The 57,671-nt window shown below is 68.0% G+C and carries 46 protein-coding genes (2 of these 46 cut by a window edge); 12 read left to right on the forward strand and 34 right to left on the reverse strand.

Going from position 1 to position 57,671, the window contains the following annotated elements:
• Positions 1-125, forward strand: the end of a protein-coding gene (locus tag ACIRRA_RS01925) for an alpha/beta fold hydrolase (protein WP_402761756.1). Its footprint begins 1,777 nt before the window's first position; the window shows 125 of its 1,902 coding nt (coding positions 1,778-1,902); the start codon falls outside the window, past its left edge; it ends in the stop codon at positions 123-125.
• A gap of 60 nt (positions 126-185) precedes the next feature.
• Here ACIRRA_RS01925 and ACIRRA_RS01930 read toward each other — a convergent pair whose 3' ends face one another.
• From ACIRRA_RS01930 to ACIRRA_RS02025, 20 genes are all read right to left on the reverse strand, one after another.
• Positions 186-1,310 (reverse strand): acyl-CoA dehydrogenase family protein, encoded by a 1,125-nt coding sequence (locus ACIRRA_RS01930; RefSeq protein ID WP_402761759.1) that lies wholly within the window; start codon positions 1,308-1,310, stop codon positions 186-188.
• Between the two features lie 26 nt (positions 1,311-1,336).
• Positions 1,337-2,530: an acyl-CoA dehydrogenase family protein gene (locus tag ACIRRA_RS01935; protein ID WP_402761762.1), complete on the reverse strand. Its 1,194-nt coding sequence runs from the start codon at positions 2,528-2,530 to the stop codon at positions 1,337-1,339.
• 19 nt (positions 2,531-2,549) lie between these two features.
• Positions 2,550-3,362 carry an acyl-CoA thioesterase domain-containing protein gene (locus ACIRRA_RS01940; protein WP_402761764.1) on the reverse strand — a complete coding sequence of 271 codons (813 nt, stop codon included), beginning with the start codon at positions 3,360-3,362 and terminating at the stop codon, positions 2,550-2,552.
• A gap of 49 nt (positions 3,363-3,411) precedes the next feature.
• Positions 3,412-4,872: a polyketide synthase gene (locus tag ACIRRA_RS01945; RefSeq protein WP_402761767.1), complete on the reverse strand. Its 1,461-nt coding sequence runs from the start codon at positions 4,870-4,872 to the stop codon at positions 3,412-3,414.
• 19 nt (positions 4,873-4,891) lie between these two features.
• Entirely contained in the window at positions 4,892-11,146 is a 6,255-nt protein-coding gene (locus ACIRRA_RS01950) for an SDR family NAD(P)-dependent oxidoreductase (RefSeq protein WP_402761769.1), read from the reverse strand.
• Entirely contained in the window at positions 11,143-16,140 is a 4,998-nt protein-coding gene (locus ACIRRA_RS01955) for a type I polyketide synthase (protein ID WP_402761772.1), read from the reverse strand. The genes ACIRRA_RS01950 and ACIRRA_RS01955 overlap by 4 nt, the downstream gene beginning before the upstream one ends.
• Positions 16,137-17,363, reverse strand: a complete 1,227-nt coding sequence (gene ccrA / locus ACIRRA_RS01960) for a crotonyl-CoA carboxylase/reductase (protein WP_402761775.1) — start codon at positions 17,361-17,363, stop codon at positions 16,137-16,139. Before ccrA ends, ACIRRA_RS01955 begins: the two co-directional genes overlap by 4 nt.
• 3 nt (positions 17,364-17,366) lie before the next feature.
• On the reverse strand, positions 17,367-18,290 hold the full coding sequence (locus tag ACIRRA_RS01965) for a hypothetical protein (RefSeq protein ID WP_402761777.1): 924 nt from the start codon (positions 18,288-18,290) through the stop codon (positions 17,367-17,369).
• Between the two features lie 400 nt (positions 18,291-18,690).
• Positions 18,691-19,179: a h domain protein gene (locus tag ACIRRA_RS01970; protein WP_402761780.1), complete on the reverse strand. Its 489-nt coding sequence runs from the start codon at positions 19,177-19,179 to the stop codon at positions 18,691-18,693.
• Complete coding sequence (locus tag ACIRRA_RS01975) at positions 19,176-20,057, reverse strand: hypothetical protein (RefSeq protein WP_402761782.1); 882 nt, start codon at positions 20,055-20,057, stop codon at positions 19,176-19,178. The genes ACIRRA_RS01970 and ACIRRA_RS01975 overlap by 4 nt, the downstream gene beginning before the upstream one ends.
• On the reverse strand, positions 20,054-21,463 hold the full coding sequence (locus tag ACIRRA_RS01980; RefSeq protein ID WP_402761784.1) for an MCE family protein: 1,410 nt from the start codon (positions 21,461-21,463) through the stop codon (positions 20,054-20,056). Before ACIRRA_RS01980 ends, ACIRRA_RS01975 begins: the two co-directional genes overlap by 4 nt.
• A complete protein-coding gene (locus ACIRRA_RS01985) occupies positions 21,460-22,701 on the reverse strand; it encodes an MCE family protein (RefSeq protein WP_402761786.1) in 1,242 nt (413 codons plus the stop codon). The genes ACIRRA_RS01980 and ACIRRA_RS01985 overlap by 4 nt, the downstream gene beginning before the upstream one ends.
• Entirely contained in the window at positions 22,698-23,948 is a 1,251-nt protein-coding gene (locus ACIRRA_RS01990) for an MCE family protein (protein WP_402761788.1), read from the reverse strand. Before ACIRRA_RS01990 ends, ACIRRA_RS01985 begins: the two co-directional genes overlap by 4 nt.
• A complete protein-coding gene (locus ACIRRA_RS01995) occupies positions 23,945-25,012 on the reverse strand; it encodes an MCE family protein (protein ID WP_402761790.1) in 1,068 nt (355 codons plus the stop codon). The genes ACIRRA_RS01990 and ACIRRA_RS01995 overlap by 4 nt, the downstream gene beginning before the upstream one ends.
• On the reverse strand, positions 25,009-26,043 hold the full coding sequence (locus ACIRRA_RS02000; protein ID WP_402761792.1) for an MCE family protein: 1,035 nt from the start codon (positions 26,041-26,043) through the stop codon (positions 25,009-25,011). Before ACIRRA_RS02000 ends, ACIRRA_RS01995 begins: the two co-directional genes overlap by 4 nt.
• On the reverse strand, positions 26,040-27,173 hold the full coding sequence (locus ACIRRA_RS02005) for an MCE family protein (protein ID WP_402762247.1): 1,134 nt from the start codon (positions 27,171-27,173) through the stop codon (positions 26,040-26,042). The genes ACIRRA_RS02000 and ACIRRA_RS02005 overlap by 4 nt, the downstream gene beginning before the upstream one ends.
• 130 nt (positions 27,174-27,303) lie before the next feature.
• A complete protein-coding gene (locus ACIRRA_RS02010; protein WP_364606226.1) occupies positions 27,304-28,155 on the reverse strand; it encodes an ABC transporter permease in 852 nt (283 codons plus the stop codon).
• Between the two features lie 4 nt (positions 28,156-28,159).
• Positions 28,160-28,924, reverse strand: a complete 765-nt coding sequence (locus ACIRRA_RS02015) for an MlaE family ABC transporter permease (protein ID WP_402761795.1) — start codon at positions 28,922-28,924, stop codon at positions 28,160-28,162.
• 323 nt (positions 28,925-29,247) lie between these two features.
• Positions 29,248-30,150 carry a 3-oxoacyl-ACP reductase gene (locus tag ACIRRA_RS02020; protein ID WP_402761798.1) on the reverse strand — a complete coding sequence of 301 codons (903 nt, stop codon included), beginning with the start codon at positions 30,148-30,150 and terminating at the stop codon, positions 29,248-29,250.
• 44 nt (positions 30,151-30,194) lie between these two features.
• Positions 30,195-30,383 carry a ferredoxin gene (locus ACIRRA_RS02025; protein WP_040854753.1) on the reverse strand — a complete coding sequence of 63 codons (189 nt, stop codon included), beginning with the start codon at positions 30,381-30,383 and terminating at the stop codon, positions 30,195-30,197.
• 266 nt (positions 30,384-30,649) lie between these two features.
• On the opposite strand from ACIRRA_RS02025, the gene ACIRRA_RS02030 reads away from it, so the two are divergent.
• Both ACIRRA_RS02030 and ACIRRA_RS02035 read left to right on the forward strand, forming a co-directional pair.
• Positions 30,650-31,864, forward strand: coding sequence for an acyl-CoA dehydrogenase family protein (locus ACIRRA_RS02030; protein ID WP_402761801.1), 1,215 nt, complete (start codon positions 30,650-30,652; stop codon positions 31,862-31,864).
• Between the two features lie 96 nt (positions 31,865-31,960).
• Positions 31,961-33,088 (forward strand): acyl-CoA dehydrogenase family protein, encoded by a 1,128-nt coding sequence (locus ACIRRA_RS02035; RefSeq protein ID WP_402761804.1) that lies wholly within the window; start codon positions 31,961-31,963, stop codon positions 33,086-33,088.
• 123 nt (positions 33,089-33,211) lie between these two features.
• Here the strand turns inward: ACIRRA_RS02035 and ACIRRA_RS02040 are convergent, their stop codons facing one another.
• On the reverse strand, positions 33,212-33,907 hold the full coding sequence (locus tag ACIRRA_RS02040) for a maleylpyruvate isomerase family mycothiol-dependent enzyme (RefSeq protein WP_402761807.1): 696 nt from the start codon (positions 33,905-33,907) through the stop codon (positions 33,212-33,214).
• A 75-nt stretch (positions 33,908-33,982) separates the two neighbouring features.
• Positions 33,983-35,176: a glycosyltransferase gene (locus ACIRRA_RS02045; RefSeq protein WP_402761809.1), complete on the reverse strand. Its 1,194-nt coding sequence runs from the start codon at positions 35,174-35,176 to the stop codon at positions 33,983-33,985.
• Between the two features lie 93 nt (positions 35,177-35,269).
• On the opposite strand from ACIRRA_RS02045, the gene ACIRRA_RS02050 reads away from it, so the two are divergent.
• Together ACIRRA_RS02050 and ACIRRA_RS02055 are read left to right on the forward strand one after the other, a co-directional pair.
• A complete protein-coding gene (locus tag ACIRRA_RS02050) occupies positions 35,270-35,683 on the forward strand; it encodes a VOC family protein (protein WP_402761812.1) in 414 nt (137 codons plus the stop codon).
• A gap of 69 nt (positions 35,684-35,752) precedes the next feature.
• Complete coding sequence (locus tag ACIRRA_RS02055; protein WP_402761815.1) at positions 35,753-37,339, forward strand: acyl-CoA synthetase; 1,587 nt, start codon at positions 35,753-35,755, stop codon at positions 37,337-37,339.
• 12 nt (positions 37,340-37,351) lie between these two features.
• Here ACIRRA_RS02055 and ACIRRA_RS02060 read toward each other — a convergent pair whose 3' ends face one another.
• The 4 genes from ACIRRA_RS02060 to ACIRRA_RS02075 all read right to left on the reverse strand — a co-directional run bounded on the left by ACIRRA_RS02060 (position 37,352) and on the right by ACIRRA_RS02075 (position 42,368).
• Positions 37,352-37,993 carry a hypothetical protein gene (locus tag ACIRRA_RS02060; RefSeq protein ID WP_402761818.1) on the reverse strand — a complete coding sequence of 214 codons (642 nt, stop codon included), beginning with the start codon at positions 37,991-37,993 and terminating at the stop codon, positions 37,352-37,354.
• Positions 37,994-38,356: 363 nt separating this feature from the next.
• Positions 38,357-39,352, reverse strand: coding sequence for a sigma-70 family RNA polymerase sigma factor (locus tag ACIRRA_RS02065; protein WP_402761821.1), 996 nt, complete (start codon positions 39,350-39,352; stop codon positions 38,357-38,359).
• A gap of 105 nt (positions 39,353-39,457) precedes the next feature.
• Entirely contained in the window at positions 39,458-41,107 is a 1,650-nt protein-coding gene (locus tag ACIRRA_RS02070) for an acyl-CoA synthetase (protein WP_402761824.1), read from the reverse strand.
• Positions 41,108-41,321: 214 nt separating this feature from the next.
• Positions 41,322-42,368, reverse strand: a complete 1,047-nt coding sequence (locus ACIRRA_RS02075) for an LLM class F420-dependent oxidoreductase (RefSeq protein WP_402761827.1) — start codon at positions 42,366-42,368, stop codon at positions 41,322-41,324.
• 92 nt (positions 42,369-42,460) lie between these two features.
• On the opposite strand from ACIRRA_RS02075, the gene ACIRRA_RS02080 reads away from it, so the two are divergent.
• The 4 genes from ACIRRA_RS02080 to ACIRRA_RS02095 are packed head-to-tail and all read left to right on the forward strand — an operon-like array spanning position 42,461 to position 46,108.
• Positions 42,461-43,426, forward strand: coding sequence for a Zn-ribbon domain-containing OB-fold protein (locus ACIRRA_RS02080; protein WP_402761830.1), 966 nt, complete (start codon positions 42,461-42,463; stop codon positions 43,424-43,426).
• A 17-nt stretch (positions 43,427-43,443) separates the two neighbouring features.
• On the forward strand, positions 43,444-44,478 hold the full coding sequence (locus ACIRRA_RS02085) for a thiolase domain-containing protein (protein ID WP_402761833.1): 1,035 nt from the start codon (positions 43,444-43,446) through the stop codon (positions 44,476-44,478).
• A 2-nt stretch (positions 44,479-44,480) separates the two neighbouring features.
• Entirely contained in the window at positions 44,481-45,695 is a 1,215-nt protein-coding gene (locus tag ACIRRA_RS02090; protein ID WP_402762250.1) for a thiolase domain-containing protein, read from the forward strand.
• Positions 45,692-46,108, forward strand: a complete 417-nt coding sequence (locus ACIRRA_RS02095; RefSeq protein WP_402761835.1) for a nuclear transport factor 2 family protein — start codon at positions 45,692-45,694, stop codon at positions 46,106-46,108. The genes ACIRRA_RS02090 and ACIRRA_RS02095 overlap by 4 nt, the downstream gene beginning before the upstream one ends.
• Before the next feature lie 117 nt (positions 46,109-46,225).
• Here the strand turns inward: ACIRRA_RS02095 and ACIRRA_RS02100 are convergent, their stop codons facing one another.
• Complete coding sequence (locus ACIRRA_RS02100) at positions 46,226-47,422, reverse strand: cytochrome P450 (RefSeq protein ID WP_402762253.1); 1,197 nt, start codon at positions 47,420-47,422, stop codon at positions 46,226-46,228.
• A 206-nt stretch (positions 47,423-47,628) separates the two neighbouring features.
• On the opposite strand from ACIRRA_RS02100, the gene ACIRRA_RS02105 reads away from it, so the two are divergent.
• Together ACIRRA_RS02105 and ACIRRA_RS02110 are read left to right on the forward strand one after the other, a co-directional pair.
• A complete protein-coding gene (locus ACIRRA_RS02105) occupies positions 47,629-48,795 on the forward strand; it encodes a steroid 3-ketoacyl-CoA thiolase (protein ID WP_402761838.1) in 1,167 nt (388 codons plus the stop codon).
• 358 nt (positions 48,796-49,153) lie between these two features.
• Entirely contained in the window at positions 49,154-49,570 is a 417-nt protein-coding gene (locus tag ACIRRA_RS02110) for a helix-turn-helix domain-containing protein (RefSeq protein WP_011207048.1), read from the forward strand.
• 588 nt (positions 49,571-50,158) lie between these two features.
• On the opposite strand, the gene ACIRRA_RS02115 is transcribed toward ACIRRA_RS02110, so the two are convergent.
• From ACIRRA_RS02115 to ACIRRA_RS02145, 7 genes are all read right to left on the reverse strand, one after another.
• Positions 50,159-51,190 carry a hypothetical protein gene (locus tag ACIRRA_RS02115; RefSeq protein ID WP_402761841.1) on the reverse strand — a complete coding sequence of 344 codons (1,032 nt, stop codon included), beginning with the start codon at positions 51,188-51,190 and terminating at the stop codon, positions 50,159-50,161.
• Positions 51,191-51,417: 227 nt separating this feature from the next.
• A complete protein-coding gene (locus ACIRRA_RS02120) occupies positions 51,418-51,930 on the reverse strand; it encodes an ImmA/IrrE family metallo-endopeptidase (RefSeq protein WP_354831205.1) in 513 nt (170 codons plus the stop codon).
• A 10-nt stretch (positions 51,931-51,940) separates the two neighbouring features.
• A complete protein-coding gene (locus ACIRRA_RS02125) occupies positions 51,941-53,197 on the reverse strand; it encodes a hypothetical protein (protein WP_402761844.1) in 1,257 nt (418 codons plus the stop codon).
• A 573-nt stretch (positions 53,198-53,770) separates the two neighbouring features.
• Positions 53,771-54,850, reverse strand: a complete 1,080-nt coding sequence (locus ACIRRA_RS02130; RefSeq protein ID WP_402761847.1) for an NAD(P)H-dependent flavin oxidoreductase — start codon at positions 54,848-54,850, stop codon at positions 53,771-53,773.
• Positions 54,847-55,671, reverse strand: a complete 825-nt coding sequence (locus ACIRRA_RS02135) for a CoA-transferase subunit beta (RefSeq protein WP_402761849.1) — start codon at positions 55,669-55,671, stop codon at positions 54,847-54,849. Before ACIRRA_RS02135 ends, ACIRRA_RS02130 begins: the two co-directional genes overlap by 4 nt.
• Positions 55,671-56,549, reverse strand: coding sequence for a CoA transferase subunit A (locus ACIRRA_RS02140; RefSeq protein ID WP_402761852.1), 879 nt, complete (start codon positions 56,547-56,549; stop codon positions 55,671-55,673). The genes ACIRRA_RS02135 and ACIRRA_RS02140 overlap by 1 nt, the downstream gene beginning before the upstream one ends.
• A gap of 15 nt (positions 56,550-56,564) precedes the next feature.
• Positions 56,565-57,329, reverse strand: coding sequence for an enoyl-CoA hydratase family protein (locus ACIRRA_RS02145; protein WP_354831217.1), 765 nt, complete (start codon positions 57,327-57,329; stop codon positions 56,565-56,567).
• Between the two features lie 50 nt (positions 57,330-57,379).
• On the opposite strand from ACIRRA_RS02145, the gene ACIRRA_RS02150 reads away from it, so the two are divergent.
• Positions 57,380-57,671, forward strand: partial view of an SDR family oxidoreductase gene (locus tag ACIRRA_RS02150; protein ID WP_379383149.1) — the 5' portion only. Its footprint extends 503 nt past the window's final position; 292 of the gene's 795 nt are visible here — the first part of the coding sequence; its start codon is at positions 57,380-57,382; its stop codon lies beyond the right edge, outside the window.

Genomic DNA, 57,671 nt, shown 5'->3' on the forward strand with positions numbered 1-57,671 from the left:
CACTGGTGAGCGGGGCGCGAATAGCGCTGGCCCGCTCCGCGACTCCACGCCAGATCGAGAACGAGACCCGACGCTACGGTGCGAGCATCATTGCGCGAACGGGTAATCCGGCTGTGCGACAGTGACATCGGCGGCGAGCGGACCGGCGTGATCACGGAGTTCCGGAATCACGCCGGTCCCGCCGGCTAGAGGGCGGCCGCCATTGCCGCACCCAGCGCGCGCAGGTGGTCGGTCGCGCCGCCGAGGGCGAACTCGTTGTGCTTGGCGGCGGTGAAGTACTGGTTCACGATGTGGTCGCGGTCGATACCGACACCGCCGTGCACGTGCACCACGGTGTGGGCGACGCGGTGACCCGCCTCGGCGGCCCAGAACTTGGCGGTGTGCACCTCGGCCGCGGCGGGCAGGCCCTCGGCCAGTCGCCAGGCCGCCTGCTGCACGGCCAGCCGCACGCCCTGCACGTCGATGTAGGCGTCGGCCAGGCGCTGGGCCACGGCCTGGAAGCTGCCGATCTTGCGATTGAACTGCTCACGTTCCCGGGCATACGCCGACACCAGCTCCAGCCCCTGTTCGAGGGTGCCCAGCTGCTGCGCGGCCAGCCCCAGCCAGGCGCGGTTCAGCAGCCGGTCCAGGATCTCGGCGCCGCCCGCCACCGTGCCCACCAGTTCGGCCGGTGCGGAATCGAATTCGACCGCACATTCGGGACTGCGGTCGGTGGTGATCTGCTCGGTGACCGTGACGCCGGCGGCTGACGGATCGACCAGGAACAGCGCGACCGTCCCGGATACGCTGGCGGGCACCAGGATTCGGTCCACCTGACGCGCGAACGGCACGGTGGTCTTGGTGCCGCTCAGCGTCCAGCCCGTACCCTCGGCCGCAATGGTGGCCGGTGCGGCGGGCTCCCAGTTCCGGGCTTCGCTGAGGGCCACGGTCAGGATGATCTCGCCGGTGGCGGCCCGTGCCGCGAGATCCCGCTGGGTCTCGGTGCCGAATTCGGCGAGGGCTTCCGCGCTCAGCACGATGGACCACAGGTACGGCACGGGGGCCAGGGCCTTGCCCAGCTCGCGCAGGACGGCGGTCTGCTCCAGGACGCCGAAGTCGCTGCCGCCCACGGACTCCGGCAGCGCGGCGGCCAGCACGCCGGTCTCGGCGAGCGCGTTCCACAGTTGCCGGTCGAAGCGCACGGTGCGGTCACCCACGCCGTCGAGGTGCTTGTCGAGTTCGCGCAGCCGGTCGGGCGTGACCAGCTTCGCGCACACCTCACCGGTCAGGCGGGCGAGATCCCGCTGGGCCTCGGTCGGAGTGAAATCCATGATGAGTACCTGCCTTTCGGGTGTGGTCAGCGGGTGGCGGGCGGCAGTCGCAGAGCGAACATGGCGATGATGTCGCGCTGGATCTCATTGGTGCCGCCGCCGAAGGTCATGATGAGGCTGGCGCGATGCAGCCGTTCGAGCACGCCGAACAGCTCCACGCCCGCCGAGTCCTGGCGGAGGTGCGCGTTCGGGCCGAGCACCTCCATGAGCAGCCGGTAGGCCTCGGTGGCGAACTCGGTGCCGTACACCTTCAGGCCGGAGGCATCCCACGGGCGCGGCGCGGCATCACCGCCGGCGTCGGCGCGCGACGCGATCTCGAGGTTCAGCAGCTTCATGTACTCGACCTTGGCGTGCACCCGGGCCAGGTTCAGCTGCACCCATTCGTGGTCGATGACACGAATGCCATTGGCCGCCTTGGTGTTCCTCGCCCATTCGATGGTTTCACGGAGCGCCATCATCAGGTGCCCGGCCCCGCTCAGCGCGACGCGCTCATGGTTGAGCTGGTTGGTGATCAGCCCCCAGCCGCCGTTCTCCGGGCCCACCATCGCCGACTGCCCGACACGCACGTCCTGGTAGTAGGTGGCGCTGGTATCGGGCCCGGCCATGGTGTGCACCGGCGTCCAGGAGAAGCCCTCTGCCGTGGTCGGCACGATGAACATCGACATACCGCTGTGCTTCTCGGCGTCCGGGTCGGTGCGGGCCGCCAACCAGACGTAGTCGGCGTAGCTGATGAGGGAGGTCCACATCTTCTGGCCGTTGATGATCCAGTCGTCGCCGTCGCGGACCGCGGAGGTGCGCAGCGAGGCCAGGTCGGTGCCCGCGCCCGGCTCGGAATAGCCGATGGAGAAATGCAATTCACCGGCGGCGATCCGGGGCAGGAAGAACTGCTTCTGCTCGTCGGTGCCGTAGTACATGATGGTCGGCGCGACGGTATTGATGGTCAGGAACGGCACCGGGACGGTGGCGACGGCGGCCTCGTCGGTGAAGATCAGTTGATCCATGACCGAGCCGCCCCGCCCGCCGTACTCCTCCGGCCAGCCCAGCGCGAGCCACCCGTCGCGGCCCATCTCCGCGATGACCTCACGGTAGACATCACCCTCGCCGTATTCGCCGGTCGGCGCGGCCAGCGCGGTGCGCCGCTCGTCGGTCATCAGGCGGGCGAAGTAGTCCCGCAGTTCGGCACGTAGTTCCTCTTGTTGCGGCGTGTACGCAATCCGCATGACGGTTCCTCCCCGGGGTTCACTGTGGGTGCGGCGCCGAGAAGGCCTCGGCGGCGAAGGCGGCCGGATCCACCGCCCGGCGCACATTCGAGATGGTGGTGGCGACGGAGACGCCCAGCGGTCCGGTCCGGTCGTAGAGAGTGGCCGCGGCGATCGCGACGCCGTCGCCGGTGACCTGGTCCTGCGCCTGCAAACCCACCTCTGGTCCCACGGGTAGGCGCGAGAGTGCCAGGGTCACATCGCAATTGATGTAACCGATACCAGCGGTGCCCCAGTTGCACACCATATTGGTGGTGTCGGCGACATAGGCGGCCAGCTGGAACGGCGAATTGGGCTCGCCCTCGACCAGCGGCGCCATGTCGTGCCACATGCATTTGCGCTCGCTGTTCTGGCCGGTCAGGAAGTCGCCGGTCCAGTCGAGCTCACCCGACTTGAACCGCAGCGGGTGCCACTCAGCGCTCGGCTCGGGTATCGGCAACTGCCGCACCGGCTGCCAGACCGCCCCTGGCGCCGGCTCGCCGGCGGCCAGATACATGAGCGTCGCGCGGACCCGCACCTGGTCCTGCTGCACCGCCGAGACGTCGACCACGCGCACGCGGCGGCCGTCACGGACCACCTCGCTGCGCAGCTCGATCGGTTCGGCGAGAACGGGCCGGAACAGATCCACGGTGAACCGTCCGGGCAGGAACGCGCCACCGGGACTGTGTGTTTCGGCCTCGCGCGCCAGGAGTCCGGACACGGCGGTCCCGCTCACCTGAGTCGGCGCCCACGGACTGACCGCGATCTCGGTCGGGGCATAGCGACCGCCGACCATGTCGAAGAATGCCAGCACTGTGCATTACCCCCAAAGAGTGTCGAATTATGGTGAGTCAGAGGGTGTCTCATCTCCGCGCCGGTGGGGCCGCACCGAGGAACGCCGGCACGCACGGGCCACGGTTCCATGCGGGCCGTGGGATGTCGCCGCCGGGCGGGAACGCGGGCGTGGTCTCCGGCGCGGGTCCGACGATCGCGTGCGCATTGGTGCCGATGGCGCCGAACGAACTCACCCCGGCGAGCGGGCCCGACTCCGCGAGCGCCCAGGCGGCGCTGTGGCCCGAGATCCGAATGTCGGTGCCCTCCAGGTCGATTCGCGGATTCAAGGTCTGGAAGTGAGCCAGCGGCGGCACCGTGCGCTCACGAATGCACAGCAGCGCCTTGATGAGTCCGACCACGCCGGCCGCGGCCTCCAGGTGACCGACGTTGGTCTTCGCCGAGCCCACGTGCAGCGGTTTGCCGCCATTGCGGGAGCCCAGCGCGGCGACAATGGCGCTGACCTCGATGGGATCGCCGAGGGAGGTGCCGGTGCCGTGCGCTTCGACCAGCCCGATCTCCTCGGGTTTGCACCCGGCATCGGCCAGGGCCGCCTCGATCACCCGGCGCTGGGCGACCGCATTGGGTGCGGTGAAGCCGGAGGAGCGGCCGTCCTGGTTGACGGCGGTGCCGTGGATGACCCCCAGCACCCGGTCGTTGTCACGTTCGGCGTCGGCCAGTCGCTTGAGGACGAGCATGGCGCAGCCTTCGCCTCGCACATAGCCGTTTGCGCGGGCGTCGAAGGTCTTGCACAACCCGTCGGGGGCTAGGGCTCCGGTCTGCTGGATGACCGCGGTGGACCCGGGGGCCAGCATCAGGCTCACCCCTCCCGCCATCGCGATCTCGGATTCGCCGCGCCGCAGGGCGGCGACCGCGTGATGGACGGCGACCAGCGAGGAAGAGCACGCGCTGTCGAAAGCGACTGCGGCGCCCGCGAATCCGAAGTGGTAGGCGACGCGTCCCGCGGCGAACGAGTGTCCGACTCCCAGTGCCCAGTGCGGATCGACCTGCGGCGGCTCCCAGGCGGCGTAGTCCTGGCGTCCGGCAATGCCGACGAAGGTGCCCACCGACTCCGGCAGCTCCCGGTCGGGTCGCATTCCGGCGTGCGCCAGCGCTTCCCAGGTCACCTCCAGCAGCAGGCGGTGCTGCGGGTCCATGGCCTGGGCCGCACGCGGGCTGAGCCCGAAGAAGGCAGGATCGAATTCGAGGGCGTCGTCGATGAAGCTGCCCCGCGCGGGCAGGAAGTCCCATTCGTCCTCGAAGGGCCAGCGCCGATGCGCGGGCATCTCGGTGATCAGGCTGTGCCCTTCTCGCAAGGCCGCCCAGTATCCGTCGAGATCGGCAATTCCTCCGGCCAGGCGCAGGCCCACACCGACGACCGCGATGGGCCCACCCGGGCTCTGCCCCGCCGATTGCTCGCGCAGCTGTTTGATGGTCTGGGTGGCGCGGCGCAGGGCCGCGGTCAGGGCCTCGCTCGAATTCGGGTTGTCCATGGGAGTGCCTCCTGAGGGGTCAGCCGGTGGTCACGCCGGCCGCGGACGTCATGGCGGCGAGTCGTTCGCCGATCGCGCCCGCCAGAGTCTCGGCGGTGCCGTAGGTCCACAGCAGCGTGGGTGAAAGCCGCAGCGCGAAGGCGGTTTCCAGCCGGTTCCGCATTTCCAGGCTCATGAGCGAGTCGAGTCCGAGCGCTTTGAAGGGTGTTCGGGCGTCGAGGTCGGCCGGTTGCATGCGGAGCACGCGTGCGGCCACCTCGGTGATCTTGTCCCGCACCAACGCGTGCCGGTCGGCAGGGGCCGAATCCGCCAGCGCGGTGTGGAATTCGCCCGTGGCACGGCCCGCCGACTCGACGGCGGCGCGCTGCCGCAGCAGCTGCCAGCTGGCCTGGGCGGCGGCATCGGGGTACGCGTCGAACCACTGCCTTTGATCGAAGGTCATGTACCCCACGACAGTGCGTTCCTCGGTGAGGAAGGCGGCCATGGCGGTCCACGCCTCAGCGGTGGGATAGCTGCTGATGCCATGTTCGGTGAGCCGGGCGTGGCGATTGTGTTCTGCCGCGGCGAGACCGACCTCCGCGAAATATCCCCATTCGATGCTCAGTCCGGGCCGACCCGCGTATCGGCGGGCCACGGCCAGCGCGTCGAGATAGGCGTTGGCCGCCGCATACGCGCACTGCCCGGGATTGCCGATCAGCGCGGCGGCCGAGGAGAACAGCACGAACAGATCCAGGGGATCGCCGGCGGTGAGCGCGTCCAGATGCCGGGCGCCGTCGACCTTCGGCCGCAGCACCCGCTCCATCCGGTCCGCGTCGACGCCGAGGATGGTGGCGTCGTCGAGGACGCCCGCGGCGTGGAAGACCCCGCGCAGGGGCGGCAGCTCCGCCCGGATCGAATCCAGCACGGCGGCCAGTGCTTCCGCGTCGGCGACATCGGCCCGGTAGCTGCGCACCGACGTCGTGTCCACCGTGTCCGGCGCATTGCGGCCGACCAGGGCCACCGCGCCCGCACCGTTCGCGAGCAGATGGTCGGCCAGGCTGCGGCCCAGGGCGCCGTGGCCACCGGTGATGAGATAGGTGCCATTCGCGCGGAAACGCCCCTCCGGCAATGGCTCCGGCACGATGTCGGTCACCGCGTTCGGGTTCGCGAGCACGAGGGTGCCGATATGGTCGCCTCGGGTCATATCCCGCAGCACGGCGGCGGCGTCGGCGAAGTCGTGCACGGTGACAGGTCCCGGAACGACCCGGCCCGTGCCGATCTGCTCCCACGTCCCGGTCAGCGCGGCGGCGAAGCGCTCGGGACGGCGCGCCATCAAGCCGGTGAGATCGACGGCCGCGAAGCTGATCCCCTTCGCGAACGGCCGCAGCCCGACCCGGCGATCGGCGTGGATGTCACGCTTGCCGGCCTCGATGAAGCGGCCGTCCTCGGCGAGCACGTCGATGCCGAGATCGATCGCGTGACCGGATAGCGAGTTGAGCACCACGTCGACGCCGTGCCCGCCGGTCACCGCCCGCACCTCCTCCGCCCAGCCCAGCGTGCGGGAATCGAAGACGTGCTCGAGGCCGTGCGCGCGGCGCAGGTAGTCCCGCCGCTCCGCGCTGCCCGCGGTGGCGATGATCCGCGCCCCGAGACCGCGGGCAACGCCGATGGCGGCCAGTCCCAGTCCGCCTGCGGCGGAGTGGATCAGCACGGTCTCCCCCGGCCTGAGCCGGGCCAGTGTGACGAGCGCGTACCAGGCCGTGGTGGTCACCATGGGCAGGGCTGCGGCGGTGGTGGCGGGCAGGACATCCGGGATCGGTTGCGTGTGCTCGGCGCGCACCGTCAGATGCGAGGCCAGCGCACCGAATCCACAGCCCACCACGCGATCGCCCACGGCCCGGCCGGCCACCTCGGGGCCGACCGCTCGGATCACGCCCGCGCATTCGAGACCGAGCAGGTCGTGGCCCGCCGAATCGTCGGGATAGGCACCGGCCGCCTTCAGGGCATCGATGAAATTCGGTGCGGCCGCCTCGATTTCGATCAGCACCTCACCCGGCCCGGGTGGGCGCACCTCAAGGGGCCGGTAGCGCAGGCCCTCCCAGGCGCGGCCAGGAGTCACCGCGAGCCGGAAGGGCTGTGCCGTGGTTCGCCAGGGCCGCGCTGCCGCAGTGCTTTCCACTTGCTCGCCCTGTTCGATGCGTCCGGCGTAGCGCCGCCCTGCGCGCAGGGCGAGCTGGTCCTCACCGGTGCGGGCCAGGAGTTCGGCAGCACAGTCGTCGAACCGTTCGCCGGGCTCGGTGTCGGCGGCGAGATCGATGAGCTCGGCGGACAATTCGGGGTGCTCGCGACGTAGGACTCGAACGAATCCCCAGTACAGCGCGCCACCCGGATCCGGTCGCTCATCGGTGCCGACCGCCTGGGCAGCCGTGGTCACCACGACCAGACGCGGTGTCGCCGAAGTCGATCGGACACACGAGCCGACGAGATCGGCGAGCTCGATCAGGCCCCGGCGCTGTACATCCAGGCTCTCCTCGGCCCCGGCTGCGGCGAAGACCACCGTCGTGGCCCGATCCGCCGCGACGCCGACCTCGGCGCCCCGCCGCCGCAGGGCCTCCGTCAGCTCGCCGGCCATTGCGGCGGACCCGGTGACGGCGAATGATTCCGGGGCGCTGGTCGTCTCGCCGCGCGCGACCGCGTGCCAGGTGAAAGCCAGCTCCCGGTCGTAGGGCCGCGCGTCGACGCGGTCGTCGTCGATCGAGAGGAGCTCGAGGCCCAGGATGCGGGCCAGTGGCGCGCGCTGCTCGTCGTAGAGGTGGATGTCTGCGGTGGTGTCCGAGCGCCGGATGGCATACGCCCAGGCGGCGTCGACGTATCCGGCCGGTTCGGCGTCCAGGATCAGTTCCTCGATGCCGCCGGGCAGGATCGTGTTCTCGCCGTCGAACAGGGCCAGCCCGGTCTGCATGGCACAGTCCACGAGCGTGGCGTGCAGCTCACCCGGATGCGACATTGCCCGGGCGTGTTCGCTCAGGGCAATCCTGGCCAGTGCGAACGAGGCCGTGTCGTCGCGCCAGCACCGGAGTTCCCGCACGCCTTGGAAATCCGGGCCGAGCTCCACCCCGCGGCGGGCGCAGGCCGCGTAGAAATCGGCGACCGGGATCGGGTCGCCGACCGTCGGCTCGCCGGGACGGAAGGGGAACGGCAGCGGCGGGGCCGCGGGCTCGAGCGGGTGCAGGGCGCGGCCCCGCGCGTGCACCGTCCAGCTGTTCGTGTCGGCATTCAGCGCCGCGATCTCGAAACTCACCCCGGCCGGGACGTCCTCGCGCAGGGTGACCTCGACCCGGACCGGAGCGTCACCGACGGTGAGCATTTCGACGAACCGCAATCCCGACAGGCCCGCCGGGCCGGTGCCGAGATGGGTGCGGGTGACCGCGACGGCCAGCACCGCCAGCATGGCCCCAGGCACCACCACTGCGTCGCCGACCACGTGATCGGCCAGCCACGGGAGGGTTTCCAGATCGATCGGAACGGTCGCCTGCCAGGCCCCCGGTTCGAGGCGACTGGGGTACGCCGACACTCGTAGCGTGCCGGCGTACGAGTCACTCGGACCGCCCGGCCCGGAGTCCGGCAGCCAATGCGACTGCGGCCGCAGCGGATACGGCGGCAACGGGATCGCCGGCGCGGCGGCTGACGCGAAGGGCCGCAGTCCGGCGACGAAGGCGCGGGCGCGGCTGCGGTGCAGCTCGCCGACGGGGTCGCAGTCCCGGTAGAAGGACGGCAGCACCATCGGCGGGTCGGTGCGCTCGGCGGCCAACTGCTCCACGGCGGGCAGCAGCACCGGGTGCGGGCTGATCTCGATCACGTGGGTGACGCCGTCGTCGAACACCGCGGTCATCGCCTCGGCGAAAAGTACCGGGCTGCACAGGTTTTCCACCCAGTAGTCGCCGATGAGGTCGGTGGCGGTCACGGCCTTCAGCCGGACCGTCGACATCATCTCGACGGCATCCGGCAGCGACGCCATACCGTCGGGCGGTTTCTCCGCGCCGCCCGGTGGCGGTGCGACTCCGGCGAGCGCGGCCTGCAGCGGAACGCGCACCGCGGCCATCTGCGGGCTGTGCGAGGCGTAGTCGACATTCACCATCCGGCAGAACACGCCGTCGGCCGCGAGGATCTCGTTGAGTGCTTCGATGGCGTCGGTATCGCCGGAGAGCACGCACGAGGTCGGCCCGTTGTGCACGGCCAGCGCCACCAGGTCCTCGAATCCGGCGATGGCAGCGGGTATCTCGGCCACGGGCAGCTCGACGGCCAGCATGCGGCCGGTGCCCGCGACCGAGCGCAGCAGCGCGCTGCGCCGGGCCACGATGAGCGCCGCGTCGTCGAGGCCGAGCAGTCCGGCCACGGTGGCCGCCGCGATTTCGCCCTGGCTGTGGCCGATGACGACATCGGGCGCGATGCCCGCCCGCCGCCACCCGGCCGCGATGCCCAGCGACAGCGCCCACAACACCGGCTGCACCTGATCGACGTGGTCGAGCCAGCCCGGTCCGGCGGCGCCGGACAGCACCGCGACCGGATCCCAGTCGACATACGGCCGCAGTGCTGCGGCGCATGCGTCGATCGTCTCGGTGAACGCCGGATCCCGTCCGTACAGTGCGGCACCCAGCCCGTGCCATTGACTGCCCTGGCCTGGGAAGACGAAGGCGGTGCGGCCGAGCTCGCGGGCCCGGCCGGTCAGCACGGACGGGAGCTCGGCGGCAGGGTCCTCGGCGTGGTGGCGCAGGGCCGCCGCCACTTCATCTGGCGGGACGTCCACCACCGCGCTCCGCAGCGGCAGGGCCGGTGCCCGGCCGGCCAGTGCCGCGGTAATCGCGTCCAGCCGGTCGGGTCCGGCGTCCACCAGATCCGCGATATCGCGGCAGCGCTGCTGCAGCGCGGCGGTGGTGTGCGCAGACACCGGCACGAAACCCATTGACTCGGAGCCTGTCTCGATCACTGCCGCGCCGACTACCGTCGCTGCCGATGCCGCGCCACGCAGCACCACATGCGCATTGGTGCCGCCCCACCCGAAAGAGTTCACACCGATGTGGACATCGGAGTGTGCCGGAAGCGCCGTGCGCTCCCGCACTATTCGCAGGTTCAGCTCGTCGAAAGCGATGTCCGGATTCGGCACCTCGGAGTGCAGACTCGGTGGCACCGTACCGTGTTCGAGACACAGCACGGCCTTGACCAGTCCCGCGATGCCCGCGGCCGCCTCCAGGTGACCGATATTGGTCTTGACCGATCCGATCAGCAGCGGTCCGCTGCCGGCACTGCGCGCGGTTCCCAGCATCTCCCCGAGCGCCTCTGCCTCGATGGGATCGCCTCGGCGCGTGCCGGTTCCGTGTGCCTCCACATAGGCGAGCCGATCGATGTCCAGGTCATGGTCCAGGTATGCCCGCCGCAACAGGTCACGCTGGCCCGCGCCGCTGGGCGTCACCAGGCTCTCGCCGCCGCCGTCGTTGTTCACGACAGACGCCACGATGACGGCCCGTACCCGGTCGCCGTCGAGCATCGCGTCCCGCAGCGGTTTGAGGTAGAGCGCGGCCACGCCCTCACCGCGGACGAATCCGTTCGCGCCGGCGCCGAAGGCCGCGCACCGCCCATCCTCGGACAGCCCGCCGAAGTGGGTGAGCCCGATCGAGACATCGGGTGCGAGCATCAGATTCACGCCGCCGACCAGTGCCGCATCGATGTCTCCCGAGCGGATGGCCCGGACCGCCAGGTCGAGTCCGACCAGCGCGGAGGAACACCCGGTCTCGACGGTCATGCTGGGCCCGGTCAGGCCCAGGGTGTAGGAGACCCGCGAGGCGATCACATCGAGGGCATTGCCGACCGAACTGTGCTGGCTCGCACCGATGCCCCGCTGCCTGCGCAGGATCTCGTAGTCGTGCCAGGACGCCCCGACATACACGCCGGTGCGCGTGCCGCGCAGCTCCTCCGGTGGAATTCGGCCGTCTTCCAGGGCGCGCCAGGCTATTTCGAGCATGAGGCGCTGCTGCGGGTCGATATCGGCAGCCTCGCGCGGGGAGACACCGAAGAACGCCGCGTCGAAACCGTCGACGCCGTCGACGAATCCGCCGACGGCCTGGATCCGCTGCTCGCGGTCCAGCGGTGCGCTCGCGTCCCAGCGCTGAGCGGGCACCGGGCGAATGGCGTCACCGCCCGCGTCGAGCAGCTCCCACAGTGCGTCGATATCCGCGGCGCCGGGAAAACGGCCCGCCATGCCGATGATGGCGACGGGCTCGCCAGAAGCGATGGTCATGCGGGTGTCCTCATCGACTGGGCGTCGATCACGCCGGTCAGGCGGGTTGTGAGCGCGTCGGGTATCGGACCGCCGTCATAGATTTCGGACAGCCGCTCGAGCAGCATCTCGACTTCGGCGACGATCGGGGCCGCGAGTTCGGCGGCCCGCGGGGTGACCTGGTCCAGCACATGCTTGGCCAGCAGCCTGACCGTCGGGTGCTGATAGATCACCGCATTGCCCAGCTTCACCCCGGTCATCGCCCGCAGCCGGGCCCCGAGTTCGATGGAGCTGAGCGAGTCCAGTCCCATCTCGGCGAACGGCCGATCCGGTTGCACCGCATCGGGTGTGGCGTACCCGAGCACAATGGCGACCGGTGTCTTGAGCAGGTCGGTCATCGCCCGGTGCCGCTCGGCGGAACCGAGCCCCGCCATGCGCGCGGCCAGTTCCGTCGAATCGCCCACCTGCTGGGCGGCCTGCGGCCGGGCGGGCGCCAGCGCCCGGAAGAGCGGGGCGGGTTCGCCAGTCGGCTCGGCCGCGGTCAACCGCGCCAGATCGAGCCCGATCGGCAGCACATACGGCTGTCCGGTACGCAGGGCGGCATCGAACAGGTCCATGGCCGCGGACGTTGGCATCGGGGTGAGACCCATGCGGCCGAGGCGCGCTCGGCCCTTGTCGTCGAGCCCACCGGTATTGGAGGTGTCCTCGGCCCACCAGCCCCAGGCCATGGCGGTGGCGGGCAGCCCGCGGTGATGCCGATACCGGGCGAGGCTGTCGAGGAAGACATTGGCCGCGGTGTAGTTGGCCTGGCCGGCCCAGCCGAAAGCGCCCGCCGAGGAGGAGAACAGCACGAACATCGACAGATCCAGATGCTGGGTGAGCTCGTGCAGGTGCCAGGCGCCATTGGCCTTGGCTGGCAGCACGGCGTCGAGCTGTTCCTCGGTGAGGGCGGCGAAGGTCGCGTCGGCCAGCGTGGCCGCCAGATGGACGACCGCTCCCACCGGATGCGCGGCCGGGACGCCGTCGATCGCCTCGGCCAGCGCGTCACGATCGCCCGCGTCGCAGACCGCGACCGTCACCTCGGCGCCCCTCTCGCCCAATTCCGCTGTCAGTTCCGCGATTCCGTCCGCATTGCCGCCGCTGCGACTGGTGAGCAGCAGGTGCCGGGCGCCATAGGCGGAGACCAGATGCCGGGCGAGGATGCCGCCGATCTTGCCGGTGCCACCGGTGATCAGCACGGTGCGGTCGGGATCGAATGCGAACGGCCCGGACCCGGCGAGCCCGGGATCAGAAGTGGCCACGGTGTCGAAGCCGGAACGCAGTCGCCGGGCGAGGAATTCGCCGTGCCGCAGGGCCAGTTCGGGCTCGTCGAGGCGCAGGACGGTCGCGATCTGATCCAGACTGATGCCCGCCTCGTCGAGATCGACCTGCACGATGCGGCCCGGATGCTCCCACTGCGCGGTACGCACCAGCGCCCACACGCTCGCGCCCACCAGATCCGTGACGTCCTCCACGGCCTCGGCCGCCTGCACGCCCCGGGTGAGGATGACGAGCTCGGTGTCGGCGAATCGCGGTGCGGTCAGCCAGATTTGAAGCTGCCGCAGCGTCAGCGCGAGTTCGTCGCGCAGGACCTGGGGCGGACGCGCGCCGGGCTCGACCGCGGTGACGGAGGACACCCGGGACAACACCACCACCGACGGCACCTCGGTCCCGGAATCCACTGCCTCGTACAGGGATTCGAGATCGGGATAGCCGACCGGGCCGGCCTCGCCGCGCACCCCGAGCGGCTCCCCTCCGACGATGGCCCACTCGCCCTGGCGGGTGGCGTAACGCCCCCGCCACACCGGGATGGTCAGCCAGTCGACACTGTAGAGCGCATTCTGCCGCGCAGATCCGCCGGCGGCGCGCTCGGTCAGCGCGACGGTGCCTATTCCCACGGTGCCCTCGGCAATGATCCGGCCGGTGCCGTCGCCGAGCGCCCAGCGGAACCGGTCCATTCCCGCGGAGGTCAGCCGCACCCGGAGTGTCTTCGCGCCCACCGCATGCAGGTCGACGTCTTCCCACACCACCGGGAGCCGGATCGCGTCGGCCTGCAAGGGCGTAGCGGCCGCGAATACCGGCTGCAGGGCGGCGTCCAGCAGCGCCGGATGCAGTCCATAGCTGTCCGCGTCCGCCACGGAGCCGGGCAGGGCGACCTCGGCGAAGATATCGTCGCCGCGGTGCCAGATCCGCCGCACACCTCGAAAAGCCGGGCCGTACTGATGACCGAGCGCGGTGAGGGTCTCGTACGCCGGACCGGGTTCCAACCCCGGCGTCGCGCCGGCCGGGGGCCAGACGGTCAGCCCGCGGGTGTCGGTATCCGCGGTCCTGGAGGCCGAAGCAAGCACGCCGTCGGCGTGCCGGGTCCAATGGCGCTGTCCGAGTGCGGTATCCGCATCCTCGGGGCTGGAGAAGACGGCCACCGTGCGCTGACCGGATTCCCCCAGTTCGCCGACCGCGACCTGCAGATCCACTGCGCCCACGGTTGGCAGCGTGACCGGTTCGTGCACGGTCAGCTTGCGGATCCGCGGAACGCCGAGCTGGTCACCCACGTGAAAAGCCAGCTCCACCAGCGCCGCAGCGGGTAGCGCCGCGGTGCCGCGCAGAGCGTGATCGGTGATCCAACCCCGGGTCGCCCGGGAGATGCGGGTGACGAATTGGAAGCGGTCCGCCCCGGGAACTTCGGCCACCGCGCCGAGCAGTGGGTGCCCGGCCGCAGCTAGACCGAGATCGCCGGGCTCCCCGCTTCCCGCCTCCGACGCACTCGCCGTCGAGTACATCCGGTGCTGGAAGGCGTAGGTGGGCAACTGGATCGGTCGTGCGGAGCCGACCGGATAGATGGTCGACCACTGCGGGGACACGCCCCCGACATGGGCCTCGGAGACGGAGGCCAGCAGACGCCGGATGCCGGCGTCGTCGCGGCGGAGCGAGCCGGTGATGAGACAGGAATCGGCTGCTGCGCCCAGGGATTCGTGCATGGCGGCGGTCAGCACCGGGTTCGCGCTCATCTCGAGGAAGGCGTTGTAGCCCGACTCGGCCGCGGCCCGGAAGCCCTTCTCGAAGCTCACCGCCCCGCGCAGGTTGCGGAACCAGTAGTCCGGGCCCAGCTGTTCGCCGCCCAGCACCCCGCCGGTGACGGTGGAGAAGAAGGTGGTGCCGGTGGCCCGCACGGTGATCGGGGCCACGGCGGCGTCGAGCCGCTCGCGCAGGACATCGACGTGGGCGGTGTGCCCGGCGCAGTCGGCCGGAATCCGCCGCGCCCGCACGGCCGCTCGTTCGCACACCTCGACCATGCGGGCCACACCGTCCACCCCGCCCGCGACAACGGTGGCGGTCGGGGAGTTGACGGCGGCGATGTGCAGATCGCCGATCCCTGTCATGAGTTCGCGCACCCGCGCCACCGGGGCATTGATCGAGGCCATGCCGCCGGTGCCGTCCAGTTCGCGCAGCAGTCTGCTGCGCAGGGCCACGATCCTGGTGGCGTCGGACAGCGACAGCGCGCCCGCCACATACGCGGCCGCCACCTCGCCCTGCGAGTGCCCGAGTACCGCGGCGGGCTCGATGCCGAACGAACGCCACAGTGCCGCAAGCGAAACCATCGTCGCAAACAGCGCGGGCTGCACGACGTCGACGTGCTCGAGCGACGGCGCGCCCTCGACCTCGGTGAGCACATCGGTCAGCGACCAGTCGACGAACTCCGACAGCGCCGCCTCGCACGCGGCGATCTCGGCGGCGAAAACCGGGGACTCGGCCAGCAATTGGGCCGCCATGCCCTGATACTGCTGGCCCTGGCCGGGGAAGACGAAGACCACACGGCGGTCGGCGGACTGCCCGCGAATCGGTCCGACCGGCTTGGCGTCCGCGACGGCCGCCAACCCGGCCAGCAGGTCGATGCGGTTGCGGCCCAGCACCACCGCGCGATGGTCGAACAGGGTGCGGGTCGTGGTCAGGGCGTAGCCCACTTCGCGGGCAGTGAATTCCGGATGCGTCCGGACGTGGTCGGCCAGACGGGCAGCCTGCTCGGCCAGCGCCTCCGGAGTCCGGGCGGAGATCGGCCACACGGTCACGGGCACCCGCCGGGCGGGATCGACCGGCGCGGGCGGGGGCGCGGGCGGGGCCTGCTCGAGGATGACACGGGCATGGGTCCCGCTCGCCCCGAACGCCGACACCGCTGCCCGGCGCGGGCGGTCGTGTTCCGGCCACGGGACGGCCGGGAGGGCAGCCACGATGGGTGGTACGAGCCCGTGCCGGATAGCCTGAATCGTGGTGAGCACACCCACGAGTCCAGCTGCCGCAGCATCGGTTTCGTGCGCATGGATGACATCGACATCAGCGGCCGTGAGTCCGGCATCGGTCAGGGCGGCTCGGATCAACCCCAGCTGCGCGCCGGGCGCGGCGGCGCCCTCCTGAGTGACCGCGGAGCCGCGCAGCACGGCGAGCACCTGGTACCCACGGCGGTGAGCGTCGGACAACCGAGCCAGGACCAAGACCGCCACACCCTCGTGCGGAGCGCCCGCCCCGCCGACCAGGGCGAGCGAACAGTCGCCCACCGCGATCGCCCGCGCCGCGAGATGCATCGAGACCAGCGCGGCAGAGCCCGCGGTGTCGATGCTCATCGCGGGACCCTGGAAGCCCAGGACGGTGGAGACGCGGCCGTAGTCGCCGCCCGGGGCACCGACGTATACGCCGGTGTCGCTGTCCCGCAGCGTCGCCGGGTCGATTCCGGCGTACTCCAATGCCTGCCAGCCCGTTTCGAGCACCAGTCGCAGGCGCGGGTCCATGGCTTCGGCATCGGGCGGACTGATCCCGAAGAACTCCGGGTCGAATCCGCCCGATACACTGGCAACCTCTTCGGCGGCATCCCTGTCTTCGATCAGGCTGCGCCACAACGATTCCGGCGAATCGTAGCCACCGGGAAGTCGGCACGCCATCCCGACCACCGCGATCGAGTCATCTGCTAGAACATGATCTGTCACGACGGCCCCCCGTTGACCAGCACCGCCATGTTTCCGGGCGGCTGCTCGTTGTCACACATCAACTGATGCATCTTTCCGATGTCGGCGAACGTGCCGACCTGCGACAGACACGGATCGATATCGCCGGTCGACACCAGCTCGGTGATGGCCCGGCACTGCTGCAGGTTCGCGAAATGCGATCCCTGCAGGCGTTTCTGGCGCATCCACAGGTACCGCAGGTCGATATCCGCGTGGTACCCGGTGGTACCGCCGCAGATGACGACCATGCCCGCGTTGTCGCACAGGTAGATCGACGTCGGGATGGTGTCCTGCCCCGAGTGTTCGAGGACTATCCGCGGCGCGCGCCTCGCACCGAGCGCTTCCCAATACTGAGCGCCGAAGCGCCGCACCTCCGCGAACCAGGCCGCCATCTCGGGCTCGTTGCCGATGTCGGGAAGCCTTCCCCAGTGGGAGAATTCGCGCCGGTCGACCGCACCGACGGCCCCCAGTTTCGCGCAGTACCTCGCACGCTCCGCACTGGAGACCACCGCGACCGGCCGCCCACCGTAGGCGCGGGCGATCTGGATGGCCATGGACCCGAGACCGCCCGCGCCGCCCCAGATCAGGACCGGATCGCCGGGCCGCACCACATTCGGATGCCAGCCCAATAACTGGCGATACGCGGTAGCACCCGTCAATATGAACGCCGCGGCTTCGGCCCAGGACAGCCGCGGCGGTTTGGGATGGCACTGATAGTCCTGCACGACCGTGAATTGGGCGAAGGAACCGAAATTCTCCTCGTATCCCCACACACTTTGACTCGACGATGTCATCGGGTCAGCACCCATCCGGATATCGTGCGCCGATTCGTCCCAGAGGCACGAGGACAGGACGACCGAATCGCCGACGGAGACATTGTCCACACGGTCGCCGACCGCCCAGACGATTCCGGAGCCTTCCGATCCGCCGATGTGGAAATCCTCGGCCGCACCGCACTTCCGGCGTGCCGCGATGACATCGAGCGGTTTACCCCGGGCCGCCCAGACATTGTTGAAATTGATCCCGGCGGCCATGACGTAGACGAGCACCTCGTTCGGCCCGATCCCCGGGACGTCGACGATTTCCTCGCGAAACGCGTCGATCGGTTCGCCGTAGCGATCGGGGCGGATGACCGAGGCCAGCATCTTCGGCGGGACGTACCCGACGGGTGGTAGCTCGCCGAGCTCGTACAGCGACTTCTTCACCGGTCACCTCAACGCTTCCGCGGCCTCATCCAGTTCGCCGGGCGTGAGAATCAGTGTCATCGTCAGCGGCTCCACCACGAGACTCTGCGGCAGCCCCGGGCCCAGCCCGACCACCGCGGTGGTGCCGATCCGCTCGACCTCGGCCATCAGCGGTTTGACGCCCACCGGCCGGACATGGTTGTACAGGAAGAAGTCTCGAACCTCGTCGGCCGTGGTCACCGCGCCGGCGACGTGCGGCGAGAACAGGGTGATCTTCGGATCCCGGAAGGTCATCCCGTCGATGTGCGGCGCCATGAAGTCGGTCGCGTACTGCGCGAGCGGACTGTGGAAGGCGCCGGGATACTCGTCCAGCATCTGCATCCGGCGCGGGTGCTGGGCCACTAGCTCCTCAAGCGCGTCGACATACCCCGACAGCACGATGACATGCACATCACCGCCGTAGGCGGCGTCGTAATCCGCGGCCAGGTACACCCCCTGCCGCCGCTCGCCGTAGTAGTCCTCGGGGTCATCGCCGAATCGCAAGGCGGCCACGGCCATTCCCTGTGCCCGGGTGCCGGCCGGCTGCGGCGGGACCAGCCGGTGATAGTGCAGCATCTCGAAAAGCTCACGCCGGTCGACGGCGCCCGCCAGGCAGGCGCTGAGCAGTCCGCCCAGGCTGATCCCGCCGACCGCGTCCGGGTGGACACCGCGCGCTGCCAGCACATCGTGCAGGCCCAGCACCAGGGCGGCCTGGCGCAATCCATCAAAGGCGTGCAGTAATTCGCGCTCGGTGTGCCGACCGCCCTCCAGCAGTTCCGCCACGGGAACCCCGGTCCACTCGGAGGTCTCCTCGTACGAGCGGCGAATTTCGGGATACCGGTCATAGAACTCCCGGACCGATGAATCGGTCAGTGGGATATGTCCACCAAGTAGATAAGAAGTAGTCACACCGCGGCCTTTCCGGCCGACGAAGGGTCGCGAAATCCCCCCTCGGTCAACCGTCGAAATTCGGTTGCGTAACAAATCCCGCCCATGCGTGCGGGCTTCTCGAAGGAAGCCGCGACGAAAAGCACACGAAAGAAACGTCTTCCGCGATTCCCGTCGTGAAAAATCCCCCATGCCCCATTGCGCATCAGCGCTGTGCCCCGCTCGTGTGGGACGCACCTCCAAATCTAGAACCGGTTCCAGAAGGTGTCAAGGCGAACAATTCCGAAAGTTGGTGTCACTCGATGTACTTCGACATTCGGCCCGCACATGCTGCTGAAAAACGCGCAGCCCCGGACAGTGCCCGGGGCTGCGCGCCTGGTGTGGATCGAGAGGAGACTCGGTATCCGTTCGAGCCGGCGACTCAGATCGGCTTGACGTCGGAGACGAGCCAATGACCGCTCTGCTTGGTGAGTTCCACCTGCAGCCGGTCGCTCATGAGCGTGTCCTGCGGCGTATCGGCGCTCGAGAACCGCTGATCCGCGATGACGAGCACGGTGGCGCGGTCACGGGTGGTCGCGATGACGCCGGTCGCCTGAACCGTGGTCTGGACGGAGAGCTTCTTCTCCTTGGCCGCCGGGATGGCCTGCTCGTGGATCACCTTCAGGTAGGAGTCCTTGTAGTCGCTGGTGAGTCTGTCGGCCACGGCCGGCAGGTCCTTCTCGGCGGAATCGAAGTTGTAGCTGAACAGCGACTCGACCGTGTCCGACGCGAAAGTGGCTGCGGAGGAACGATTCTGCTCGGCCTCACGCTCGGACCAGAACCGGTCGCCGACGATCGAGCCGACCACGACGGCCGCGACGAGCAGGACACCGGCCACGGCGATGACGATCGAACGCGCGCTGATTTTCACGGCACCAGCTCCATCGACGAAGCGGCCACAGTGTCGCCCTTGCGGGTCACCGTCACCCGGAATCGGTAATCCTTCTGCATGGGTCCGTTGGAGGCGACATTCGACACCGTCTGCTGCGCCAGCAACAGCACGGTGGCCGAGTCGGAGTCGTCGCGCTCGATCGCCGCGGAGATGACCTTGCCGGAGGACTGCACCTTCAACTGCTCGAAGAGCTTCTTGTACTCGTCCCTATTGGTAGCGAACTCGTCCTTGATATTGCCGCCGGCCACCTGGAGCAGCCGATCGATGTCCTGATCGGCGGTCTCGCTTTTGACGGTGACCATGTCCAGATACGCCTGCTTGGCGACCTGCACGTATTCCGCGCGCCGGTCGCGCAGCGCGTCGGCCCGATGCTGGTGGTAGAAGAACAGGCCCCCCGAGCCGATCAGCACGAGCGCGGAGACCAGGGCGACCACCGCGGCCACGGTACCCAGCCGACCGAGCGAAGCGGTGATCCGGCGCAACCGCGAGGGCTGCACGGCGTTTCCGGATTCGTCCGCGTCCCCGGCGGATTCGTCCGCCGCGTCCCCGGTCGACGGGGGCACGATCACGATTTTCGGTTCCGGATCGGAGGATTCGTCCTCGACCGGCTTCGCTTCCGCGCCCTCGACCAGCTTCGCTTCCACGCCCTCGGCCGACTTCGGCTCGGAGGCTTCCGATGTCGCGGCGTCGGCGGCCGTGCTCGGCGCGGCAGCTTCGGCAGCGGTCGCTTCCGGGCTCACGGCCTCGACGATGGTCTCCTGGACCTCGATGCCGGCGCCGTCATCCTCGACGGGTGGGCCCGCCTGCCGGACGACACGCCGCCGAGTGCGGTTTCGATTTGCTGGGTTATCGCTCATCGCGGTGGCTCCTGAAGCAGCTGTTGCCAACTCGACGGGACTTTAGTGGAACCATCTGCATTGACGTCCCCCTGACGGTACACGTGGCCGTCAGGTCCGACGAAGGTGCCGGTCTTCGGGTCAGCATGCCCGATGAATGGCGCGTTCTGGTTACCGAGCAGCTTATCCAGCGGCTGGCCGTTATTATCCACCGGCTTGGGATCGCCGAACGGCTCGTTGTCACCTTCGGGCACATAGCCGTTCGGGTCGTGGCACAGATCCGGAGTCGGAGCCCGCTTGCCCGGCACATCAACGCAGGGCGTGTTACGGATGCCGCGCACGGCTTCCTTCGCACCCTGCGGCACCTTGCAGTACAGGTTGTCAGGAGTATCGATCTGGCTGAGATCGGCCGGCGAACGCCGCTGACTGGGCGGCAGGAAGCCGGTAGTGCAGCCCGGCGGGTCCTCTAAGCCGAGCATGAAGTCCACCATGGCGCCGTTCTGGACCGGCCCGCGGATGGCGGTGAGCAGCGATCCGAGCAGCGGCGGGTAGATGACCAGGATCTGCTCGAGCCCGGCGTGGTACTTGAGCGAGACCTGTCCGACGCTGAGCAGGTTGGCGAGCATGATCGGCAGGGTCGGCTTCAGGTCCTGGAAGGTCTTGTTCACCCGCTGCACCGTGGACGGCGTCTGCTGCAGCACCGCGCGCAGCGACGGATCATGCTGGCGCAGTTGGTCGGTGACCGTGGCGAGGTCCTTGGTCCAGCCGCGGATGGAGTCGGCGGACTGGTTCTGGGTGTCGAGCAGCGGACCGATCTTGTCCAGCAGATCCTTGGTCTGATCGGTGTTGTTCTTCGCCTCCTGCACCAGCAGGGACGCCGAGTCGATGAACCGCTGCAGATCCGGCCCGGCGCCATTGAAGGCGACGAAGGCGTCGTTGATGACCTCTTGCAGTTTGGTGTCCGCGACCGTGGACAGCAGCCGGTCGGCCTGGTCGAGCATGGCGCCGACGTCCTGCGGCAGCTGCGTGCGATCCACCGGGATCACCGAACCGTCGCGCAGGTTGCCGCCGGTGGGGGCGTCCGGCGGAACCAGGTCGACGTACTGCTCACCGACCGCCGAGACGCTCTTCACGTAGGCCCGCACATCGGCGGGGATCTTGTAGTCGCTGTCGATGGACAGCTTGGCATCGACCCCGGACGGGGTGAGCCGCACCTCCTCCACCTTGCCGACATTGGTGCCGCGGTAGGCCACATTGGCGGTCTGGTACAGACCGCCGGTGGCGGCCAATTGCACTGTCACGCCGTAACGTCCGATGCCGAACATGGCTGGCAGCTTCACATAGTTGCCGCCCATGATGGTCAGGCCGATCACGGTCAGCACCGTGAAGATGGCCAGCTGAACCTTGACGAACTTGGTGAGTTTCACTTTCCGTCAGCCCCTTGCTGCGCGGGCACGGTGAGTCCCGGAATGGCGGGCAGGCCCGGAATCGGCGGCAGCCCAGCGATACTCGGCGTCGGAGCTGGTGTCGCGGGCTGGGCCGACGGCTTCAGCGGATCCGACAGCGGATCGCCCTTACCCTGCGGCGGAGCCGGATGCGCCCCCTCGCCGAGAGTGGCCTGAGCGCCGCCGAAGGCACCGCCCAGCGGGGTACCGGTCAGGAAGTTCGAATCCAGCCGGGCGGCAGTGAGATCGACCGTCATGAACAGGTTCATGTAGTCGCCCTTGATGACCTTGTCGATGTTCTTGATCGGGAACGGGAAGGTCAGCAGCCACTGCAGCGAGTCGGCGAGCTTGCCGCCGGTGGCGGCCAGCGACTGCAGCGCCGGCTCGAGGTTGGCCAGATCTGCCTTGAGGTTGTCACCGCCCTGGTCGATGATGCGCTGCACGGTATCGCTCAGACCGCCCAGTGCCGTCAGGGTTTTGGTGATGTTCTCGCGGCGATCGGCCAGCACCGTCAGCGCCGGGTGGATCTTGGTCACCGCATCGGCGACATCGTCCTTCTGCTGCGATAGCACCCCGGCGAACCGGTCCAGTCCGCTCATGGCCGCGATGATGTCGCTGGTCTGCTTGTCCAGCGTTCCGGTCAGCTGATTCAGCTGCGGCAGCAGGTCGCGGATGGCGTCGGTGCGGCCCTTGAAGGTCGCGTCGAGTTCCTTGGTGATGGTCTCCACCTGGGAGATGCCACCACCGTTGAGCACCACCGACAGCGAGGACAGCGTCTGCTCGGTGGTCGGGTAGGCCCCGGCCCGCTCGAGTGGGATCACGTCTCCTGGCTTCAACCGTCCCTGCGCGGGCTCGGTCGTCGGCGCCGCCAGCTCCACGTGGTTGCTGCCCAGCAGACTGGTCTGCCCGATGCGCGCAATGGCATTGGCGGGCAACGCGAGTCCCTTCTCCAGGGAAACGGTGACCAGCGCATGCCAGTTCTCGACCTTGATACCGGTGACCGTGCCCACCGGCACGTCGTTCACCATGACCGGCGAATTACGGGTCAGGGTGGTCACATTCGGCATCTGGATGTCGATCTGCCAGGCGCCCTCCCCGGTGCCGACCGCACCGGGCATGGACACCGAGTTCAGGCCATCCCATTCGCAGCCGCTCACACCGAGCACCGCGACCAGGCTGATCGCCGCGCCCGCGAGGCGAATCCTGCGGCGGCTCATCATCGTCCACCTCCGGGAATGAGCAGATCGGTCAGGGACTTGGGCGACGCCACCGGTGCGGCATCGGGCGCGGGTACCTGGTTGGCCAGATCGGGCGTGCTGTAGGTGAGTTGGTTGGGGAACACGTTCTGCTGGGTCACCGGATTCAGGATCACCGGCGGGTAGTTCATCATCAGCGACTGGACGATGGGCGCCAGGTACTGCTTGCACAGATCCGCGCTGTGCTGGGAATCATTGGTCGCACTGGCTTCGACCGCACCGCACAGGAAGGCGAACGGATTGGCGAAGTTCGGTGCGGCGAGGGCGCCGGCGATCGTGCCCTGGGCCGGCTTGTAGAGCTGGTAGAAGTTCACCAGCGCGGTCGGCGCGGAGTGCATGATCCGCTCCAGTTCGGGCTTCTTGTCGGCGAGCACCTGGGTGGCGTCGGCCAGCCGCTGCATGCTCTCGGTCAGCGCCCCGCTGCGTTCGTCGAGGAACCGCTTCACATCGCCGACAGCGGAATCGAGATTGTCCAGCCCCGAGCCGAGATCGGTGGAAACCCCGGCGAGTACCGAGGAAACCGAGGCCAGCCGGCCACCGAACTGCACGATCTGATCGTTGGACTTGGACAGCACATCCACGAACTGCTGCAGATTGCGGATGGTGCCGAACAGGTCGGTGCGGCCGTCGGAGAGCGTATTCAGCGTGCTGGACAGCTCTTTGAGGGTGTCGCGGAAGGCCTGGGCATTGCCATTGCCGAGGTTGTCGGCGGCGGTGTTGATGACCCGGCCGAAGGAGCCCTGCTTGTCCTCGCCGATCGGGCCGAGGGCGGTGGACAGCTTGGTCAGTTCAGCCTTGATGTCATCCCATTCCACCGGAACGGCGGTGTGCTCGATCGGAATCGAGGCGCCGTCGGCCATTTTCGCCCCGCTGGTGTATGCGGGAGCAAGCTGGATGAAGCGCGCCGACACCAGCGACGGCGAGATGATCACGGCCTTGGCGTCGGCCGGCAGATCGACGCCGCGGTCGACGGTCATCTTCACCGTCACCCGATCCTTGCCCGGATCGATGGAGTCGATCTTGCCGACCTTCACACCGAGCACACGGATCTCGTCACCGGCGTACAGACCGTTGGTCGAGGGGAAGTAGGCGGTGATGTGCTTCTTGCCGATATCGGAGACCAGTCCGTAGACCAGCCAGCCGGCCAGCGCGACCACCAGGGCCGCGGCCGCGATCCGGGTCCACCGGGGCAGCTTGCGAATTGCGTTCAACGCTCCGGCTCCTTCGGAATCGTCTGGGTCGTGAGAGCCCCGTTGTCGGTGAGTTCGTGCTGGAGCGAGTCGGGCAGGTGCTGCGGCCAGACCATGGCGTCGACCAGAACCTGCAGGGCCGGACTCGAGCCATTGGACAGATACGCCTGGAAGTACGGCCCACTGCCGACCTGCTCGCCGAGCGCGGCCTCGAACGGTCCGAGTTCGTCGACCGCCTTACCGAGGTTGTCCCGGTTGTCCTGCAGCAGCTTCAGCACCGAATTCAGCTTGTCCAGCGTCGGTTTCAGCTGCGCCTCGTTGTCGTTGACGAAGCCCGTGAGCTGCTGGGCGAGCCCGTTGATGTACACGATCAGCTGGCTCAGCGCCGCCCGGCGGGCATCCAGTTCGCCGAGCAGGCTGTTACCGTCGACCAGCAGCGAATTGATCTGTGTCGCACGATCACCCAGCACCTTGGTGACGTTCTGGGCGTGCGAGAGCAGCTCGGTGAGCGCCTTGTCGCGGTTGTTCAGGCTGCGCGAGAGCTGGGTGACGCCGTCGAGCGCCGACCGCAGCGGTCCCGGCGTATCGGTGAACGCGTCCGATAGGGTGTCCAGGGTCTTGTTGACCTGGTCGGTGTCGAGGCCCTTCACCGTGGTCGCCAGATCACCGAGCGCGTCGGTGAGCGAGTACGGAGACGTGGTGCGCTCCAACGGGATCGGCTGATCCTGACGCAGCGCGCCGTCACCGGTCGGCACCACCTCGAGCGACTTGCGGCCCAGCACCGTATTGGTCTTGATGGCCGCGGTGGTCTTGGTGCCCAGCACGATCGCCTCGTCGAGGGTGAACCGCACCTTGACCTTGGCGCCGTCCAGCGCGACATTCTCCACCCGGCCGGACTTCACGCCGGCCACCTGCACCTGGTCGCCGGGCAGCAGCCCGCCGGCGTCGGCGAAGTAGGCCGTGAACTCCGCACCCGAGCGTATGAAGGGCAACCGGTCGAACTGCAGGGCGGTGAGGCAGATCGTCACCGCCAGCACGATGCCCGTGACCCCGATATCGATCAAGGGTGAGCGTTGTTGATTCATTTGTCCGAGCACCTTCCGGTGGACTGACCGCCGGGCGCGACGATGCGCGTCTGATGCTGGCCGTCAGGACCGTCGACGATGACGGCCGTACCGCAGACGTACATGTTCATGAACGAGCCGTAGGAGCCGATGCGGATCAGCTTCTTGTAGGTGTCGGGCAGCAGGCCCAGCACGTACTGGACGTCGTCCTTGCGGTCGTCCAGGTTCTGCGACAGCTTGCCGAGCTGTTCGACGTTCGCCTTCAGATCCGGGCGGACCTGCTGCAGCAGACTGGTGAGATCGCCGGTGGCCCCGGCCAATCGGGGCAGTGCGTCGCCGATCGGATCCTTGTCGGCCGCCAGACCGCTGACCAGGCGCTGCAATTCGTTCAGGGTGGTCCCGAAGTCCGCGTTGCGCTGGTCGATGGTGCCCAGCACCGTCTTCAGGTTCTCGATCACGCTGCCGATCAGGGCATCCCGATCGGCCAGGGTCTTGCTGAACGATCCGCCGCTGTTCAGCAGCGAAACCAGCGTGCCGCCCTGTCCCTGAAACACCTGCAGTAGCGCACCGGTCAGATCGTTGACCTGCTCCGGATTCAGGCCGCGCAGCAGCGGCTTGAATCCGCCGAGCAGCAGGTCGAGATCGAGCGCGGGCTTGGTCTTGTCAGTGCCGATGGTGGCGCCCTTGCGCAACGGCTGCGCCGTGCCCGGACCGTCCATCAGCTCCAGATAGCGGTCGCCGACGAGGTTTTCATAACGAACGGCCGCCTGAGTGCCGGAATACACGTGGTACTCGTTGTCGATGTCGAAGTCGACGTGGGCCAGGTGGTCCTTGCCGACATAGACCCGGCTCACCGAGCCCACCGGCACACCCGCGATACGGACCTTCGAGCCGGGCAGCATCCCGGCCGCACTGGTGAAGATCGCGTGGTAGCCGGTCGAGCGGGCGAAGCGCATCTGACTGAAGACGATGCCCAGCGCGGCCAGGACCAGCACCATGATCAGGGTGAAGATCCCCAGTTTTACGGAGCTCGAATGCACTTTGAGCCTCATGGGTTCGGCACCCCCGGAAGTCCGGCGAACAGAATCTGGAACATCTTGGGGCCGTTGAGGTGGGTATCCATCGCCGGCGTCCACACCTCGCCCTCGGAAGTGTCGGTGACGAGGTAGTTGGAGTGGCTGCCCGGCACCCGGTCGAGGATGTTCTCGCAGTGCGGGCCACCGGTGGCATTCACCTTCGGCAGATCCTTCGGGTACGAGTAGGGAGTGCCGCCGCCCATGAAGCCGGCGTTCAGGGTGACCCACGGCCCGTCGCCACCGAAGATACGGTTGCCGTCCGGCAGCGCGTTCGCCGCACCGACGACCAGGCAGTACAGGGCCGGGTTGTACTCGTTGAGCAATTCGGTGGTCGGACGCAGCACGCCCAGGGTGTCCACCAGCGCCTTCTGGTTGTCCGAGAGCACGCCGCCGGTGTCGTTGGCCAGGCCGACCAGGTTCAGCAGCACCTTGTCGAAATTGTCCTTCTGATCGACGATGGTGCCGCCCGTAACCGTCATATTGCCGGTGGTGCGCAACAGATCCGGCGCGGTGTCGGCGTACAGGTTGGTCACACCGACCGAGGTCTGGAGATCACGCTGCAGGTCCGGCAGGCTCGGGTTGATGTCCTTCAGCAACTGATCGCTGTCCACCATGAGCTGGCCCAGCTTGTCGCCGCGACCCTGCAGGGCGGTGCCCAGCGCGGTCAGCGTCGCATTGAGCTTCTCCGGCTGCACCTTCGCCAGTAGATCGTTCAAATGCTGGAAGAGCGTGTTGAATTCGACCGTCACCGCGCCCGCCTGCACCACCGAGCCCGCCTTCAGCGAGTCGGAGGAGGGGTGCTGCGGTTCGATGAAGTTGATGTACTTCGCGCCGAACACCGTGGTCGAGTTGATGTCGACAGTGGCGTTGGCGGGCACCATCTTCAGCTTGTCCGGGTCCATCGCCAGTTCGATGCGCGCCCCGTCGGCGCTGTCGGTGATGTTGGTGACCCGCCCGATCTCGACCCCGCGGATCTTGACCTTGGCGTCCTTGTCCATGACCAGGCCGGCCCGCGGCGCGGCGACCGTGACCTTGACCTTGTCTTCGAACCCGCCCGCGAACATCACCAGGCAGACCGCGACGGCAGCGGCCAGGCCGAGCACCATACCCACGCCGGCCAGCCGAATGACCCACCCCTGTTCGAGATAGCGTTTCGGCTTGGGTTTCTCGACGAACGGCGAGCCGATCGGGCTCTCCATTCCGCGCTGTTGTTGGACCATGTGTGTCGTCCCGCCCCTACCCGGAGAGATGGAAATTGCCGGAGGTGCCGTAGATGGCCAGCGACATCAGCAGCGTCACCATGACGACCGCGATCAGCGAGGCCCGCACCGCATTACCTACCGCCACGCCGACGCCGACCGGTCCGCCCGCGGCGTGGTAGCCGTAGTAGGTATGGATCAGCATGACCGCCATGGCCATGAAGATCGCCTGCGCGAAGGACCAGAGGATGTCGCTGGGGATCAGGAACGTCGAGAAGTAGTGGTCGTACACACCGGCCGACTGGCCGTAGATCACCACGGTCGCGAAGCGCGAGGCGATGAACGAGGCGATGACCGCCAGTGAGTACAACGGGATGATGGCGATGATGCCCGCCAGCATGCGGGTGCCCACCAGGAAGGGGACAGGCCGGATGGCCATCACCTCGAGGGCGTCGATCTCTTCGGAGACCCGCATGGCGCCCAATTGTGCCGTGGTACCGGCGCCCAGCGTCGCCGCCAGGCCGATACCCGAAATGACCGGGGCCGCAATGCGAACGTTGATGAACGCGGCGAAGAAGCCGGTCAGGGCTTCGACACCGATATTGCCGAGGGAGCTGTAACCCTGCACGGCGATGGTGCCACCGGCGGCCAGGGTCAGGAACCCTACGATCACGACGGTGCCGCCGATGACCGCCAAAGCGCCTGTGCCCATCGAGATCTCGGCGATCAGCCGGATGGTCTCGGTGCGGTAGTGCACCAGGGCCTTGGGCACCGAGCCGATCGACCGCGCGTAGAAGACCGCGTGCTTGCCGACCGAATCGAGGGCCTCGGTGAAGCGCTGAAAACGCTTGGTCACCTTGGGAAAACGAGACTGGATCACGAACGCCATCTGATCACCGCGCCGTGAACTTGATGCCAACGGCGGTTACCACGACGTTGATGACGAACAGCGCCATGAAGGCGAAGACGACGGTCTGGTTGACGGCGTCGCCGACGCTCTTGGGACCGCCCTTCACGTTCAGGCCCAGATAGCAGGCGACCAGGCCGGCGACGAGTCCGAACAGCATGGCCTTCACCTCGGAGATGACAAGCTCCGGCAGGTGGGTCAGCAGGGTGAGGCCGTTGACGAAGGCGCCGGGGTTCACACCCTGCAGGTAGACCGAGAACAGGAACCCGCCCAGGATGCCGATGGTGGACACCAGGCCGTTGAGCAGGAAGGCCACGAACATCGAGGCGAGCACGCGCGGAACCACCAGGCGCTGAATCGGATCGATGCCGAGCACCTTCATGGCGTCGATCTCTTCGCGAATGGTGCGCGCGCCCAGGTCCGCGCAGATGGCGGTCGCGCCCGCGCCGGCCACGATGAGCACCGTGACCATCGGGCCGATCTGGGTAATGGTGCCGAAGGCGGCGCCCGCGCCGGAGAGGTCGGCCGCGCCGATCTCGCGCAACAGGATGTTGAGAGTGAAGCTCACCAGCACGGTGAACGGAATTGCCACCATCAGGGTGGGGAAGATGGATACCCGGGCTATGAACCAGGACTGATCGATGAATTCCCGCCGCTGAAACGGGGGCCGTACCACGGCGCGGGCGACCGCACCGGCGAGTTCGAAGAACCCTCCGACCGCCCGCAGCGGTACGGCAAGGACTTCATTCATTCTCGCTATTCCTCCTGCCCCTGCCTAGCTATAGCAATCGAGATATGGATGTGATCTCGATCCCGCTCGAAGATTAGAACACGTTCTCATACGGTTCGGGAAGGTTTCGACTGTTTGAACTGGCGTTCTTTCTGAACTGGCGTCCAGTTTCGAGAACATGTTCACCCCAGCCTGACCGTCAGAGGTATGCCGCATTGTGAGGCGACACACATAGTTGATCCCTTTCTTACCAACGATCGATCTCACGATCAACCGCAGACCCCGGGGGCCGGACCGTGTCTATAGAAACTCACAGCCCCCGGGCAGGGATACGAAGGCGAGCCTCAGCCCAGATCCTTCAACGAGGAAGCGGAAAACGTAGCGTCGGAACCACGTTCGGCGAAGTAGCCGCCCAGCGCGTCGGCCAGGCCCTCGCGAGTCCACTCGCCGACGGCGTCGAAGCGCTGCTCCACCACCGGGGCGGCCATCAGGGCCACCATCGGGCCGTAGACGACGAACAGCTGGCCGGAAATCGATTCGGCCGCCGGGGAAGCCAGGTAGGCCACCAGCCGGGCCACGTGATCGGGCGAGAGCGGGTCCGGGCCCTCCTCGGGGGCCGCGGAGAAGACCTGCTCGGTCATGGCGGTGCGGGCGCGCGGCGCGATGGCGTTGGCACGCACCCCGACGCTCTCGAGCGCGCGGGCCGCCGACAGGGTCAGTGCGGTGATACCGGCCTTGGCCGCACCGTAATTCGCCTGCCCGGCCGGGCCGAGCAGACCGGCCTCCGAGGAGGTGTTGACGATGCGCCCATAAACGGGAGCACCCGTCTCCTTGTACCTACCGCGCCAGAAGGCGGCCGCATTGCGGGTCAAAAGGAAATGCCCGCGCAGGTGGACCGCGACGACCGCGTCGAAATCCTCGTCGGACATGTTGAACAACATCTTGTCCCGGGTGATCCCGGCATTGTTCACCACGATGTCCAGCCCACCGAAGGTCTCCTCGGCGGTGCGGATCAATGCGTCGGCGGTCGCGCGCTCGGCGATACTGCCGCCCACGAACTCCGCCTTGACGCCCAGCGCCCGGATGTCGGCGAGGGTTGCGCTCACCGCGTCGTTCTCGGCAAGGTCGTTGACGATGACCGACGCGCCGGCCCGGGCCAGCTCGAGGGCTTCGGCCCGGCCCAGCCCGGCGCCCGCGCCGGTGACGATGGCAACCCGGCCCGAAAGACTTACATCAGAATCGCTCACCGGCCGACTCTAGAACGTGTTCCACCCGACGGGCAAGCGTGCGCTCAGACCAGCTTCAATGCCGCCTTGGGGCACTGGGCCACGGCGGACTCGATATCCCGACGGTTGGCCTCGGTGACCTCGGCCTCGTTGACGTGCAGGTTGTCGTCGTCATCGAGATCGAAGACGTCAGGGGCGATTCCGACACAGATTCCGTTCGCTTCGCACTGATCGAAATCGACGATCACCTTCATAGTTCTCTCCTTAACCACAGGTTCTTCCCGAGCCTAACAAGCGGACCACCCATTCGATAGCGATCAAAGACCGAAAAAGCAGCCATACTGGAACAAGTTCCAGTTCATGTGCCATGATCGGGCCATACCCGAAGGTTCGCGGCCCGTTTCGTTCTGGACTGAGCGGAGCGGGGGAGCGAAGCGGAGGAGCGGAGGGAGGAAGAACGAGACCTCCTGGGCCGCGAACCCGCCGCGCCGCAGGCGCGGCAGAAAGGATACGGACTGCTATGCGTATCGCCTACACGCCGCAACAGGAACAGCTGCGTGCCGAGCTGCGTGACTATTTCACCCGCCTCATCACTCCCGAACGGCGGCAAGCGCTTTCGGCGCAGACCGGAGAGTACGGCGAGGGCAATGTCTACCGTGAGGTGGTCGAGGAGATGGGCCGCGACGGGTGGCTCGCCCTCGGCTGGCCCAAGGAGTACGGCGGCCAGGACCGCTCCACCATGGATCAGCTGATCTTCACCGACGAGGCCGCCATCGCCGGCGCCCCGGTGCCGTTCCTGACCATCAACTCGGTGGCGCCGACGATCATGCACTACGGCACCGAGGAGCAGAAGAAGTTCTTCCTGCCCAAGATCGCCGCCGGTCAGCTGCACTTCGCCATCGGCTACTCGGAGCCGGGCGCCGGCACCGACCTGGCCTCGCTGCGCACCTCCGCGGTCCGCGACGGCGACGACTGGATCATCAACGGCCAGAAGATGTGGACCTCCCTCATCGCCTACGCCGACTACGTGTGGCTCGCCGCCCGCACCGACCCGAACGCCAAGAAGCACAAGGGCATCTCGATGTTCATCATGCCGACCACGGCAGAGGGCTTCTCCTGGACGCCGGTGCACACCATGGCCGGGCCCGACACCAGCGCCACCTACTACCAGGACGTGCGGGTCAAGCACTCCGACATGGTGGGCCCCGAGAACGGCGGCTGGGCGCTGGTCACCAACCAGCTCAACCACGAGCGCGTCGCGCTGACCTCGTCCGCGCCGCTGGCCCTGGCCGTCGCGCAGGTGACCGAGTGGGCGCGCAACACCAAAACCGCCAACGGCTCCCGGGTCATCGACCAGGAATGGGTGCAGATCAGCCTGGCCCGCATCCACGCCAAGGTCGAGTACCTGAAGCTGACCAACTGGGAGATCGCCTCGCGCGCCGACGCGCAAAAGGACCCCGCGACCGGTACCGGCGAGGGCGCTCCGCGCCCGTGGGACGCCTCCGCCACCAAGGTGTACGGCACCGAACTGGCGACCGAGGCATACCGCGCGCTGATGGAGATCCTCGGCCCGCAGGCCTACCTGCGCCAGGACTCGGCGGGCTCGCAGCTGCGGGGTCGTCTCGAGCGCATGCACCGCGCCTGCCTGATCCTCACCTTCGGCGGCGGCACCAACGAGGTGCAGCGCGACATCATCGCCATGACCGCCCTCAAGCAGCCCGCCGCCGCGCGCTAGCTGTGTCCGATAGCGATGTGAGCGGGCCCTCCGTGGTTACGCAAGCTGCCCCCTCCGGGCCTGACGCTCACATCGCGCGAAACCAAGGTAACCATCATGGATTTCACCCTCACCGAGGCGCAGCAGGATCTGGCCCGCCTCACCGCCGAGGTCACCGGCAAGCTCGTCACCGCCGACCGGCTGCGTGAGCTCGACCGCAACACCGACGCATCGGGCAACCCGACCGTGCGCTTCGACGAATCGCTGTGGAACTCGCTCGCCGAGACCGGCGTGCTGGCCGCGGCCCTGCCGGAGACGGTGGGCGGCAGCGACTTCGGCGTGTTGGAGCAGACCGCCATCCTGCGCGAGATCGGCAAGTCCGTCGCGCCCGTGCCGTACCTGTGGTCGATCGTGCTCGGCGCGGGCGCGCTCGCGCAGTTCGGCTCCACAGCCCAGCGTGAGCTGGCCGCACAGGCCGCGCGTGGCGAGGTCATCCTCACCGCGGCGCTGAGCGAGGAGCGCAACTGGGAGCTCGCCAGCCCGGTCACCACCGCGATGGCGGGCGACGGCTGGCAGCTGACCGGTCTCAAGACCACGGTGCCCTTCGCCCGCCAGGCGGCGCGCATCCTGGTGTCCGCCAGCGTCGACGGCTCCCCCGCCGTCTTCCTGGTCGACCCGTCGCACGCCTCGGTGCGCGTCGCGGACCAGATCGTCACCGACCGCTCCCCCGAGGCCGAGGTCGAATTCGCCGGCACCCCCGCCGAATTGGTGGGCACCGTCGACCAGGGCGCCGAGATCCTGACCTGGCTGCTGGAGCGCGCCTGGCTCGGCCTGGCCGCCACCCAGCTCGGCGTGGTCGAGAAGGGCCTGGAACTGGTCGCCGACTACGCCCGCGAGCGTGAGCAGTTCAATCGCAAGATCGGCAGCTTCCAGGCCGTGGCCCAGCGCCTGGCCGACGCCTACATCGACGTGCAGGGCGTGCGGCTGGCCGTGCAGCAGGCGGCCTGGCGACTGGCCGAGGGCCTGCCCGCCGCGGCCGAGGTGCACACCGCCAAGTTCTGGGCCGCCGAGGCGGGTCACCGCGTCGCCCACACCGTGGTGCACGTGCACGGCGGTGTCGGTATCGACCGCGACCACATCGTGAACCAGTACTTCACCGCCGCCAAGCACAACGAGTTCGCCCTCGGCGGCGCGACCGACCACCTGCGCGCGCTCGGGTCGCTGCTGTCCGACGCTGCGCAGTAACAACTCTCGGAGACTCGGTACCAACTCCCGGAGACTCGGCCGAACCCTGCACTGCGGCCGACGGCGGGGCGGTGGCTCCCATACCGGCCACCACCTCGCCGTTTTTCTTTGTCCGGGAACGGTTTACGGCACCAGCGGACCGGCGAGCACCCGCTCCCCCGCCGACCGGTTGCCCTGCCAGGTCAGGGCCGCGTCCTTGGCGGGCTTGCGCTGCCACAGCGCCAGCAGCAGATCCGAAGCGGTGCCGGAGATTTCGGCGACCGGGGTGCCCGGGCCGTAGGTCCAGCTCTCACCGGTGTCGGTGGCGCGGACCCTGACGGCCACCTCGGGCTCGCTCGCCAGCCCACGCTGAATCATGCGCGGCGCGAACAGTTCGAAGACTTCCGCGATGCCGTCGGCGGCCTGCGCCGGATCGAATTCTTCCGCGATGCCGAGCGCATTCTTGCCGTCCCAGACGTGCATGAGGGTCTCCTGGGCGCGGCGGCGCTGCCAGAACCCGACCGTGCGCGGCAGCGCCTTGGTGAAGGTCCAGGCCGGGGTCTCGGGGGCGACCGACACCGCCTCGAGCAGGGCCTGCGCGGTCTCGTCGTACCAGGCCCGCAGATCGACGGGATCCTTCGGAGCGGGTTCGCCCTGGTAGTCGCCGCGGCCCTCCCTGATGCCGGTGACCACCCACAGATTGCCCTGGCCGACATGGTCGGCCAGGTCGTAGAAGGTCCAATCCCCGCAGCTGGGGACCGGTGCGTCCAGATCGACCCCCGGCGTGATCAGCTCTCCGAACTCGCTCAATTTCTCGCGCAAAATGGCCACGAAATCCATGCGGCCCACGCTAACCAGCGAAAACTCGGCCTGCCAGCCATATGCGGCCGGTAAAACGCGAAATCCGGCCAAATATCAGGATTCGAATTCACGGACGGAGATGCGCTCACCCACCGGGTCGTGGTGATCCGGCGACGGTTCCAGTTCGTACAGCAGGGCCTCGCCGCGTGCGTCGTGGCGGATGGCGCGGCCCAGTTCGGCCGCGGCCCGGTAGTGGGCCGGGGTACGCAGGACGTGGCGGATCGCGCGGGCGATGCGCTGCGGGGTCGCGGTGCGCGGCAACGTGATTCCGGCATTGTGGGCGCGGACGCGCGCGGCATTGTCGGCATTGTCGCGGCCGTGCGGCAGGACCACGACCGGGAGGTCGGCGGCGAAGGACTTCATCAGGGTGCCGTGGCCGCCATGGGTGACGACCAGGCTGGCATGCCGCATGATTTCGCGGTGCCCGGCCGCGCGCAGGACCGTCACATTCGGCGGGGCGTGCAGCTCGTCCGGGTCGACGGCGGGGCCGGTGGTGACGACACCGCGCACGGGGAGCTGGCCCAGGGCGTCGGAAATGCGCTGCAGGCAATCGGTTTGGCGTTGAAAGGTGGTGGACAGCGCGACCAGGACGAGCGGATCGCCGCCGTCGGTCTGCGTCCACGTGGCGCCCTCGCCCCAATCAGGCTCGTCGAGGATCGGGCCGACCCAGCGCACCCCATCGGGTCCCTGCCCCGGGAAGTCGAACGCCGCACTGGACAGCACCAGCTGCCGGCGCGCCAGCTGCGCCTGGTCCTGATAGTGGGCCAGCCGCTCCAGCCCGAAATCCGCGCGCAGAACATTGAGCTTGGGTAGCAGTTCCTCGTCCCAGCGCCGCTGCACCAGCGAGCCCACCACCCGGTCGCGCAACCGGCCCAGTGGCCCGTGCGCCTTGCCGAAGCCGGAACCCGGCGGCGGGCCGCCCTCCACCGGCAGCGGGTAGATGCCGGGGATGAGCACCGAGAAGGGCACCTCACAGGCCTGGGCCGCGACCATTGCCCCGAAGGCGAAGAAGGAGGCCAGCACCAGATCGGGTCGCTCGGCATCGATTTCCTCGGCGGTGTCGCGGGCGAATCCGGCCCCCGCGCGCGGGCGCAGCCGCGCGCCCGCGGCCGTCACCGGACCGGCCAGGGATTCCTCCGCGAGCACGGTCACCCGATGGCCACGCCGCACCAGACGCCGCACCACACCCAGCTCCGGCGGAACCGTTCCGCCGCTGCCGGTGAGGGCGACCAGGTAGCTGTGAGTCATCGGGCACCTCCCCAATCACTCTTGCACGACCGATGAGTTTTCCGCACCCGCTTCGTCCCCATCAGTACATCGAATGAGAGGGGTCGAACCACCATGCCGAGCAAGATGATCTTCATCAATCTGCCCGTCGCCGACCTGGACCGGTCGAAGCGCTTCTACGAGGCCGTGGGCTGGAAGGTCAACCAGGACTTCACCGACGGCAATGCCGCCTGCATCGTGGTCGACGACAACATCTGCGTCATGCTGCTGACCCACGACTTCTTCACCACCTTCAGCACCCGCCCCCTCGGCGACACCCACGGCACCGTCAACGGCGTCTACGCGCTGGCCCTGTCCAGCCCCCACGAAGTGGACGCCCTCGTCGACGCGGCCCTCCGAGCCGGCGGCACCGAAGAACTCAATCCCGACCGTCGCGCCCAGGAAGCCGAGGTGGGCATGTACAGCCGCACCTTCCTCGACCTCGACGGCCACCAGTGGGAGCCGTTCCACATGGCCTATCCCGCCTGACCACCGATCGGCAGCTTCCTGCCATCCGATGAAGTGTCGGTTCACCCGGGGGCGAACCAGGGTGAACTCATGGCTTTCAATGTTGCAGACCTCTTCGAGCACGCCGTCGACGCGGTTCCGGAGCGGATCGCCCTGATCTGCGCCGACCGGCAATTCACCTATCGCGAACTGGACGAGCGGGCCAACCGGCTCGCCCATCACCTGGCCGCCCGCGGCATCGGCGCGGGCGATCACGTCGGCGTGTATTCACGCAATTCGGCCGAGGCGCTGGAAACGATGCTCGCGACCTACAAACTGCGGGCGGTGTCGGTGTGCGTCAACTATCGCTATGTGGCCGGCGAGGTGCGCTACATCGTCGAGAACGCGGATCTGAAAGCCCTTGTCCACGAGGCGCAGTACGGTGACATCGTCGCCGAGGTCCAGGCTGCGGTGCCGTTCGTGACCGAGGTGCTCGCGATCGGGCCCGACTACGACGCGGCGCTGGCCGCGCAGTCCCCGGAGCGCGATTTCGGTCCGCGCAGCGGCGAGGACCTGTACATCCTCTACACCGGCGGCACCACCGGCATGCCCAAGGGCGTGATGTGGCGGCACGAGGACGTCTGGCGGGCGCTCGGCGGCGGCATCAATCACGTGACCGGCGAGTATGTCTCGGACGAATGGGAATTGGCCGCCGCTGCGAAGTCCGCGCCGACCGGAATCGTCATGGCCCCGCTCTCGCCCCTCATCCACGGCGCCGCGCAGTGGGCGGCATTCCTCGCCCTGAACTCCGGTGGCACCTTGGTTTTCGTACCGCAGTTCGACGCGCACGAGGTATGGCGTGAGGTGGAGCGGCACGGGGTCAATGTGCTCACGGTGATCGGTGACGCCATGGCCAAACCGTTGCTGGAGGCGTATCACGAAGGGCACTACGACGTTTCGTCCCTGTGGGCGTTCAGCAGCCACGCCGCGCTGTTCTCGCACTCGCTCAAACAGCAGTACCTCCACACCTTCCCGAACCTGTTCATCACCGACGTGATCGGCTCCTCGGAGAGTGGCAGCACCGGATTGTCCGTGGTCACCAAGGATTCCGACCACACACAGGGCCCGCGGGTGAAGTTCGGAGCGCAGGCCGCGCTCCTCGACGACGACGGCAACCTGGTCGAACCCCGGCCCGGCGCGGTAGGCCGGATGGCGCGGACCGGGCACGTACCGCTCGGGTATTACAAGGATCCCGAGAAGACGCGGTCGATCTTCGCCGAGCTGGACGGCAAACGCTATGTGGCGCCGGGCGATTACGCGCGCTACGAGGCCGACGGCACCGTCACCCTGCTCGGGCGCGGCTCGGAGTGCATCAATACCGGCGGCGAGAAGGTGTTCCCGGAGGAGATCGAGACCGCCCTCAAATCCCATCCGGAGGTCTTCGACGCCCTGGTGATCGGCATTCCGCACGACCGCTTCGGACAGGCCGTGGCAGCGGTGGTGCAGCCGCGGCCGGGAGCCGCGCTCACGCTCGGTGAGCTGGACGCGCACCTGCGCACCAAGATCGCGGGATACAAAGCGCCCCGGGGGTATTGGCTGGTCGACCAGGTCATGCGGCAGCCCAGCGGGAAGGCGGACTACCCCGCCGCCAAACGATATGTGGCCGAGCACGCCGGGGGGATGCGCGCTCCCCGCTGACCGAGTGTGCGGTCAGCTCAGCAGTCCGAGGTCACGCACCCGCACCCCGAGCTGGAATCGGGTGCTGACCTCGAAACGGGCCATCAGCTGCGCGACATAGCGGCGGTAGGTGCGCAGCGACACCCCCAGCGCCCGCGCCGCCGTCTCGTCCTTCGCCCCGGCATGCAGCTGCTCGACCACCGCGAGCACCACCGCGTCCAGCCCGCGCTCCCCCAGCTCCAGGTGATCGCGGAGCTGACGCGCGGAATGCCAGGTGCGGACGGCGAATTGGTGCACCACGCCGAGCAGCGCCGGTTCGGCCACCAGCAGGCCGCGCGGTTGCTGCCCGGGCGCGGCCGACCACAGCGCCGCCCGCTCGCGATCGACGATCAGCACATTGCAGAAGTCGGTGTCGGTGACCCGGATCTGCGAGCCGACCGCGAACTGCCGCAGCACCGACTGCCGTCCGCGCGTGCCCACATAGGCGGCCGACAGCAGCAGCCGAACCTGCTTACCGGCGGCGTGCAGCTGCCGGAAAACCGTGTCCTCGGAACCGTATTCGGTCTCCGGCCGGACGGGGCGGGCGATGGCCATGACGGCCTCGCGCCGCACCCCCACCAACATGCGGCGCAGATTCTCCGCCCACAGTTCATCCGCGTGCAGCTCTACCGTCATCACGCACCTCTCGTGAGCACCTGTGGGAGAGCATATTTCGATTACCAGCCAGCGCGAGCAGCCGGTGAACCGCGAGCCGGACACGAAATCTGGTGCCGCCCAGCCTTGGTGTCACACAAAACGGGTGAGTCGCCGATCTTGACCGGTGGCGGCGCCGACCGTGAGGGTAGGGGAACCGGCTAGTTCGTGCGGAGCCTCCGATCAACGGCGATCAGCGACGGCCACCGATGTCCTCCGTCCTTCGACGGGGGTTGCGCGCCAAGCCGGTCCGCGGGCCGGAGCCCACCATCCGAGGTGTGGACGGAGGGGGACCGGCCCGCGGAACGCCAACGGCGTGCGGCGACAGACGGTGACGCGCCCGCCCTAGTTCGAGCCCAGCTCCATGGGCAGGCCGAACAGCGGGAAGAGCTTCTCGGTGTCGAGGAAGAAGGTGAGACCGGAGATGCGGTCACCGTCCAGTTCGAGAGTGGTGATGGACCACGGGGTCCAGCGGCCGGGCTCGTCACTCGGCTTGTAGTGGCCGAAGGCGGGTAGCCCGTTGGCGCCGGCCAGCGGGATCATGCGGGAGTCGCGGCAGGCGTGGCCGGTGCCGAGCATGAAGGCGGCCACGTTCTCGGGACCGGAGATCCACAGCGAGAACGGCGGCATGGACAGGGCCACATCGGCTTTCAGGAGGTCGGTGAGGGCGTCCATGTCGTAGGCCTCGAAGGCCTTGACGAAATCGTCGACCAGTTTGCGCTGCTGCTCGTTGTTCTCGTCGAAGGGGTCCGACACCGTGGCCCTCTCCTGCACCTTCGACATGGTGGCGCGGGCCCGCTGCAGAGCGCTGTTCACCGAGGCCGGGGAGACGTTGAGCATGTCGGCGGTCTCGCCCGCCGAGAAACGCAGCACCTCGCGCATGATCAGGATGGCGCGCTGACTGGCCGGCAGATGCTGCACGGCCGCGACGAAGGCCAGGCGCAGCGTGTCCTTCGCGCTGGCGGCCTCGGCCGGATCGGCGCCGAAGGCGAGGGCGTTCGGAATCGGTTCCACCCACACGTAATCCGGCTCCGGCGCGGGCAGGTCCGAATCTGGGGTCGAGGGACCGTTGAGGTCCATGGGTCTGGCACGGCGCTGCGGACCGTCCAGCATGTCGAGACAGACATTGGTGGTGATTTTGTACAGCCAGGACCGCAGGCTGGACCGGCCCTCGAAGGAGTCGTAGGACTTCCACGCCCGCGTGAAGGACTCCTGCACCGCGTCCTCGGCTTCGAACGAGGACCCGAGCATTCGATACGCGTAGGCGCACAGTTCCCGCCGATGCCCCTCGAAAGACCGCAGCACATCGTCGGAAACGGTGCCGCCCACCTTCTCGCTCATGCCAGACAGCGTCGCACAGCCCACCGACAAGAAACACCCGCGAAAAGGTTGGTGCCCGCCTGCGATCGCAGACGGGCACCGACACACACCGCGAACCGAGCCGCGTTACTTGGTGTTCGAGGCCTGGGCGTGGTTGTCGGCCTCCCGGGCCTCGGTCTGCGCCTTGGCCCACTTGTAGTCCGGCTTGCCCGCGGGCGAGCGCTTGATCTCGTCCACGAACCACAGGCTGCGCGGCATCTTGTAGGAGGAGATCTCCTTGACCAGGGTCGGCCGCAGCTCCTCCAGCGTCGGGCGGGCGCCGCCGCGGCACTGCACGACCGCGACCACCCGCTGGCCCCAGCGCTCGTCCGGCACACCGACCACGAGCGCGTCGAAGATCTCCGGGTGCGCCTTGAGCGCGCCCTCGACCTCTTCGGGGTAGATCTTCTCGCCACCGGAGTTGATGGACACCGAGCCGCGGCCCAGCATGGTGACGGTGCCGTCCGCCTCCACGCGGGCGAAGTCGCCGGGGATGGAGTAGCGAACGCCGTTGAACACCTTGAAGGTTTCGGCGGTCTTGACCGGGTCGTTGTAGTAGCCGAGCGGGATGTTGCCGGTCCGCGCCAGCAGGCCGACCTGGCCGGAGCCGGGCGCGACCTCGTTGCCCTCTTCGTCGATCACCTTGGTGGAGCCGTCGATCTTCACGCGCGGGCCGCCAGTGTGCGTGGCACCCTTGGCCGCCACGGCCAGACCACCGAAGCCGGTCTCCGAGGAGCCGATGGAGTCGGTGATGAGCGCGTTGGGGAAGTTCTCGATGAACTGGTCCTTCAGCGCGGGCGAGAACAGCGCCGCGCTGCTGGCCAGCACCCACAGGCTCGAATGCTGGTACGCCTCACCGTTTTCCGCATTGCCCTCGGCCAGCGCGTCCAGCATCGGACGGGCCATGGCATCGCCGGTAATGAAGATCATGTTGACGGCGTGCCGCTGAATCGCCTGCCACACACCGTGTCCGCTGAACTCCGGCAGCATGACGGCCTTGCCGCCGTCGAACAGGCTGTGCAGGGTCGCGGTGAACGCGCCGCCGTGGATCAGCGGCGGAATCGGGTAGCGCACCATCGGCGAGTTGCCGCTCGCGCCGCCCTTGGACTGCTCCCACTCGTCCTGGATGAATTCACCGGTGTAGAAGTTGATGCCGCCGCCGAGGACGCGCCACCAGTCCTCCTGCCGCCACATGACGCCCTTGGGCATGCCGGTGGTGCCGCCGGTGTAGATCATCATGATGTCGTCGGAGGAACGCTCGCCGAAATCGCGTTCGCCGCGCGAGCCGGCCAGCGCCGCTTCGTATTCCACCGCGGTCGGGGGCAGCGGCAGGTCGGTGCCGTCCTCGACGGTGACGACCGCCTTGATCTTCGGCACGTTCGGCAGCACATTGGCCACCTTGTCGCTGTACCGCCGCTCGTGAATGAGCGCGACCATATCCGAGTTCTCGAAGATGTACTGCAACTCGTTCTCGACGTAGCGGTAGTTCACGTTGATCATGACTGCCCGCGCCTTGAAGATGGCCACCATGGCCTCGACGGCCTCGATGGTGTTGCGCGAGTACACGCCGACCTTGTCACCCGGCTGCACACCCTGATCCTGCAGGTAGTGCGCCAGCCGGTTGGCTCGGTCCTCGAGCTCGGCGTAGGTCACCGAACGAGCGTCGTCAACCAGCGCGACACGTTCCGGCATGAGGTCGATGGTGTGCTCGACAAGGTCCGCAATGTTGTAGCTCACCGCTTCAAAATAGAACGTGTTCTTGTGTGTGACAAGCCACAGATTCGGCTTTGGTCCTGCGATCGGATGTGCCCCCTGTCACACCCTACGGCGACTTACGCTGAATTGGAACAGATGCGAAAGGGCGCGACCCACTCACCGGGGCGCGCCCTTTCCAACCGGTCGCGAAGCGCTTCTTCGAGGCCAGATTTCTGGAACTAGTTCTACGACCGAATCAGTGCCCGTGCGACTCGATCAGCGGGCGCAGCGCCTCGAACTGCGCTACGTCGCGGACACCCACGAGCATCATGGTGACGCCGGCCTGCTCCCACACCTTCAGCTGCTCACGCACCTGCGCCTCATTGCCGATGATGGTGGTGTCGAGGATCAGCTCGTCGGGCACGACCGCCGCGGCCTCATCCTTGCGGCCGGTGCGGAACAGCCGGGTGATCTCGTCCACCTGTTCGCCGTAGCCCATGCGCCGGTACACCTCGGCGTGGAAGTTGAGTTCCTCCGCACCCATGCCGCCGATGTAGAGCGCCATGAACGGGCGCAGCCGATCCAGTTCGGCCTTGGGGTCGTCGGTCAGGATCACCTGCGCGGTGGCGGCGATCTCGAAGTCCTCGCGCGAGCGCCGCGCGCCCGGGCGCGAGAAGCCCTCATCGAGCCACTCGTTGTACATGTCGGCCAGTCGCGGTGTGTAGTAGATGGCCAGCCAGCCGTCCGCGATCTCCGCGGTCAGCGCGACGTTCTTGGGGCCCTCCGCACCGAGCCAGATCGGCAGGTCCGCACGCAGCGGGTGAGTGATGGGCTTGAGCGGCTTGCCGAATCCCGTTGCGCCCGAGCCGGAGTAGGGCAGCGGGTAGTGCGGGCCCGCACTGGTCACCCTGCCCTCGCGGGCCAGCACCTGCCGCACGATCGAGACGTACTCGCGGGTGCGGGCCAGCGGCTTGGCGAACGGCTGCCCGTACCAGCCCTCCACCACCTGCGGCCCGGAGACGCCGAGCCCGAGGATGTGCCGGCCGCCGCTGAGGTGGTCGAGGGTCAGCGCGGCCATGGCGGTGGCGGTCGGCGTGCGGGCCGACATCTGCACGACGGAGGTGCCCAGCCGGACCCGGCTGGTGTCCGAGCCGTACCACGCCAGGGGCGTGAAGGCGTCCGATCCCCAGGACTCCGCGGTGAAGATCGCGTCGAAGCCGGTCTCCTCCGCGGCCAGCACCAGTTCCCGGTGATTGGCAGGGGGCTGCGCCCCCCAATATCCCAGTTGCAAACCAAAGCGCATTTCCATGTCCTTCCTAGAACATCCGGGGCTGGTCGTCAGGGCCGCAGCCCGTACTCTTGCCACCGTCACTAGAACCTGTTCTACTCGATCTCGTGACTCTGGGGAACACCGAAATACTGTCCGCACCGCTGCGGATGCAATTCGACTACACCCGCTCCACCGGTCCGATCATCGGTCGCTTCCTCACGGAACTGCGATCCGCGAAGGTCGTCGGGGTGCGGGGTTCCGATGGGCGCGTGATCGTGCCGCCCGCGGAATTCGATCCGGCCACCGGCGAGGCGCTGTCGGAGTTCGTCGGCGTGTCCGACGTCGGCACCGTGCAGACCTGGTCGTGGGTGGCCGAGCCGCTGCCCGGCCAGCCCTTCGACCGGCCCTTCGCCTACGCGCTGATCAAGCTGGACGGCGCGGACACCGCCATCCTGCACGCGGTGGATGTGGCCTCCCCGTCCGACATCGCCACCGGGATGCGGGTGCGGGCGCGCTGGGCCGCCGAGCGCACCGGCGACATCCACGACATCGCGGCCTTCGAACCGGGTGAGACCTCCACCGCCCCGGCCGATTCCGCGAGTGACCTGGAACCGGTGACCGGCATCGTGACCCCGGTCGACTTCTCCATCAAGCACACCGCCGCGCCGCAGGAGGCCGTCTTCCTGAAGGCACTCATGGAGGGCCGCCTGCTGGGCGCCCGCGCCCGGATGGACGGCAAGGTGTACTTCCCGCCGCGCGGCGCCGACCCGCGCGACGGCTCGCCGACCGACGACTACGTCGAGGTGTCCGACAAGGGCATCGTGACCACCTTCTGCATCGTGAACGTGCCGTTCATGGGCCAGCGCCTCAAGCCCCCGTACGTGGCGGCCTACGTGCTGCTCGATGGCGCCGACATCCCCTTCCTGCACCTGGTGCTCGGTATCGAAGCGAGTGAGGTCCGGATGGGCATGCGGGTGGAGGCGGTCTGGAAGCCGCGCGAGGAGTGGGGCCTGTCCATGGCCAATATCGACCACTTCCGGCCGACCGGCGAACCCGACGCCGACTACGACAGCTTCGCGCACCACCTGTAGAGAGGCGCTGAACCACCTTGAACCACAAGGCAACTGACATCGCGGTCGTGGGCTTCGCGCACGCCCCGCACGTGCCGGAGACCTTCGGCACCACCAATGGCGTCGAGATGCTCGCGCCCTGCTTCCAGGAGCTCTACGCCAAGCTCGGCATCGGGGTCTCCGATATCGGCTTCTGGTGCTCCGGCTCCTCGGATTATCTTGCCGGACGTGCCTTCTCGTTCATCTCCGCCATCGACTCCATCGGCGCGGTGCCGCCGATCAACGAGTCGCACGTCGAGATGGACGCGGCCTGGGCGCTGTACGAGGCGTGGGTGAAACTGCGCTCCGGACAGGCCGAGACGGCGCTGGTGTACGGCTTCGGCAAGGCCTCGGCCGGTACCCTGCGCCAGATCCTCACCCTGCAGACCGACCCGTACCTGGTCGCGCCGCTGTGGCCGGACTCGGTGTCCATCGCCGGCCTGCAGGCCCGCGCGGGCCTGGACGCGGGCCGCTGGACCGAGGCGGACATGGCCGCGGTGGCCGCGCGCAGCACCGGCTCCGACGCCGACACGCTGCTGGCCGCACCGAAGGTCGCCGATCCCTTCCGCGCCCATGACATCGCGCCCATCACCGACGGCGCGGCCGCCATCGTGCTGGCCGTGGGCGATCGGGCCCGCGAGCTGTGCGAGCGTCCGGCCTGGCTGACCGGGATGGCCCACTACATCGACACCCCGGTGCTGGCTGCGCGCGACCTGACGGTCTCGGCCTCGGCCAAGAAGGCGGCCGACGCCCTCACCGGCGGCGACGCGAGCGGCTTCGACATCGCCGAGCTGCACGCGCAGTACAGCCACGAGGAGCTGATCCTGAAGCAGGCCATCGGCCTCAACGGCACCACCCGGATCAATCCGTCCGGCGGTCCGCTGTCGGGCAATCCGATGTTCGCCGCGGGCCTCGAGCGCATCGGCTTCGCCGCCACCGAAATCATCAACGGCACCGCGAATCGCGCACTGGCCCACGCCAGTTCGGGCCCCGCGCTGCAGCAGAACCTGGTTGCCACCCTGGAGGCGAAATGAGTATGGCATCGCGTAGCGATTCGGTTAGGGGTGGCGGCGGGGCGACGGGTGGGCCACTCCCCGCCGCGGTGCTCGGGACCGGACAGACCCATCACGTGACCAAACGGTCGGATGTATCCATGGCGGGCATGGTCCGCGAGGCCATCGACCGCGCTCTCGTGGACTCCGGCCTGACCATGGCCGATATCGACGCCGTGGTGGTCGGCAAGGCCCCCGACTTCTTCGAGGGCTCCATGATGCCGGAGCTGTTCCTCGCGGATGCCCTGGGCGCCACCGGAAAACCGCTGCTCCGGGTACACACCGCCGGTTCGGTGGGCGGCTCGACGGCGATCGTCGCGGCGAACCAGGTACAGGCCGGCGTGTACGGCAAGGTGCTGGCCGTCGCGTGGGAGAAGCAGTCGGAGTCCAACGCCATGTGGGCGCTGTCGAATCCGGTGCCGTTCACCATGCCGGTCGGCGCGGGCGCGGGCGGCTACTTCGCCCCGCACGTGCGCGCCTACATCCGCCGCTCCAACGCCCCGCTGCACGTGGGCGCCATGGTCGCGGTGAAGGACCGCCGCAACGGAGCGCGCAACCCGTTCGCGCACCTGCACCAGCCCGACATCACCCTGGAATCCGTGATGTCCTCCCAAATGCTCTGGGACCCCATCCGTTTCGACGAGACCTGCCCGTCCTCGGACGGCGCCTGCGCCATCGTGATCGGTGACGAGGCGTCCGGCAAGGCCGTGGAGGCGCAGGGCAGGAAGGTGGCCTGGGTGCACGGCACCGCCATGCGCACCGAGCCGCTCGCCTACGCCGGCCGCGACCAGGTCAACCCCAAGGCCGGTCAGGAAGCCGCCAAGGCGCTGTGGAAGCAGGCCGGGATCACCAACCCGCTCGAGGAGATCGACGCGGCCGAGATCTATGTCCCCTTCTCGTGGTTCGAGCCCATGTGGCTGGAGAACCTGGGCTTCATGCCCGAGGGCGAGGGCTGGAAGCTCACCGACGCCGGAGAGACCGCCATCGGCGGGAAGCTGCCGGTCAACCCGTCCGGCGGGGTGCTCTCCTCCAACCCGATCGGCGCCTCCGGCATGATCCGCTTCGCCGAGGCCGCCAAGCAGGTCATGGGCCGGGCCGGCGACTACCAGGTGGAGAACGCCCGTAAGGCCTACGGCCACGCGTACGGCGGTGGCTCGCAGTACTTCTCGATGTGGGTCGTCGGGAGTGAGCAGCCGTGACCGCCACGACCGAACACCCGGCCCGGGTAGCGGGCACGGCGTCGCAGGCCGCGGTGCGGGCGAAGAACAAGGAGGCCTGGGTGGCGCTGTTCGCCGCCGACGGGATCGTGGAGGACCCCGTCGGGCCGTCCTTCTTCGATCCCGAGGGTGTCGGGCACCGCGGCGCGGAGGCCATCGCGGCCTTCTGGGACAAGGCGATTGCCCCCACCGAGTCCATCGAGTTCCTCTTCGACGACTCCTTCGCCTGCGGTCGTGAGGTGGCCTACACAGGCCGCATCCGCACCACCATGGGCGGCCACATCGTCGACGCGGAAGGCGTTTTCACCTACAAGGTCGACGAGGATGGGAAAATCCTGGCCCTGCGCGCCTTTTGGGAGACCGAGCGAGCGATGTCGACGATGAAGAAGGCCTAGGCCTTCGGTCGGCATACGAAAGACGAAGCGGGCGACTGGATTCATCCAGTCGCCCGCTTCCTTTTCTCCGCCCCGAGGAGTGAGAGGGAGAACGGGGCGGATCAAATCATTTGCGGCTCAGTGCTTCACGGGGCAGGTCTTGTAGTCGACCTGGAATTCCTTGATGCCGTTGAGCCAACCGGACTGCAGCCGTCGCGGATCTCCGAGCTTGGAGATGTCGGGCATGTGGTCGGCGATGGCATTGAAGATGATCTCGATCTCGAGCCGGGCCAGGTTCGCGCCGATGCAGAAGTGCGCGCCGGTGCCGCCGAAGGACAGGTGCGGGTTCGGATCACGCAGGATATTGAAGGTGTACGGATCCTCGAACACCTCCTCGTCGAAGTTGGCCGAGCGGTAGGACAGCACCACCCGCTGACCCTTCTTGATCTGCACGCCACCGACTTCCACGTCCTCGAGCGCGGTGCGCTGGAACGAGCTGACCGGGGTGGCCCAGCGGATGATCTCGTCGGCGGCGGTCTTGGGCCGTTCCTTCTTGAAGAGCTCCCACTGGTCCGGGTTCTCCATGAACGCGATCATGCCGTGCGTGGTGGCATTGCGGGTGGTCTCGTTGCCCGCGACGGCCAGCATCATGACGAAGAAGCCGAATTCCTCCGGCAGCAGCGCCTCGCCGTCCATGTCGGCATTGATGAGCTGGGTGACGATGTCGTCGGCCGGGCAGGCCCGGCGGGCCTCGGCCATTTGGTACGAGTAGCCGAGGATCTCGGTGGAGGCGATCACCGGGTCGGCGTCGCTGTCCGGATCGTCGTAGCTGGTCATGTCATTGGACCACTTGAACAGCTTCATGCGGTCTTCCTGCGGCACGCCGATCAGTTCGGCGATGGCCTGCAGCGGCAGCTCGGCGGCCACCTGCTCCACGAAGTCACCGGTGCCGGAGTCCGCGGCGGCCTTCACGATAGCCTCGGCCCGGGCGGTCAGCTCGGCGCGCAGGCCGTTGATGACGCGCGGGGTGAAGCCCTTGGAGATGATCTTGCGGAGCTTGGTGTGCTCCGGAGCGTCCTTGTTCAGCAGGACGAAGCGCTGCAGATCGATCTGCTCGCGCGTGATGTCGTCCTGGAACCGCGGGATGGCGGTGTTCTCATAGGTGGAGAACACGTCGTCGCGCCGCGAGACGGTCTTGACGTCGGCGTGCTTGCTGAGCACCCAGAAGCCGTCGTCGGTGAAGCCACCGACCTCCGGCGACTTGGGGTTCCACCAGATGGGGGCGCTGCGGCGCAGTTCGGCGAGTTCTTCGACCGGGACCCGGTGCGCCCACATTTCCGGGTCGGTGACATCGAATCCATCCGGCACATTGGGCCGGGCTGCAGTGTCGACCACCAGCAGTCTCCTTTGACCAACTGAAACACGTTCTACCGCTATTGAAGCACAGGAGGTAAAACAAGAGAAGGGACTAGGTATTGGTCCGGAACAGGCTTACGTTACTGGTTGTGAACTCGTTGCAGTTCTAATCCGGAAGGAAAGACATGGGTACTCCCGTCATCGTCGAGGCCGCCCGCACGCCCATCGGCAAGCGCAATGGCTGGCTGGCCGGCCTGCACGCCGCCGAGCTGCTGGGCGCGGCACAGCAGGGCGTGCTCGAGCGCGCGGAACTGAATCCGGCGCTGGTCGAACAGGTCGTCGGCGGCTGCGTCATGCAGGTCGGCGAGCAGGGCAACAACGTCACCCGCACCGCCTGGCTGCACGCCGGGCTGCCGTGGCAGACCGGTGCGGTCACCATCGACAACCAGTGCGGTTCGGCGCAGCAGGCCGCGGGCCTGGTGGCCGGCCTCATCTCCACCGGCGCCATCGAGGTCGGCATGGCCTGCGGCATCGAGTCCATGAGCCATGTTCCGTTGGGCGCCAATGTCGGAACGCACGCCGGCCCGCGCCGGCCCGCGTCCTGGAACATCGACATGCCCAACCAGTTCGAGGCCGCCGAGCGAATCGCCAAGCGGCGCGGCATCACTCGCGACGATGTCGAGGAGCTGGGCGAGCGCTCGCAGCGGCTGGCCGCGCAGGCGTGGGCGGAGGGCCGTTACGACCGCGAGGTGCTGACCATCAAGAACGCGCCGCAGGTGGACAAGGAGGGCAACCTCACCGGCGAGTTCGCCGACGTCAGCCGCGACCAGGGGCTGCGCGAGACCACCCGCGAGGGCCTGGCGAAGCTGAAGCCGGTGCTGGAGGGCGGAATTCACACCGCCGGCACCTCCTCGCAGATCTCCGACGGCGCGGCCGCGGTACTGCTCATGGACGAAAAGGCCGCGCAGCGTGAGGGATTGCGCCCGCGCGCCCGCATCGTGGCGCAGTGCCTGGTCGGCGGCGAGCCCGAATTCCACCTGGACGGTCCCGTTCAAGCGTGCGAGCGACTGCTCGAGCGCAGTGGCATGAGCATCTCCGACATCGACTTGTTCGAGATCAACGAGGCTTTCGCGTCCGTGGTGCTGTCGTGGGCCTCGGTGCACAAGCCGGATTTCGATCGCGTCAACGTCAATGGCGGCGCCATCGCGCTCGGCCACCCGGTGGGCAGCACCGGATCCCGCTTGATCACAACGGCTTTGCACGAGCTGGAGCGCTCGGACAAGAGCACCGCCATGGTCCTGATGTGCTGCGGCGGCGCCCTCGCGACGGGCACGATCATCGAACGGATCTAGTCCCTCAATGATTTTCGGCCAGGTTGAACGTTCATCCTGCTGGCCGTGAAACGTGGCGTACGCCACACAATCACCGGTACAGATGAGACGATGAGACGTCAGCTATCTTATGGCTACCCATGGCCCGTCCGGGAAGAGCCTCGCGACGGGCCAGAACCGGGGCTCTTAAGCGCTCGGCAAGAACCGTGGGGTTGGCCCGCAAACGCCCAAGCCGCAGTGGGTGAAGCGGATCACCGCCTAGAAGCTTCAAGGAAATCGCGAATCAGGCGCAGGTTTTCAGTTACTGAGCCGCTAATATCAATGATACGTATCCGAGATAACGACTGTTAGTACAGCGAAGGGAATTGGGCGGCTCACAATGGCTGATTTCGCGGCGCGGCTGAACAAGCTGTTCGAAACCGTGCATCCCCCGGGGCGTAAGCCGCACACGAACGCGGAGGTGGCGGCTGCCTTGACGGCATCCGGCCATCCGATCTCGAAACCGTATCTGTCACAGTTGCGGTCGGGACAGCGCACGAACCCGTCGGATGAGACGGTGGCAGCGTTGGCAAAGTTCTTCAAGGTCAAGCCGGACTACTTCTTCAACGACATCTACGCAGCGAAGATCGATCACGATCTCGAGCTGCTGTCCCAGCTGCAGGGCTATGGACTCCGTCGTCTGTCGAGTAGGGCGTTCGACCTGTCCGAAGAGTCTCAGAACCTCCTCACCTCCATGGCGGAGAAGTTGCGGGCCAGCGAAGGACTGCCCGAAATTCCTCCGGACGGCACGGAATAGGCACTGCCACAGAGCAACACAGTGCGGCTAGCTCGGAGGCCGCACTGTGTTGGCTTGTTACAGGGCTTGCTCCGGACTCGACATAAGCGGGTCACCGGCACTGCTTGCAGGGCAGTGCCGGTGTCCTGCCGGGCCATTCGGTCCAAGTGAAGGATGTTGCACCGGTCTCAGCGCGCTGAGGCCATGTGGCGTAGACTCCTGCGCTGGTGCAGTATGCACAAACCTGGCATAACGCCGACTGGGCGAGTCCGGTCGGTCTAATGAGTTGTTTTGTGCACTATGTCGTTGTGTGCACTGTGAGTGTTTCGGCCCCCAATGCACCATCCGCGACAAGCAAGAGTGACAACATCTACTGACAAGCAAAGTCCCGTACTACGCACGACGGGTTCGATGAGACGAAACCTCGGATACGAAGTCTCATCGTGCAGGGCCCACCGGAATGCCACACCCTTGGCAATCGCGCGCAGTACGGGTCTTGCGCATTTGAGACAACATCGCAATTGAGTCGGTGATCTCCGCGTGATCAAGTTCAGAGCCTGCCGAAGGGGTAATGCGCAGATCCGCCGAATAGTAATGGAAAAGTAATGACTACCGTTGCGCGGAGCTCTGAATCGTGCTCGGCGACGCGGCCGCCATCGCGTCGTAGGCGCGGGCGATGGCCTGCACCCAGCCGCGCGGACCGACTCCGGCCGGCGGCGAGATCCAGCGACCGTCGATCACCGCCTCGCCGAACGGATTTCGCGCCCACTCGGCCACTCGTTGCGCGCGCTCGGCCACCGAGACCGGTGGCGTACCCGCCCCGGCCAACTCCACACCGCCACCGGACTGCAGGTAGAGCGCGTCCATGATCTGCGCGACCTGATCGGAGGCCTTGAGCTGAGTGCCCGATCCGGTCTGCTCATGCGCCACCACCTCCGGGAAGCGCGCGATCAGTACCCGGTGCAGGGTGCGAATCTGCTTGAGCAGCACCCGGGCTCGCCACCACAGCTCGATCACGATCCACACCGCGCCGATGGCGATGAACATGGCCGCGATCTGCCACATCGGCCAGAACCAGCCCTCGTCGCCCGGCTTCGGCATCGGCTCGTCGCGCAGCTGGCGGCGAATCGACATCGCCGCCAGCACACCGACCACCGCGGTCCCGGTGATGTAGAGCGCGATGCCGCGGCCCAGGGTGGTCCAATCCAGGTTGCGCACACCGGTAATCACGATGAACACACACTCCAGCAGCACGATCACCCAGCCGAAGGTGAGCGACCAGAGCAGCGTGAGAATCATGGCGATCGCACCGCCGGCGTAGATCATCATGCCGATCTGACGCAGATTGCGGCGCGACACCACCGGCCACGCCGCGGCCGCCACCACCGAGGTGGCGGTGGCGAACATGATCCACGCCGCGGTGACCACCCGGTCGCCCAGCCACTGGCCGTGCATGCCACCCGGCGCCACATGGTCAACGGCCAGAGCGATTTCCGGCACGCCGACGGTCACCGCCAGCGCCACCGTGGCCACCGCGATCACGACCGCGACCCGCGCGGTGGTCGCCGGTTTCACCAGCACGCGCCCGACACGTGCACCCGAGGCCATCCACACCAGCATGGCCGTCACCCAGAAGGTCATGCCGGATCCTTTCGAGGATGACCGAGGGCCTCTCCGTGGTTACGCACGCTGCCTCCTCCGAGGCCTGACCCGGTCATGCCGCATCCTTTCGGGAATGACCGAGGGCCTCTCCGTGGTTACGCACGCTGCCTCCTCCGAGGCCTGACCCGGTCATGCCGCATCCTTTCGAGGATGACCGAGGGCCTCTCCGTGGTTACGCACGCTGCCTCCTCCGAGGCCTGACCCGGTCATCCCAGCGCCTCATCGAATCGAAGGACCGAGACGCCCGCGCCTCGGCTGTTGAACACGCGCAGGCGGGTCATGAGCATGCTCGCGAAAGTCTCCGCCTCCCACTCGCATTGCTCGTCGTCGCCCAGATCGATGGCTTTCTGATGCGCGCGCTGGCTGAGCATGTAGGCGATGAGATCGTCGCTGGCCTCCAGCACCACCTCGGTCGCCGCCTCGCCCGGATGGTCGAAGACGATGTGCCCCAACTCGTGCGCGAGGGTGTGCTCACGGCTGGGCAGCGACTGCGCCAGCACGATCACATCCCGGTCCGGATAGCTGCGGCGCTGGCCGCACACGCCCGGACCCAGTTGGGCACTGGCGATCTCGATGATCCGCCGCCGCTCCGCCGAGATGGCGAGCACCACCTCGTCCAGGTCGGTGGCGTCGAAATCGGCGGCCACCGCGCACACCGCGTCCACCGCGGCGGCCACCCGGCGGTAGGACCCGATGCTATGAGCCTTGCTCCCGGTCATCGTGGTCCTCTCATACCCTCGGTCCGAAGAAATCAGCGCGCGCGGCATCGACGCGCGCCTGGGCCGCGGACGCGCTCTGGAAGCTCACCGCGCCCGAGCCGGTGCCCACCAGCGCCATGGCGATCAGCCCGCCGATCACCGACAGTGGCTTCCAGGGCGGCAGCGGGGCGTTGTTCGAGGTCGGCTTCACATCCGGATTCGGCTGGGCCAGAACGGGAGCGGGCGCCGACGCGGGGGGCGGCGGAGGCGGTGGCGCCGCGGGCGCGACCTCCGGCTCGGGCAGCGCGGCCGCCGGGGCCACCACGGCGGGCAGCTGCGGCACGGCCGGGGGCTGCGGAATATCCAGCGGCACCGGCGGCACCGCGGGTGCGGCGGGCGGCGGGATCAGCAACAGCAGCAAGGGCGAGGCGCAGACGGCGGCGGAACCGAGCCCCGCCGAACCGGCGGCCGCGGAACCCACCGCGGCCGAACCGAGATCGGCCGAACCGGCGGCGGAACCCGCCCCGGCCGAACCGACACCCGAGCCCGTCGCGGCCGAACCCGCGCCGGTGCCGGCCGAGCCCAGGCCGGTGAGCGCACCGAGCGCGGACCCCACACCGGCGGAACCGATTCCGGCGGAACCGGTGCACAGCGCTGCCAGCCCGGCCGAACCCGTCGCGGCCGAACCGGTGCCGAGCAGCAGGCCGAGCAGCGCGGAACCGGTGCCCACGCCCGCGGAACCGACGCCCGCCGAACCCAGGCCGAGCACGCCCGCGGTAGCGAGTCCGGCGTAACCGACTGCGGCGGAACCGCTTCCGAGCGCGGCGGAACCGGTGGCCGACCCGGCCGAGCCGGTACCGGCGATAGCCGAACCCAATCCAGCACCGGCGGAACCGGTTACGGCGGAGCCGGTGGCCAGGGCCGCAGAACCGGTACCGCCCAGCACGGCGCCCAGTCCGGCCGAACCGACCGCGGCCGAGCCGACACCGGCGGAACCGACACCGGCCGAGCCGGTTCCGAGCGCGAGCAGCATGGACAGCAGATCCTGCGGCCCGGCCACCGGGGTGACGGGCTGCGGCCGAGAGGCATCAATTGCCCGGGGTTGCGTGACAGCGGGCGCCTGCGGTTGCGAACGGCCGGGCTCGGGCATGGCCGGATTCTGGCCCGCGGGTACGGGATCGAGCGGGATGCCACCCGGCTGCGCATCGGCAACCGCGGGCCCGAGCAGCGCCGAACCGGTGACAGCTGCGATCACTGCCACCAGGCGCATTGCACGATCGACGATCATGCGACAGCCATCCCCTCATCGATACCGCGCACTTGGCTTCCTCCGCACCCGGGGTACGGAATCCCGATCCGCACCAGGCAGATCGGGACAGGTATCGAGCTCACACTGTCGCCCCGATTGCCGGACCGTTGCGGAACGCGGCCATCGTACCGGTCATCACAGCAATCCGCGCAAGTCCCCGATTGCATTAGGGGCGGCCGCAAACCGTACGCCTGCGCGACACCCTATCTGGCCAATATCACCAGCGGCCCAGGCCAATTGGCCCGGGCCAGGCATTCCGAGGCAGACCTCACCGCCGAATCCGGATGGCTGTGAGCCTTCGCGGCTCGCGTGAAAGCTGACAAATCAGGCAAAAATCAGCTAACCCACAGGCGCCCGAGCCGGCACGACACGGATCCGCACGGAGGGACCGCAACGTTGCGTTACCGGTCGACAAACGCGCGAAGCCGCCCCCGGGCGAGAGGTTCCGGGGACGGCTCGGCGCGCGCCGGATGGGCGCGCGCAAGGATCCGAGGGTTGGCCGGATCCAGGTGCGCGGTCGGGCTGTGGTGGCCGCGCACGTTCGGGGACGCGTCAGGCGGTGGTGGTGACGCGGTAGGTGTTGAGGCTGTCGATGCGCTCGATGGCCTCGGTGATGATGCGGTCGATGAGGTCCTGCACCGTGGGCAGGTCCTCGATGATGCCCGCGGCCTGACCGGAGGCGAGCACGCCCGCGTGGGTATTGCCCTCCACCAGACCGGCTTTCAGCAGCATCGGGGTATTGGCGGCCATGATGACCTGGGACCAGGTGAGGCCCTTCTGCTTGCGCATGCCGATGCCGTCCTTGATCATGGTCGACCACTTCATGCCGGTCATGCTCTTGAACTTGACGGCGTTCGAGACGGCGGCGGTCAGTCCGCGCAGGCCGCTGGAGTGCTCCAGCTTGTCCACCAGCTCGGTGTTCAGCACGCGGTGCGGCATGCCGTCGACCTTCTTGGAGACGACGGTGTCCTGCAGTCCGCGCTTGAGGTACTCCTGCTTGACCGAGTCCGGGACGCTCGAGTCCTGGGTGAGCAGGAAGCGGGTGCCCATGGCGACGCCGGCCGCGCCGTAGGACAGCGCGGCGGCCAGGCCGCGCCCGTCGAAGAAACCGCCACCGGCGACCACCGGGATGTCGACGGCGTCGAGGACGGACGGCAGCAGCAGCGTGGTCGCGACGGAACCGGTGTGGCCACCGCCCTCACCGCCCTGCACGATCACCGCGTCCGCGCCCCAGGAGGCGACCTTGACCGCGTGCTTGGCCGCGCCGATGGACGGCATGACGACCACGCCGTTGTCCTTGAGCTTGGCGATGAGCTCCTTCTTGGGAGCCAGCGCGAAGGAGGCCACCTTCACGCCGTCGCGGATCATCATGTCGATGCGGTCGGGCGCGTCGGACAGGTCGGCGCGGATGTTCACGCCGAAGGGCTTGTCGGTCTTGGCCTTCGTCTTGGCGATGGCCACCTCGAGCTCGTCGAGGGTCATGGTCGCCGAGGCGAGGATGCCGAGGCCGCCCGCATTCGCGGTGGCCGCGACCAGGCCCGGACCGGCGACCCAGCCCATGCCGGTCTGCACGATCGGGTGCTCGATGCCGACCAGTTCGGTCAGCGGCGTCTTGAGCCGTTGCGCGGTCATGCCGTCACTTCCTTCTCGCGGAAGCCCTTGGGGTCCAGCACGGTCCGGATGATGGTGAGCTCTTCCTCGGTGGGCAAACGGGTCTCTTGCAATGTCCCAGCGCCCGCCTCGGCCAGCCCCGCGATCTCGAACGAAGTGTTCTCCGCGACCTCGTCGGCGGTCACACCCGGGTGCAGCGACAGCGCGCGCAAGGTGTGGTCCGGTCCGTTGAAGTCGAACACGCCCAAGTTCGACACCACCCGGTGCAGGTGGTGGAACCGGTAGGCCGGGTTCTCGGAATCGATCTTGTCGTAACCGATTCCGGAGACGATGTCGACCGACTCGGTGAACACCCGCTTGTTGTGCTTGGGCACGAAGTAGCTGGTGGCGTGGTTGATGGTGTTGCCCGGCGCGCCGCGCACACCGAACATCTGCCGGGTCGGCTGCTGCAGCGGACCGAACGCGGACAGGTTCTGGTTGCCGTACTTGTCGATCTGGTTGGCGCCCATGACCACATGGCGCCGACCGGAATTCACCACATCGAAGACCTTCGAGAACGGAATCCAGCCCTCGATGGGCGCCTTGCCGCCGATCGGCGGGACCTCGGCGAAGAACAGCGCCTCACCGTCGGACAGCAGCAGGTCCGGCTCGAAGGTGAGCCGCGCCAGCCGCGCGCCGATGGTGGTGACGGTGGACATGGGCGAGGCCATGATCTCGCCCGCACCCCGGAAGATCTCGGCGGCGGCGACAACGCAGATCTCGGCCCGAGTAATGGGCCCACCCGTCGCCCCGCCGCCATCCCTGTGGGAATCGCTACGCGATGCAGTGTTGTTTTCGGTCATTACTTCTGCTCCTCGGCGAAAGCCTTGACGGCGGCCTGGTATTCGGCCTCGGACACGTCCAGGTAGCGAGCCTTGAACTCGGCCCACGACTCGGGCGTCTTGGCGGCCTCGACGTAGTGGCGCTGGAACTTCTCGTCGCGGCCGTAGCTGCCGGAGAAGGTGAAGTGCGCGCCGCCGGGGGCCTCGACCACCCCGTCGACCATCATGCGGTTGAGGATGAGGGCCTGCGTCGGAACGGCTTTCACCAGTTCCTCGGTCTCGACGAGGCGGTCCACCGACAGGTAGCGCTTCTCGGCGGAGAGCATGTACAGGTCGTCCATGTACGGGTCGACGCCGGTGTAGGCGGCATTGCCGTGCTTGTCACCCAGGTCCAGGTGCACGAAGGCGGCATCCAGGTTCAAAGCGGGCATGGCGACGAGGGTTTCGCGGCGGCCGTCGGCATCGGCGTACGGGGACTGGATGGTCTCGAGCTCACCCTCCCAGAAATCGATGACGGCAGAACCCAATCCGGCGCGGATGGGCAGGAACGGCAGGCGGGCCGCCGCGGCCTGCAGCCCGCACTTAACCATGCCCTCGTCCATCTCGCGCACGGTGATCGCGCCCTCGGTGCGGGCCTTGGCGAACCACGGGTCGTAGAACGGCGCGGAGTCCAGGGACACGAAGCCGTAGTAGGCCTTGCGCACCTTGCCCGCCGAGCACAGCAGGCCCAGATCCGGGCCGCCGTAGGTGACGACCGTCAGATCGGTGACATCCGAACGCAGCAGGGCGCGCACGAAGGCCATCGGCTTGCGCCGGGAACCCCAGCCGCCGATGCCGATGGTCATGCCGCTGCGGAGCTCGCCGACGACCTCGTCGAGGCTCATTCGCTTGTCGCGCATATTATTTCGCCCCTTCTACTTTGCTTTTTTCTGAGCGGCCAGATCGTCGTCGAAGCGCGCCCGGATCTCGTCGGCCACGCCCGCGAGGTTGAGCTCCATGGTGAAGCCCTGCTCGAAGCGGTAGGAGCGATGCACGTCCTGCACGTCGATGCCGTTGAGCGCCTTCTTGGCGGCACGGATGACGCGGCCGTCCTTGTTGGCGATGTTCTTGGCGACCTCCATGGCGGCGGCGTCGAGTTCGGCGCGCGGCACCACCTTGAAGACCGAGCCGTAGTGGTGCAGCTGCTGCGCGGTGAGGGTGCCCGCGGTGTAGAACATGGTCCGCATCAGGTGCTGGGGGACCAGTCGCGCCAGGTGGGTGGCCGCACCGAGCGCGCCGCGGTCGACCTCGGGGAGGCCGAAGGTCGCGTCGTCGGAGGCGACGATGACATCGGAGTTGCCGACCAGGCCGATGCCGCCGCCGAGGCAGAAGCCGTTGACGGCGGTGACGACCGGAACCTCGCAGTCGTAGATCGCGGCGAAGGCGGCGAAGCAGCCGTGGTTGGCCCGGATCAGGGCGGTGTGCCCGGTATCCGCGTTCATCTCCTTGATATCCACGCCCGCGTTGAAGCCGCGGCCCTCGGCGCGCAGCACGACGACCCGGGTCTCCGGGTTGCGGCCGGCCTGGGTGACGGCGTCGGCCAGGGCGAACCAGCCGTCGGAAGGCAGCGCGTTGACCGGCGGGTAGTCGACAGTGACGACTTCGACGCCCTCGGTTTCGGTGTGACGGTTGATCCCCATCGAATGTCCCATCGTTGGCAAAACAAGCAAGTGCTTGGTAGGTTATCACGGTGGGAATCGAAGTAAACCTGTCCGGCTCGGTCGTCTTGGTCACCGGCGGCGTGCGCGGTGTCGGCGCCGGCATCAGCCGGGTCTTCCTGGACGCGGGCGCGACCGTGGTGGCCTGTGCGCGACGGCCCGGCGACACCCCCGTCGAGAGCAATGGCCGCGGCATCGACTTCCTGCCCTGCGATGTGCGCGACCCCGACTCGGTGCGCGGGCTGATCGAGGCCATCGTCGCGAAGTACGGGCGGCTCGACACCGTGGTGAACAATGCCGGTGGCGCGCCCTTCGCCCTGGCCG

Source organism: Nocardia sp. NPDC101769 (assembly GCF_044766925.1).
Lineage (GTDB): Bacteria > Actinomycetota > Actinomycetes > Mycobacteriales > Mycobacteriaceae > Nocardia.

Bases quoted from the DNA above. Each gene is read 5' to 3' on its own strand.
- ACIRRA_RS01930 (WP_402761759.1), bottom strand. From the start codon at position 1,310: ATGGATTTCACTCCGACCGAGGCCCAGCGGGATCTCGCCCGCCTGACC.
- ACIRRA_RS01935 (WP_402761762.1), bottom strand. From the start codon at position 2,530: ATGCGGATTGCGTACACGCCGCAACAAGAGGAACTACGTGCCGAACTG.
- ACIRRA_RS01945 (WP_402761767.1), bottom strand. From the start codon at position 4,872: ATGGACAACCCGAATTCGAGCGAGGCCCTGACCGCGGCCCTGCGCCGC.
- ACIRRA_RS01950 (WP_402761769.1), bottom strand. From the start codon at position 11,146: ATGACCATCGCTTCTGGCGAGCCCGTCGCCATCATCGGCATGGCGGGC.
- ACIRRA_RS01975 (WP_402761782.1), bottom strand. From the start codon at position 20,057: ATGAGCGATAACCCAGCAAATCGAAACCGCACTCGGCGGCGTGTCGTC.
- ACIRRA_RS01985 (WP_402761786.1), bottom strand. From the start codon at position 22,701: ATGATGAGCCGCCGCAGGATTCGCCTCGCGGGCGCGGCGATCAGCCTG.
- ACIRRA_RS01995 (WP_402761790.1), bottom strand. From the start codon at position 25,012: ATGAATCAACAACGCTCACCCTTGATCGATATCGGGGTCACGGGCATC.
- ACIRRA_RS02000 (WP_402761792.1), bottom strand. From the start codon at position 26,043: ATGAGGCTCAAAGTGCATTCGAGCTCCGTAAAACTGGGGATCTTCACC.
- ACIRRA_RS02005 (WP_402762247.1), bottom strand. From the start codon at position 27,173: ATGGTGCTCGGCCTGGCCGCTGCCGTCGCGGTCTGCCTGGTGATGTTC.
- ACIRRA_RS02010 (WP_364606226.1), bottom strand. From the start codon at position 28,155: ATGGCGTTCGTGATCCAGTCTCGTTTTCCCAAGGTGACCAAGCGTTTT.
- ACIRRA_RS02015 (WP_402761795.1), bottom strand. From the start codon at position 28,924: ATGAATGAAGTCCTTGCCGTACCGCTGCGGGCGGTCGGAGGGTTCTTC.
- ACIRRA_RS02025 (WP_040854753.1), bottom strand. From the start codon at position 30,383: ATGAAGGTGATCGTCGATTTCGATCAGTGCGAAGCGAACGGAATCTGT.
- ACIRRA_RS02030 (WP_402761801.1), top strand. From the start codon at position 30,650: ATGCGTATCGCCTACACGCCGCAACAGGAACAGCTGCGTGCCGAGCTG.
- ACIRRA_RS02035 (WP_402761804.1), top strand. From the start codon at position 31,961: ATGGATTTCACCCTCACCGAGGCGCAGCAGGATCTGGCCCGCCTCACC.
- ACIRRA_RS02040 (WP_402761807.1), bottom strand. From the start codon at position 33,907: ATGGATTTCGTGGCCATTTTGCGCGAGAAATTGAGCGAGTTCGGAGAG.
- ACIRRA_RS02045 (WP_402761809.1), bottom strand. From the start codon at position 35,176: ATGACTCACAGCTACCTGGTCGCCCTCACCGGCAGCGGCGGAACGGTT.
- ACIRRA_RS02050 (WP_402761812.1), top strand. From the start codon at position 35,270: ATGCCGAGCAAGATGATCTTCATCAATCTGCCCGTCGCCGACCTGGAC.
- ACIRRA_RS02055 (WP_402761815.1), top strand. From the start codon at position 35,753: ATGGCTTTCAATGTTGCAGACCTCTTCGAGCACGCCGTCGACGCGGTT.
- ACIRRA_RS02060 (WP_402761818.1), bottom strand. From the start codon at position 37,993: ATGACGGTAGAGCTGCACGCGGATGAACTGTGGGCGGAGAATCTGCGC.
- ACIRRA_RS02065 (WP_402761821.1), bottom strand. From the start codon at position 39,352: ATGAGCGAGAAGGTGGGCGGCACCGTTTCCGACGATGTGCTGCGGTCT.
- ACIRRA_RS02075 (WP_402761827.1), bottom strand. From the start codon at position 42,368: ATGCGCTTTGGTTTGCAACTGGGATATTGGGGGGCGCAGCCCCCTGCC.
- ACIRRA_RS02090 (WP_402762250.1), top strand. From the start codon at position 44,481: ATGGCATCGCGTAGCGATTCGGTTAGGGGTGGCGGCGGGGCGACGGGT.
- ACIRRA_RS02100 (WP_402762253.1), bottom strand. From the start codon at position 47,422: ATGTGGGCGCACCGGGTCCCGGTCGAAGAACTCGCCGAACTGCGCCGC.
- ACIRRA_RS02105 (WP_402761838.1), top strand. From the start codon at position 47,629: ATGGGTACTCCCGTCATCGTCGAGGCCGCCCGCACGCCCATCGGCAAG.
- ACIRRA_RS02110 (WP_011207048.1), top strand. From the start codon at position 49,154: ATGGCTGATTTCGCGGCGCGGCTGAACAAGCTGTTCGAAACCGTGCAT.
- ACIRRA_RS02115 (WP_402761841.1), bottom strand. From the start codon at position 51,190: ATGACCTTCTGGGTGACGGCCATGCTGGTGTGGATGGCCTCGGGTGCA.
- ACIRRA_RS02120 (WP_354831205.1), bottom strand. From the start codon at position 51,930: ATGACCGGGAGCAAGGCTCATAGCATCGGGTCCTACCGCCGGGTGGCC.
- ACIRRA_RS02125 (WP_402761844.1), bottom strand. From the start codon at position 53,197: ATGATCGTCGATCGTGCAATGCGCCTGGTGGCAGTGATCGCAGCTGTC.
- ACIRRA_RS02130 (WP_402761847.1), bottom strand. From the start codon at position 54,850: ATGACCGCGCAACGGCTCAAGACGCCGCTGACCGAACTGGTCGGCATC.
- ACIRRA_RS02135 (WP_402761849.1), bottom strand. From the start codon at position 55,671: ATGACCGAAAACAACACTGCATCGCGTAGCGATTCCCACAGGGATGGC.
- ACIRRA_RS02140 (WP_402761852.1), bottom strand. From the start codon at position 56,549: ATGCGCGACAAGCGAATGAGCCTCGACGAGGTCGTCGGCGAGCTCCGC.
- ACIRRA_RS02145 (WP_354831217.1), bottom strand. From the start codon at position 57,329: ATGGGGATCAACCGTCACACCGAAACCGAGGGCGTCGAAGTCGTCACT.